The organism is Aestuariibacter sp. A3R04 (assembly GCF_018860805.1).
GTDB lineage: Bacteria > Pseudomonadota > Gammaproteobacteria > Enterobacterales > Alteromonadaceae > Alteromonas.
Genome location: NZ_JAHKQR010000011.1, coordinates 1483219 through 1540889, shown reverse-complemented (window position 1 = coordinate 1540889; position 57671 = coordinate 1483219). Strand labels below are relative to the sequence as shown.

The following is a 57671-nucleotide window of genomic DNA, read 5'->3' as shown; positions in this document are numbered from 1 at the left end:
AGTCATGGTCACAGTCACTGCTTACTTCCACTAGGTTGAGGGTGTTGCCAGATTCTTCCCCCTTTTGCCACAAACGTTGTTTTGAACGACTAAAAAACGTCACTCTTTTATCTGTAAGTGTGGTAGAGAGCGCGTCCTGGTTCATGTAGCCCTGCATGAGTACCTTTCCTGAAACAGCATCCTGTACAATGGCTGGCAGCAGGTTATCCATTTTTTCCCAGCTAAGCTGACTCATGTTTTTTTGAGTAATAATCATAATTTACTTTATCCCTTGTGACGTGTACGCATAGGAATACCTTGCCCGCGCAGCGTATCTTTAAGTTCTTGCATATTAATAATGCCTTTGTGGAATACCGATGCTGCCAGTGCCCCATCAACATCAGCCTGTTTAAAGACTGACGTAAAATGCTCGATGGCACCAGCGCCTCCAGACGCGATTAGCGGAACTTCACACACATCGCGCACCGTCTTTAACTGCTCGATATCATACCCTTTACGCACGCCATCCTGATTCATACAATTAAGTACAATTTCCCCAGCGCCACGCTGCTGCACTTCTTTTATCCAGTCAACCGTGTGCCACTGAGTCTGCTGGGTGCGGGTTTCATCGCCGGTAAATTTGTACACATCGTATCGACCGTTTGCTTCGTTGTAGAAGCTGTCGATGCCGATCACTACGCATTGTTGACCGTAAATGTCGTGAAGTTGGTTAATCAAATCCGGGTTGGTCAGAGCAGGGGAGTTAATGGATATTTTATCCGCGCCCATTTCCAGGATTCGGCCGGCATCTTCTACTGATTTAATGCCACCGGCAACACAAAACGGAATATCAATAACTTGTGCAATGCGGCTTACCCAGCTTTTGTCCACAACTCGTTGGTCGGAACTTGCCGTAATGTCATAGAACACCAGTTCGTCTGCCCCGGCTTTGGCATATTGCTCTGCCAACGGCACAATATCGCCAATGATCTCGTGGTTTCTGAATTGTACGCCTTTTACTACCTTTCCATCGCGAACATCCAGACAGGGTATTATCCGTTTTGCCAGCATGCGATTGCCTCCTCGACGGTGAATTTGCCTTCCAGTAACGCGCGTCCAAGAATAACGCCGCCTACGCCTGTAGGGCGCAAGGCACGAATGTCATCAAGACCACCAATGCCACCGGATGCCTGCCAGCTCACCTCGGGAAAAACGCCGCTGACATTGCTGTAAAGGGCTACGTTACTACCTTGAAGCGTGCCGTCACGACTAATATCGGTGCAAAGCACGTGCTTCACGCCAACTTCCTTAAATTCCGTAAGTAACGCTTCCAACGATATGCCGGAGTTTTCCTGCCAGCCATGGGTGGCAATCATTCGCTGGCCCTGATCATCGATGTTAACGTCCAAAGCAAGTACAATGCTTTCCGGGCCGTACTTGTTCATCCAGCCTTTTACCAATTCAGGTTCCTTCACTGCCAGTGAACCAATTACTACACGGCTTACACCGGCATCGAGCAGTTGTGCAACATCTGCTTCCGTGCGAATACCACCGCCAGCCTGAAACTTCATGCGCTGGGTATCTACCATTTGTTTGATCAGCGTTAGTTGACGTTTACTGGTATCTTTAGCACCGGTTAAATCGACAATATGCAGCCACTTTGCCCCCTGATCGGCATAGTCGTGTACCACGTCAACAGGTTTCTTTTCATATTGTGTTTTCTGATTGTAGTCGCCCTGATAAAGGCGAACTACGGCACCATCTATTAAATCTATGGCAGGAATAATCATTACATGTCTACAAAGTTGGTTAACAACTGCGCTCCGGCCTCACCGGAACGCTCGGGATGAAACTGCACACCAAAAAAATTATTCGAATGAAGGGCTGCAGAAAAGGGTTGTCCATAGGTACAGGATGCCAGCGTTTTTTCATAAACCGGTACTGCAAAGCTATGTACAAAATAGAAATACGTGCCTGCGGGGATCCCTTTAAACAGCGTGCTGTCACTCACGGGGGTGATGGTGTTCCACCCCATATGGGGAAGGCGTAATTCACCTGCTTGCATTCTGGCAACATGACCTGGCAAGAGCCCGAGACAGTTGATAACACCGGAGCGGGTTTCATCTGAGGTTTCTACCATGAGTTGCATCCCCAGGCATACACCCAGTACCGGCTGTGTTAAGCCTCGAAGTGTGTCAGATAACTGTTTAGCTTCAATACTTCGCATGGCAGCGAACGCACTGCCAACGCCGGGAAGAAAGACTTTGTCAGCGGCTTTTATGACATCCAGTTTGTCTGATACTTCTACCGACACACCCAGTCGCTCAAGTGCAAACCGAACGGATGAAATATTGGCACAACCGGTGTTAACAATAACAATTTTTTGTGCCATTACAGCGCCCCTTTACTACTTGGTAGAGCATCGCCTTGTCGTGTGATGGCTTGTCGCAACGCACGCCCGAATACTTTAAATAAACTTTCTACCTGATGGTGGGCGTTGCCCTCTGTGGTAGATAAATGCAGAGAGAGCCCCATACTTTGTGCCAAAGAGTAGAAAAAGTGAGGCACCATTTCTGTGGCCATTTCACCCACCTGGTCGCGGCTGAATACCGCATCCATTTTCAGGTAAGGGCGGTTAGAGATGTCCATGATACATTCTGCACGACATTCATCCATGGGCAAGGCAAAGCCAAAGCGACCAATTCCACGTTTATTCCCCAAGGCTTTTTTAAGCGCATCACCTAGTGCTAACGCGGTGTCCTCAACACTGTGGTGATCGTCGATGTGCAAATCGCCATCTACCGATACCTGCATTTCAAACCCACCATGGGTAGCGATTTGGTCCAGCATGTGGTCGAAAAAGCCCATGCCAGTGTGGATACTGGATTTCGCCGAGGAATCTAAATCCACTTTGACGCGGATATCCGTTTCAGAGGTTTTACGCACGATTTCCGCAATGCGGGACGACGCCAATAACAATTTTTCAATGGCGTCCCAGTTAGTTCCTGTTCGACTGTATTGAATGCCTTTAATGCCCATGTTCTCCGCTAACTGCATGTCTGTCATGCGATCGCCGATAACATAAGAGCGGGTGAAATCCACTCGACCTTGCTGCAGATATTCCTGCACTAAGCCAAGTTTCGGTTTGCGACAGGTACAGTTGTCTTCGTCGAAGTGAGGGCAAATCAGTACATCATCAAAGGTTACCCCTTGGCTTTCAAACACTGACATCATGGCGTTATGGGGTTTATCAAAGTCGTCCTGAGGAAAACTGTCAGTTCCCAAACCATCCTGATTGGACACCATCACCAGAGAAAAGCCCGCTGCCTTGAGTTTGAGAAGTACCGGAATTACGTTGGGTTCGAAAACCAGTTTTTCCAGGCTATCGAGTTGTTTATCAATGGCGGGTTCTTCTACCAGGGTGCCGTCCCGGTCAATAAATAATATCGCTTGTTGACTCACATTGAGGCTCCTGTTTCAGACATAAAAGTGTTTATTAGTGCCATGAGGCGGTCATTTTGCTCCGGGCTTCCTACTGTCGCGCGCAAACAGTGATTGAGGTTCATTTGCTTGGACTGATCGCGAATTAACATGCCCTGACTAACCAGATATGCCATTAATGCCGAACTTGCTTCATAGTGAAACAGTACGAAGTTGGCTTTTGTATCGCCAACCAGTGTGAACCCCTCTATAGCAGCTAAGGCGTCACGCAAGCGCTGTTTCTCAGTATTGAGGATATCAACTTGCGCGTGTAGACGGACAATATTTTCTTTGCTCAGGGCATTAGCGGCAATTTGCGCCACTGGTTCGGGAATGGGGTAGGGCGCAATAACTTTCATCATCGCACCAATGACATCTTCATTGGCCAGAGCAAAGCCACAGCGTAACCCCGCCAGGGCAAAGGCTTTTGACAAAGTACGCAGTATCACCAAATTGGAAAATTCATCAAGTTTACCTGCCCAGGTGCTACTGGCATCAAACTCGATGTAAGCTTCATCTACCACTACCAACGCTGAGTTGGTAAAGTGATTTAGCACACGAGTCAAATCTGCTTCATTAACGGATGTACCAGTGGGGTTGTTGGGGGCACAGATGAACACCAGGTTGACATCATCCGTGCTGCATATTGCATCCACATCCAGGCTGAAGTCAGCGTTTAAAGGCACCTTCTTAATGCCAATATCACAGGTTTCCGCACTGATGGCATACATGCCGTAGGTTGGCGGACATATCAGAATGTTGTCTTTCCCCGGTGTGCAAAATGTGCGGATCAGTAATTCAATGCCTTCATCTGCGCCACGGGTAACGATTAATTGCTTGTCTGCTACGCCGGCGTATTTCGCATAGTTACTGACTACAGCTTCAGGCTGACATGAGGGGTAGCGATTAAAATTACTGGCGTCTACATCATATGGGTTGGCAAAAGGCGATTCATTAGCATTTAACCAATCCTGGCCGCCAGCATATAAACGTCTGGCAGACTCGTAAGGCTTTAAGGGAATGAGATTGTCATTGATCAAACCATCAACTAAAGCACTCATGATGCATCTCCTGATAGTGCTGCCATTCTGAGTGCCACGGCTTGTTCGTGGGCGTCAAGGCCTTCGGCCGCTGCCAGTGTCATAATCGCAGGACCTAAATTTCGCATACCATCTTTGCTGAGTTCTTGCACAGTATAGCGACGCATAAAATCTAACAATCCAAGGCTTGAGTAATTTCGCGCGTAGCCATACGTAGGCAATACGTGATTGGTACCAGAAGCATAGTCGCCAGCAGATTCCGGTGACCATTGACCCACAAATATTGAACCGGCGTACTTTATCAGCGGTAAGAGGTCCCGAGGGGTATCTGTCTGTACAATCAGGTGTTCTGGTGCATAAAGGTTACTTACGCCAACGGCTTCATTCATGTTGCTGGTGATAATGTAGCGTGCGTTTTCCATCGCTTTTCCGGCAATGGAGTTTCGTGACAATCCTGCCAGTTGGGTTTCAACAGCCTGCATGGTTTCCACAACAAGTTGTTCGCTGTCGGTTACTAAGATAGCTTGTGAATCTGGGCCATGCTCAGCCTGAGATAACAAATCAGAAGCGACAAATGCCGCATTGGCGTTGCCATCAGCTAGTACCAGTACCTCAGAGGGGCCTGCAGGCATATCAATGGCAGCGCCATCGGCTCGTTGACTTACTTGTTGTTTGGCTTCGGTGACAAAGCTGTTCCCAGGACCAAAAATCTTATCTACCTTGGCAATGGTTTCCGTACCAAATGCCATGGCCGCGATGGCCTGGGCACCACCGCAGAGGTAAATCTCTTCAATACCGCAACAGGCGGCAGCAAAAGCAATTTCCGGTGCAATTTCGCCTGCTTGGTTGGGGGGCGTACAGAGCACTTTGCGTTCGCAACCGGCTACAAGGGCCGGCACACCGAGCATTAAAACGGTAGACGGCAGTGGAGCACTGCCTCCAGGTATGTATAGTCCCACGGCATCAAGGGCTGTAAAGCGTTGTTCACATACCACGCCCGGGGTTGTGGTAAGGCGAATATCTTGCGGTTTCTGCGCTTCGTGAAATTGCTTTACGTTTTGGAAGGCAACTGTAATCGCATTTTTCACTTTGTCGGTGACCTGCTCGGCAAGTGCGTTTCGTTTCTCAACTGGCAGGGGAAGTTGTTGCAGCGAAGTACAATCGAACTGACGAGTGTACGATAGCACGGCTTCATCGCCGCGATCGCGAATGGCACTCAGTATCTTTGCCACAGTGGTGCGAAGAGAATCTGAGTTTTTCATCACCGGCCGGGCGAGCGCTGCCTTTTTTTCGGATTCAGAAAGTGAAGACCAGGTAATCATGTTTATTAGCCCATCATTTTTTCAATTGGCATGACAAGAATAGAGCGGCAGCCCAGTGCCTTGAGTTTTTCCATGGTTTCCCAGAACAGATCTTCCGGGCTAACAACGTGAACGGCTACAGCATCATCGGTGCCGGCTAAGGGCAGGACAGTCGGATTTTCGGCACCAGGGAGCAGGCTTTTTACTTGCTCTAAATAAGCTTTGGGTGCATGCAACATAATGTACTTGCTTTCTTTAGCCTGAATGACGCCATCAATACGTGGAACTAAACGGCTAACCAAGGCCTGTTTCTCATCAGACAGCGCGTCGTCTGCACGTTGGATTAGTACGGCTTTTGAACGGAAAATGACTTCTTCTTCAACCAGGCCATTTGCTTCTAACGTGGCTCCGGTAGATACCAGGTCACAAATTGCGTCGGCAACGCCAGCGCGAGGGGCGACTTCGACAGAACCGGTTAGCATGACCGCTCTGGCGTTAACATTATTTTCTTTAAAGTAGCGCTCTAGCAGGTAAGGATAGGTGGTGGCAACTTTTTTACCCTCTAAAGAAGCAATTCCCTGATAATCTATTTCCTGTGGTACGGCTATCGACAATCGGCAACCGCCGTAATCTAATCGACGCAGCACTTCAAAATCAGACGCTTTATTGGCAGCCTGACGTTCGAGCATTTTCTCTTCCAACTCGTTTTCACCGATAAAACCTAAATCGACAATGCCATCCATCACTAATCCCGGAATGTCGTCATCTCGCACACGCAGTAAATCAATGGGTTCATTGGTTGAATGGGCGATAAGCAGTCGATCCCGAATGTATAGCTTGATACCAATAGCCTTCAATAGTGCAATGCTATCGTCGCTGAGTCGGCCTGACTTCTGAACTGCTATTCTCAGACGTTTAGTGTCACCCATGTGAAATTTCCTCTTTGTGAACCTGATTTAAGCTGCTAAAACGAAAAACCCCCGGAAGTGTCCTTCCGGGGGTCGAGAATTGTCTTATCTGCGCCACTGGAAGGAAACAATACCCTTCCAGCACGAACCTGAAAGGTTATGCTATATGATGGTGGTGATGGTTAGCAGCGCTAGAATACATGTAATACAATTTCCAAACTTTTTGACGCCGCAAACAGTAGCTAATTGAGTGACCTAAATCAACCCTCAAAACGCATTTTTAGGGAATTATTGTATCGATCCTTTGGTCATAAGTAATAATTTTGTGTTTTTAGCCGATAAAAAGGGCTAATGTGAAACTTTTGTAACATTAATTGCCCGTGGAGTTGTGCCATGACTAATGATTTACTTTTTCCCATATTGCCCCGCGACGGCAAGGTACCGGTGAATGCGGACGAACGGGTAAAGAAAGTAAGCAAAGGCACAAATACGAAGGGCCTGGGCGAAGAAGAGCGCTTTGAGCACGACGACGAACGGCGTGTTGCACGACAGCAAGAGCGCGAAGCCCACGAACAGCACGCAGGCGAAAAGCAGGATAAGCAAGAGAAAGGCAATCCGGCCGAGCCCGGGTCCGAAAAAACAGCGGACAAAAGCGGCTTAGAACCCAAAGGCAAAGGAGGCAAACACCTGGATATCTATATCTAAATTCAACTGTGGGGTCGCGATTCCAATGCTTCGGTTAACAGCGTGGAAATAACGTCTAGCTTCCGTTCTACCGCAATGTCTATAGGGGTTAGCTGTGGCGGTATATAATCTTCAGTTTTGAAGTTAGGCTCGTACCGCCACTTTAGGCGCGACGGCGCGCTCGTTGCCGCTGGGTTTGCCCCTCGTGCCAGCAAAGCGGCAACTAACTCAGTGCGATTGGCTATTACCGCAGCGTGCAATAGCTGATGCCCGTTCCGATCATAGGCATTGAGCGTCGCGGTTATAAATGCTGGTGACATCAGTACGTCCATTTGCGACGTCAACCACGTTAAAAACAGATAGTTTTTGCTGTATACCGCAAGTTGGGCCACTGTGGTGCCGTCTTTTGTCTGCGTATGAAGATTGGCGCCGCGGGAGATAAGCGTGCGGATAGCGTTTAAATTGTGACTCTTCACTGCAAAAAAGAGTGCACTAAAACCTTCCTCTGTTTGTTGGTTGATATCAGCGCCATGGTCGATAAGATAAGACATTACATCTGTCTTTCCAGCATTTGCCGCAAACATAAGTGGCGTTTGCCCGCGATTGTTTCCAATATGTACATTTGCCCCCCGACTGATCATGTCAGACAAAATGTCGGCCGTCGCTGTGCTTGCGCAGAGGTGAAACGCACTGGTGCCGTCCTCAATGGCGTTTAACGGTTTAGCACCGCTGTTGAGCAGCGCTGAAATAATGGAAGCGTTGCCATAACGACAGGCCAGGATAATCGGAGAGAAGCGATTTCCCTCTACGCCATTTGCATTTGCCCCTTCGTTGAGCAAGTCATTAACCATCCTTTCATTTTGCGTTTCAACGGCCCATGCCAAAAGACTGGAGTGATCCGCAAGGGGAGCATTGACATCGATTTGAGGGAGCAATATTTCAAGTCTTGCCTCGTCCAGAGCAAGGATCGCACTTTTGGCTTCGAGCATGCGTTTCTGTTGTGCTGCACTGCTTGATTTATGGGTCGTTACCGGTTCACTTTGACAAGCAATTAAGATAAATAGGGATAAACCCAACAGCAGCTTTTGGGTTACTTGTGATGGCGGCCGTGTTGACGGCTTACAGAGAGCACACAAGGGTGTAGAGAATCGTTTTGTCATTGGGGTTTCTTCAGGTAAAGAGCTCAGTCAAAGGGCCTGTACTGTCGCCAAAATGCTCGGCAGGGACGCCCATCTGTTGCATGACTGACAGCAGTAAATTACACATCGGTGTGTGTTTCTTGGCGGCGATATGGCGGTTTCCCTTTACGCCTCCGCCCGCCAGCATAACCGGTAGGTTCATATGATCGTGATCATTCGACTCACCAATACATGCGCCGCGCACAACAAAGGTGTTATCAAGCAAATGAGCCTCACCGTCGGGAATGGCGGCCATTTTCTGTAAATAGTCGGCAAATAACCCCATATGGTAGGCGTTAATTTGGACAAGTTTGTCTATTTTTACCGGGTCGTTGGCGTGATGGCTAAGCGCATGATGACCATCAGGGATCCCTAAGTTCGTATAAGCATGATTACTGAGCTCCCGCCCTAGCATGAAAGTGCTTACTCGGGTCATATCTGTTTGTAGTGCAAGCATCTGTAAATCGAGCATAATTTTAACGTGCTCTTCATACTCCAAAGGCATATTCGCCGGAACCGTAAAGCCTTCGAGATTCATTTGTATGCTAGCCTCTCTGGCCTTTGCAATCCGACGTTCTACATCGCGCACAGATTCGAGGTATTGGGCCATCTTATGGCGGTCGGTGACACCTAGCGTCTTGTTCAAGCGTTTGGCTTCGTCATTGATGAAATCGAGAATACTGCTCTTTTGTGCCAGCCTTTTCTGTCTGGTAGCCTCGTCAATTTTATCGCCTTCTCCAAAAAGATGCTCGAACACATCGCGGGGCGATACCATCGCCGGGAGCGCTTGAGTAGGGCTTTTCCACGAAATCGTGTTGGTGTAGGTACAACTGTAGTTAATGTCACAGCTTCCCAACAAGCTGGGAGGTTCGATGCCGAGTTCCAGTGAGCTCAACTGTGTGTCTTTGGCAAAATAATTAGCCACTACCTGGTCAGCTGAAATGCCACATCGAATGTCTGCGCCTTCGGTGGCCTTTACATGAACGCCGGTTAGAAAAGCGGGGCAACTTCTGCCATGTCCAGCAGGCGGAGCGCCAAAAGCGCTGGCCTGGTAGTGTGCTAACCCGGAAATGACGGAAAATTTGTCTTTCACTTTTTCTAACGGTTTCAACACGGGGGTTAGGGCATAGTTGCTTCCGTGGGTGGCTGGCGTGTAACTTTGCATTCTGACGCCGTTTGGCGAATAGAAAACCACCATGCGCTTAGGTCGCTTTTCCAGCGTATGCGCCATCGCTCTGGGGAGTAGCGATTCCATGGCGGGGAGGGCAACCAGTGTGCCTAGCCCCCGCAGAAAAGTGCGACGGGGCAATCCAGCGTTAGTGCGCGTGAGCGATGTGTGTTTTTTCATCTTTTGCCTCGTGAGCTTTTTTATAGTTAAACGTGGTGCTGTTGACGATGGCCTCAATGATACTGTGCATACGGTATGCATCTTCGCTAGCTTTACCGGTAATTGCTCTGACAACGGGTTGGTCATACGCTTCCAGACCCCTGCCAATCGCGTAGGTGAGCATACGTTCTACAAACGCATGGACAAAACGCTCTCGCCGGTCCCACAATACGGAATGTAGCCCTCGCAGCCCCACGAATTCTGTGCCGTCAGGCATTTTTGCGGTAACGTCGATGGGGTGGTCGGCATATTGGGTTCTAAATGCTCCCACAGCATCGTATTGTTCTAGCGCTAATCCCAGTGGATCCATGCGCACATGACACGCAGCGCAAACGGGATCTGCCCGGTGCCTTGCCAGTTGTTCTCTTGCCGTTAGAGCAACACCGTCGTGTTCTGCGACCAACGCAGGAACATCGGGAGGCGGGGGCGGCGGGCTCGCAGCCAGCAGATTATCGAGGATCCACTTCCCCCTTTTCACCGGCGACGTATGGTTTGGATTTGACGTTAGCGTAAGAATACTCGCCTGACCAAGCAAGCCTCCGCGAGGCACGGCACTATCGAGTGTGACTTTGCGAAACGCATAGCCTTTTACCCCGTCGATGCCGTAGTGCTCGGCCAATGGCTCATTCAAATAGGTATAGTTGGCGTTGAGAAAGTCAAAGATGGGTCGGTTGTCTTTTAAAATACGGGTAAAGAATAGCTCGGTTTCTTTTTTAATCGAATGTTTGAGAGGGACGTTAAAGTTTGGAAAAGCAAATACGTCAGGAAAATGATAGGGCAGGTTGCGCAAAAACAGCCATTGGCCGGCAAAATTGTTCGTGAGAGCCAGGGCTTTATCAGATTTCAGCATTCGCTGAATTTGTTGGTGAAGCACTTCAGGCTGCCTGAGTTGACCTGTCTCAGCAAGTTCCTTAAGTTCTTTGTCTGGCAGGCTGCTCCACAGAAAAAGTGCTAGGCGAGCAGCAAATTCCGAATCAGTAATCTTGTAAATATCACCTGCAGAAACCGCTTTAGGAGTAGGTTCCTGGAGATATAGAAAACCAGGAGAAACCAACAGTGCCTGAATGGACTGTGCTATTGCGCCACGAAAAGCTGTGGTCGTCCTTGCACGTCGGAAAACTTTGAGCAGCGGCGTTATGTCTTGTTCATTTAACGGCCGTCGATAAGCCTCTGTAGCGAGAGCCGATACAATCTTTCTGGCACAGGTTTGTTCAGATGCGGTTTGGTGTTCGTCGAGGTCTATTATCGCCGCTGTGTCAGGTATACAAGTAAATATTTTCCGTGTACTCGGGGTCTCTGAGTCTGTGAAAAAAACAACGGTATCCTGATTTTTCTCCTGGTTTAGTGGCCCGACAACCTCAATTTCCAGTACATCTCGTAAAAAAGCTGCTTGAGAAAAGCGGGCTGACATGTGATATGAGGGTACCTGAACTGAATGGACCCGAGCGCTATCAATCACAAAATCAAGATCCAGTTTAGTGGGGGGACGTTCGGGTAGCACAACGAAGTCGGTACCTTCCCGTACTGCAGGTACATGTTCCGTTAGAGCAAGCTGTTTTCGAAAAGCCAGACCCACGGTGTGTTTACCTGCGGGTAATGTAACGATATGGTGATACCGGTGAGTGTCTAACCGGTCTACTTCATTATTGGTGTTGGCATTGATAAACCCTGCGATTTCATACTGCCCCGTAACCGGAGCGTAAAACTGGAAGCTACCACCGCCCCGGGAGTCGATGGGCAGATCGTCATGCATGCGCAAATCAAAAGCGGGAATACCGCTGTTTTTAACCGAACCGTCTTTAGGTATAACAAAACGCGCTTTTGCAACCGAATCACCTGCTACGCCGGTGGCTAGCCGACTGACTTTACCTGCGACAGACAGGTAGCGTTCCAGCAGGGTAGTGGACATGCTGAGTACATCGGCATTGTTGTCAAAACCGTAGCCCGAATCATCGCCGGGGAGAGCGCGGGAAATGTCGACATCAAGGGCAAGTAAATCGCGCACAGAGCTAGCGTACTCATGGCGATTGAGCCTTCGAAGCGTAGCCCGCCCCGGATTAGGATGGTGTTCGCTGTAATTGTCTAGCCCTTGACGCAGCCATGATAATAAGCCGACTTTTTGCTCCTGAGTCAGAGGCTTTTTTTTCGCCGGTGGCATGTCGCCCATCGCAACTGATTTTAAGATCGATTCCCAACGGGCTTGATTTTTGCCCTGTTCAACATCACTGACGTGGATATCTTCAACAGACCAGTTACCATCGAAAATGAAGTCATTGTGGCAACCCTCACACCTGTCATATAACAAGGTTTCTGCCTGATTCGAAGTAAAACCCATGGAGTTGCTATGTGCATGGCCGCTGAGTGCAAGCACACATAAAGCCAGCCATGGTATACAACCAATATGTTTGAAGGAGCAGATCAATTTTGGTGAGCAGAAATGAAACATTTGCACTCTCTTTGCGCAACTGCGAGGAAAACAGCGCATATTTCGAGTAATGAGAGCGATAAAGCAGGGAATATGCCAAAGCGGTTCTTTTGCTGTGGTTGAGCAACGTATTTACCAACGTGATAACCTTTTGACTCAACAACATCTTATGGAGCATCTATGCAACGTTTATTGCTGTTAATCCTTCTTCTTTGCACTCATGCATTTGCCGTTGCAAGTGACGTCCCTGCCTACGACAAACGCCTTTCAAGGTTCACTTATCCATTCCCGGTGAAGACCTTCACAGTTAGTTCTCAGGGGATGAATCTGGCTATGACTTACATGTACTTGCAACCTAAGGACGATAAACCCGTGGTAACTCTGTTACACGGTAAGAATTTTAATGGGGCGTACTGGCACCAAACGGCGACTTTTTTACAGCAACAGGGGTTTGGGGTACTCATCCCGGACCAAATTGGTTTTGGCAAGTCTGCTAAGCCTGTCAGTTATCAATACAGTTTTGCAGCGCTGGCATCGAATACACGCACGCTATTGCAGGCATTAAACATTGACAACACGATTGTGGTTGGCCACTCCATGGGGGGGATGTTAGCGTCCCGTTTTGCATTGTTGTATCCGGAATTAACTCGTCGACTGGTACTGGTTAATCCCATTGGGTTAGAAAATTATCTGTTGTATGAACGTTATGTGGACGTAGAAAAGCGCTATCAAAACGAACTTAAAAAAACGCCGGATATGATTGTCAGTTATCAGAGAAAGAATTACTACGACGGGCATTGGAATAGTAATTTTTCCCAGCACGCCAGGTTCCTGCAAGGCTGGATAGCGGGGAAAGACTGGCCTCAACTGGCCCGAGTGAGTGCGCTAACCTACGACATGATTTTCACCCAGCCAGTTATTGACGACTTTCGCTACTTTGAGATGCCTGTCACCATATTGTTGGGCACCCGGGATCGCACGGCGCCAGGAAAAGCAAATCTGCGAGATGGTGTTGACAGAGAATTGGGCCGATATGACAGACTGGGAGCTGAAATAAAGCAGCACAATGCTGCCATTGACGTAATTGAACTATCGGGGCTGGGTCACTTACCGCACATCGAGGATTTTTCGCGGTTTGCTCCGGCTTTCCTCAGGGCACTGAGCAAGGACAAGTAATCATACCACCTAAGGGACGCAAGACGGTAACCCGAGTCAATGACCACCGTTTTGCGCCGAATTAGCACATTTTTCCCGCATTCTTGCAACTTGCCTTGGCATTAAAGTGTTGGGGTGAACCTCCATTTAATCCGCGCGTGCTCGTTACCGTCAATCAGCAAGGTCTGCAAGTTCGTGAAGGGAAATTGTTAAACGTTGAGATGCCTGCCATTCCCAGGATTAAAGCCTTACAGTTTTATATAAGGCTCAGTGTGATAACTCACTGAGCCTCAGTCACCGGGTAATTAACCAATGTGGGGTAGGGTTAGTTAAACCAATGTCGTGTACGGTTAGCAAACCATACCAGCGATAGCATAACCGGCACTTCTACCAGTACGCCTACCACAGTGGCCAATGCGGCACCTGAATGCAGTCCGAATAGTGAAATTGCTACAGCGACGGCTAACTCGAAGAAGTTAGACGTACCAATCATACAGGCTGGTGCTGCTACGTTGTGCTTTAGGCGCATTTTCTTTGCAATCCAGTAAGCTAGGAAAAAGATCCCGTAGGTTTGTATTAGCAAAGGAATGGCTATGAGCACAATGGCCTGAGGGTCGTCAATAATGGTTTGCGATTGAAAGCCAAACAGTAAGGTGACGGTCGCCAGCAAGCCCACAACAGACCAAGGCTTCATGCGGGCAAGAAACTGGTTCAGCCTAGAGTGATCGTCAGCCTTGTCGAGTTTACTGCGTGTAAATGCCCCAGCCACTAGGGGGATCACTACGTAAAGAACGACGGACAACAGCAATGTATCCCAAGGCACTGTGATGTCAGTTACGCCCAACAGCAATGCAGCCAGTGGAGCGAATGCAAATATCATGATGATGTCGTTGATAGATACTTGCACCAAGGTGTAGTTGGCGTCCCCTTTGGTGAGTTGACTCCATACAAATACCATTGCTGTGCAGGGGGCGACACCTAGTAAAATCATGCCGGCGATATACTCGGAAGCAGTCTGTGGATCTACCCAGTCAGCAAAAATCCCTTTGAAAAACAGCCAGCCGAGAAACGCCATGGAGAATGGCTTGAGAAGCCAGTTGATAACCAGAGTTAATACAAGACCTTTGGGTTTTTTACCCACGTCTTTGATAGAAGAAAAATCAACCTGCACCATCATTGGGTAAATCATTAGCCAAATAAGTACGGCAATGACTAAATTTACATGGGCGAATTCCAGGGCAGCAACCGCCTTAAATACGTCGGGAAATAGGTTACCGGTAATTAACCCTACAACGATTGCCAAACCAACCCATACTGATAAATAGCGCTCAAATAATCCCATTCCAAGGCTCCTAGATTGACTTTTGATTGACGCGTTTGCTAAGTGCTTCAGCACTTTCCACACGTTCTGAATAACGATCGACAAAGTAGTCTTTGTTGTCTCGCAATAACAGGGTGAATTTCATCAACTCTTCTACAACATCCACAATGCGATTGTAGAAAGGCGATGGTTTCATCCGGCCGTCTTCATCAAATTCCAAAAAGGCTTTCGGCACGGAAGATTGGTTTGGAATGGTGACCATACGCATCCAGCGGCCCAGAATTCGCATTTGATTTACGGTGTTGAATGACTGTGAACCACCACAGACTTGCATTAGGGCAAGGGTTTTCCCTTGAGTTGGTCTTACCCCCCCTAAACTCAAAGGCACCCAGTCAATCTGGCTCTTAAAAATACTGGTCATGGCACCGTGACGTTCGGGTGAACACCATACCTGGCCTTCTGACCAGATCACCAAATCACGCAATTCCTGTACCTTGGGATGACTGTCGTCTTCTGTATCTGTTTGGGGGAGTCCGCGAGGATCAAAAATACGCGTTTCGGCACCTAGCTTCTCAAGCAGTCTTGCCGCTTCTTCGACAACCAGACGGCTAAAGGAGCGTTCGCGTAAGGAGCCATACAGCAATAAAATGCGAGGCTTGTGCGGGGAAAGAGTCGGTATGAGTTTCTCCAGTTCAGGACGGCGGAACTGACTGTCATCAATATTAGGAGTAGTGGAGGTTGGTGCCGACATTATTGCGCCCCCAGTGCATTCAGCGCTTTTTTCAACGCGTCTGCATCAGGCGATTGCTGCGCGATTTCAACCATTTTAACGGCGCGGGAGCGAATGATGTCGATGGTGTTTAGAAAGGCTTTTTTAATTTCAGATTCTGTACCTTCTACCTTTGACGGGTCTTCCAGACCCCAGTGAACTTTGATGCTTTTGCCAAACCAAACTGGGCAGGCTTCACCAGCAGCTGAATCACAAACGGTAATGACGACGTCAGCATCGAAGTCTTCAAACTCGTCCCACGACTGGCTTTTAAGACCGTCAGTGTTGTATCCCTGTTCTCGCAGGTATTTTACAGACAGCGGATGAACTTGACCACTTGGCTGGCTGCCCGCACTTCTTGCTTCAATAATACCATCTGCAACACTGTTGGTAATGGCTTCGCTTAATATACTTCTACAACGGTTATGAGTACAAATAAAGAGTATTTTCATGAGTTTTCCTGTATTAACTAGCAGCAACGGCTGTTTTGAATCTGACAAGCCTGAAATCGTTTGGTAACGTCTGACAGTTCATCGCAATTGCCCACAGCAGTTTGTTCAATCACGTTTTTTGCCCATGCAGGAAGCTGAGGGTGCATTTTGTAGTACACCCACTTGCCTCGCCGCTCATCAAGCAGAATATTGCACTTTCTCAACGCAGCCAGATTGCGGGACACTTTGGGTTGGTCCATAAGTAGGGCCTCCATGAGTTCGCACACGCAGGCTTCCTGAAACTGATGAATTAACAGCACTGATTTCAAGCGCGTGTCGTCTGATAAGCATTTAAAAAGCTGTAACGCATTCATAAAGTCACATATGTTCAATTTGATATATGTGAATATTTGCATGTGTTTTGGGAGATGTCAAATACGGATTTTTGACATTGAAAGTGTTGACGGGAAAACAGTGCCGCCGGCAAGTGAATTGTCGGTTGTGGCGGTGGTGCCGGTTATGGCTGCCAAAGAATCCTTTTATTTATATTGCTCGCCTACAAATGGCAGGTTGCGGACCACCGCGAAGTAGTAATTTGACTGCTTAGTTGAGTTGAGGATCAATCCAAAACCGGGTTCCTTTTACCGTTGCCTGTAGAGCGAGTCCGCTTTCAGTCATGGTGTAGACAGTAACGTCGCCAAAGTAGCCTTCCCCAGTGTAGGTTACACCTTTTTGTCCGGCTTTTGCTGTTGCGTCTGCATTGCCACCGGCAGTCCATCCGTGGCTTACAAAGTAATCCATGGCTTCCAGGGTGTGAAACACCATTACAATGCGATAATCTTTGGCTCCAATGCCCAAGCCTACGCCGCCTTCAGCCATGTTCATATAAGTCTTACTCCCGGTTATCTGATTGTTTAGCACACCGTATCCGGTTCCGGCAGAAATAAAGATGACATTTACGTTGGCGTTACTAAAAACAGCGTAACCAGGGGCATTCTCCAGTTGTGCTTTGGTATCCGGTTTTTCGCGATACAATTGCGCGAGGGCAGTATCCTGCATGGTGAGAATGGCTTCCCGTTTCTCAGCTATGGTACCGGTTCCCATGGACGCACAACCAGAAAGTGCGATCAAAAGTAGTAAGGCGATAGTGGGACATGATCGGCGTAAATAATTTCGCATAGTGTACTCCATTAGCTGGATTCAATTAACTGCACGGCTCCTGTTGAATTACGGTTATGTGTAATAGAGGAAAACCGCAATGGGCGACGTTATCAGGGAGTGCAATAACCGTGCGCAAGCTGACTATTTTTTTTAAAACAAATGCTTACGATAGTTTTGTGACAGTGATGACATCGAAGAGAGAAGCGAGGTGTCGCAAATCGTGGACACCTCGCTAAGCGGTTGGTTCGCAAAAAAAAGCTAGTGAAACACTGAAACGCTGTAACCTTTTGCTTTTAGCATGGCCAGCACACCTTCTTCCCCGGCCATATGCATGGTACCAACCAGTACAAATTCAGTTTCAGGTGTCGCCAGGAAAGCTTCAATTTTCGGTAACCATGCCTTATTTCTATTCGTCAGCACGTCGTTATATACATCCGGATAGTCAGCTTTAAATTCAGCCATTGAAAAGTCGTATAGGCCAGTCATATCACCTGTGCGCCAGTATTTTTTCAGCGGACTGAGCAAATCAGGCATGGTCTTGAGTTCATCCAGCGTGTAGCGAATATACGCGTCCTCTTCACCACTACCGAGGTTAGCGAGAATAGTCAGTTGTTGTTCAGGGGTTTCGAACCAGTCAATACCCTTACCATCATTCCCAGCCTGTGTGAAAAAAAAGTTATCAACCCCCTGACTGGTAAGGCCTTGGCGCTGCATTTCCAACATCGATAGAGTAATGCCCAACATCGAAGGTTTCATGGCGCTGACCTGCTGAATGCTCAAGCCTCGGGATGCTAAAAATTCGCTGAGCTGTTTGTAGGTTTCTGCTGACAAATCGTCCTTAATTGTTCTGCCGTCCGAGTACATCATAAGTGCCATCATGCGCCGTGTGAATTCGGGAGAGTTCAATGCACCGAGGTCGGTTTCAAATACGATAGTATCGGCGTTTTCGTAAGCTTTGTTGTAGGGAGAGGGCAAGGGATAATCACTGGGGCTCAGAATGTGAAGGGTACCCCCTAAAAATACTGTATTTCCATTTTTTGATACTTCCCAAACAGAGGCGGCAAAGCCGTTGAACGAGATTAAACAAAACAGCATACCCGCAGCGGGTACCCTAGAGGTGAAAATGCGTAAAAGTTGTGTAAGCATGGTGGATCTCCGTAGCACCGAATCCTTGTTATAGTGATGTGCAATGTACTGAGATCTTTGTCAAATCACAATCGCCTTATGCATCGCAATAAGGTCAGTTGGGAAAATTTATCACACTCGTTGCACACAAGAGTGTTGTAAAATCTATTGTGTTTCTGGCAGAGTGCTGAGCACTATGTCCTTACGTGTGAAAGTCAGGTTGTGTTAAAGAAGTTTTCATTGTCCGCGCTACCTTTGGGTTTGGTTTTTCTATGGATGGCTGGTTTTATTAGCCTGGGAGCGTCAGTGTCACTGGTAGCAGAGTACAGTGTATTTAGTTTACTAGGTGTGGTGGGAGCAATTTTTGCCAATGCCACGGGAGCTGGTGGAGGTGTAGTCTTCGTACCTGTTTTTCAGCAAATTGGTTTCTCTCCGATAAATATTGTTGCTACGAGCTTTGCAATTCAGTGCTGCGGCATGACCGCAGGGGCGTGTAGTTGGTGGCAATTCTATCGCGCTGGTGGGAAATCTTCCGCCCAATGGCAGGCACTGCCATCTTCATTGGTTTTGTCGATACCGGCAGCGTGGTGTGGCCTTGTTATGGTGCAATTCGCCGGTGACGATATTCCGCTGCTAAACACCATTAGTGCGAGCCCGGATCAACTGCACGTAACGTTCGGTGTATTCTCAATCATACTGGGCGCCATGATTTTTGCCACAGTGCCGCTGATGAAACGGGTACCATCCTCGGGTACGCTTACCACGATAGATTTACTGGCCCTGCCTGTAGTGAGCTTTATCGGAGGAGCAATCACAGCCTGGTTGTCTGTCGGCGTGGGCGAACTTGTTGCAGTTTACCTCATCATGCGGGGGTTTAGTGTGACCATGTCAATTGCTTCCGCGGTCATCCTCAGTGCGTTTAGCGTATGGGCTGGGGTGATCTATCACGCATTTATTGCCTACTCTGTAGTATGGGAAGTGGTGTTATTTGCGGGTGCTGGTGCCATTGTCGGGGGGCGGTTAGCGCGCTATGTTGTGCTGGCTTTTTCCCCCGCTACGGTCAAAGTGTTCTTTGCGCTTTGGGTATTGGTATTGGGCGTTATTAGTCTGTTGTTTTAGATCAACAAACTATTTCTTTCGCTTCTTAGTATCTATAGACAATGCCCAGAGTTAACATAAGCTGAGGAAAGCGTTATGCCATCTGTAAACAGCGCCACTTCTAAATATCGGGTCGAGCAGCCGGAATGGTCAAAACACGCGGTGATATATCAGGTTAACACCCGGCAATTCAGCGAAGCTGGCGATTTTCGCAGCGTGCAAGAGCGGCTTCCAGAAATTCGCAATCTCGGGGTCGATATTTTGTGGTTAATGCCCATTCATCCAATTGGGGAGAAAAACCGCAAAGGCGAGTTAGGCAGCCCCTATGCGGTAAAAGATTATTTTGCGGTTAATCCAGAGTTTGGCACAAAGGACGACCTCGATGCCCTTGTAGACGCGGCACATTCTCAAAATATGAAGGTGCTCCTGGATTGGGTTCCCAACCACAGCGCTTGGGATAACCCTTTGGTTGCATCGCATCCAGAGTGGTACGCCCGTGACCACGAAGAGCAGTTTCGTCCGTCTCCCTGGTGGGATTGGGATGATATTATCGAATTTGACTACGATAACAAGGCACTGCGAAACTACATGATAACTGCAATGAAGTACTGGGTTGAGCAGCATGACATTGATGGTTATCGTTGCGACGTTGCCGGCTATGTGCCCATTGATTTTTGGGAGCAGGTACGCAGTGAACTCGATAGTATAAAGCCGGTATTCATGCTCGCCGAGTGGGAGAGCCGCGATTTACACGAATACGCATTTAATATGACCTATGCCTGGTCGTGGAATGAAGTGATGCACGATATCGCGCACCAGCGATGCGGATTGGACAAGTTGCGAAAATACTATTCGTGGAATGAGCGAAGCTGGCCGTCGTCTGCGTACAGGATGACCTTTGTGAGCAATCACGATAAAAATGCCTGGGACGGTACTCAATATGAGCAATTTGGCGAGGCACTTGAAGCGGCAATTGTGCTGTCTGTGATTGGCGAAGGCATGCCTCTCATTTACAACGGTCAGGAAGCGGGTGAGAGCAAGCGATTGGCTTTTTTTGAAAGGGATCCTATTGTGTGGCAGGCACACAGCATTGGGAATTTATATAAAGCGCTGATTAAATTTAAAAAGATCATTCCCGCACTGGGGAACGGCCCTTTCGGTGCGACCATGATTCAAGTGCCCAGTAACGACCTCAAAAGAGTATTTAGCTTTGTTAGAATGAAGGACAATCATAAAGTACTGGTTGTACTAAATTTGTCACCTGACACCGTAGCACCGACTTTTATGTCGTCGCTGTACGATGGGGTGTACCGGGAAGTGTTAAGTGGCATTGATGAAGTACTGCAATCGGAACAACCATTGATCCTGTCACCGTGGGCGTACCGTGTATTCTACGCGCTAACAGGCAAGTAAACAGGTCTTGGGTGCAGTGAAATCACCCTCCTTTTCGCGTAAGAATCTGGCATAATAACGCCTTTCGATTTGTAGTGGTTTTTTATGCCATCAGTTTCTGATCTTTTTACATCTGACGGGTTGCTCGCTAAGGCCATTCTAGGGTTTATGCCCCGTGATGCACAAACCAATATGGCGAAAGCGGTTAAATCAGCGTTGGATGACCAGCACAGTCTCATTGTGGAAGCCGGCACGGGCACGGGGAAAACATTTGCGTACTTGGGCCCGGCGCTTTTAGCCGAAGGCAAAGCTATTATCTCCACCGGAACGAAAAATCTGCAGGAGCAACTGTATCACCGTGATTTACCGGTAGTGAAAAAAGCCCTGGGGAGCCGGCGAAAAACAGCGCTGTTAAAAGGGCGGGCCAATTATCTGTGTTTGCATCGAATGGGGCAGCACGGAGGTAACTCAGTACTCGTAGAAAAAGAGGTTCTGGGCCAACTGACAACTGTTAGAAGTTGGGCCGAGACTACAAGAACCGGTGATATAGGCGAACTGAAAACCTTGCCGGAAGATGCCAAAGTACTGCCATTAGTAACCTCAACGGTAGACAATTGTCTGGGGCGGGATTGCCCCCAATACGAAGACTGCTACCTGGTTAAGGCGCGGCGAAAAGCTTTGGAGGCCGATATCATCGTGGTCAATCACCATCTTTTTTTCGCTGATATGGCGCTAAAAGATACTGGTTTTGGAGAGCTCATTCCGGAGGCGGACGCCATTATTTTCGACGAGGCACACCAAATTCCGGACATTGCCAGCGATTATTTCGGCGAGGCGGTGTCTACCCGTCAGATACAGGAGTTGGCGAAAGATATTAATGTGTTGTATCGCACGGTTTTAAAAGATGCAGAGCAACTGGATAAAACTGCAGAAAAGTGCAGAATAGCGGCTGCTGATCTGCGTTTATTGTTTCCCGACAACCCTGAACGAGGTAACTGGGCTGAAGCTTTGCAGCGAGACGATGTAAAAATCCAGATAGCACGGTTAACTGATGGCATCGGCGTGCTACACGAGGTCATAAAACTCCATATTGGCCGCGATAAAGATCTCGACAATATTTACGAAAGGGTGGTGCAGACGCGAGAGCAACTCGCAGCGTTGTGCGATGCGGAGCAACAAGGCGTAAGTCTGTGGTATGAAACCACACACAGGCACATGATTCTTCATCTTACACCTCTTTCCATTGCCGCAAAGTTCCGTCGTTTCATCAATGCGGTTTCCCGGGGGTGGGTATTTACTTCCGCAACGCTAACAGTAGATGGTGGTTTTACTCATTTCCAAAAACGTATGGGACTCGAAGATGCCCGTACATTAGAATTAGAAAGCCCTTTTGACTATCAGCAACAAGCCATGCTCTGCGTGCCCCGATACTTGCCTGAACCAAACAGTTATGCAATGAGAGAAACGCTGTTTGAGACCGCCAAGCGCTTGATCGTGGCTAGTCGAGGGCGCTGTTTTTTGCTCTTTACGAGTCACGCTATGTTAAGAGAGATTGCAAAGCGTTTAGAGGACGCAGTAGATAATACGCTACTGGTACAGGGAACCACGACCAAACAAGCTTTGCTTGACGCGTATTTAGCTGATGAGCGGGCGGTGTTACTGGGCACCGGTGCATTTTGGGAAGGGGTTGATGTGCGAGGCAGTGATCTCATATGCGTAATGATTGATAAACTACCTTTTGCTTCGCCGGACGATCCTCTGTTGCAAGCACGCATAGAAGATGTGAGAAAACGCGGGGCAAACCCCTTTGCAGCAATCCAAATACCGCAGGCAGTCATCACTTTGAAACAAGGCGCAGGGCGGCTCATCCGCGATCCGTCAGACAAAGGCGTACTTGTAATATGTGACAACCGGCTAGTGACGAAAAATTACGCTCAGACGTTTGTCTCCAGCCTGCCGAATATGAAACGAACCCGTTCTCTGGACGTGGTTGATGCTTTTTTAAAAGCTATTGAATAGCGAGAAATAACAATGAAACTCCTTGCAATAGATACCGCTACTGAAGCGTGCTCTGTGGCTGTGTACGCTGGCAGTAGTGTAATTGCCAATTTTGAGATTTGCCCACAGCAGCACAGTCAACGTTTGCTGCCTATGGTTGATGCACTACTAACAGAGGCCAGCCTATCACTGGCAGATTTAGACGGATTAATATACGGGCGAGGGCCCGGCAGTTTTACCGGCGTTAGAATTGCCACAGGTATGATTCAGGGGCTGTCTCTCGGTACAGGATTAAAGGTGGCAGGCGTCAGCACGTTAGCGGCTATGGCACAACAAGCACTAGATGATACGCAGACTTCATGTGTTGCCTGCGCTATTGATGCGAGAATGGGAGAGGTGTACTTCGCGGTTTACCAAAATGTAGATGGTGTGGCAACTTTGGTTGACCAAGAGATAGTTTGTCCGCCAGAGCAGGCCGCCGGCTTATTGCCCGCAGCGTATGTTGCCGTTGGCACTGGTTGGAAAGCGTATGAAGCGCTATCATCGCAGCTCGATAGCGCGCCACAAGTGTTGTACCCACGGGCTGAATTCATGCTGCCTCTGGGACGGGTTCTTTTTGAAACAGGGCGGGTGAGTCTCCCTGAGGAAGTTGAACCTGTTTACTTGCGCGACAAGGTTACCTGGAAAAAATTACCGGGTAGAGAATAATGGCGCCTAAATTGCTTGTATTTGGTGCAGTAGAATTGAGTCAACGTTCGTTCCGAGCAGTTCCCTGCCGAATACAGCGGTGAAGAGTAGTGGATAAGCGACGGGTAAAGGAAAAGCGATAGTTCGTGGAAATTCAGTCCGGGTTTAGTATTATCAGACCAGAGCAGGCGCCTCAGAAGAAGCAGCCTGAACGTATCGATGCCCGCAGTAGTGAGCCGTCGAGTGCAGCGACTGAGGCAGTAGAGTACGCCAATAGTATTCGCTCTAGCTCCTCTGATGCCGTGCTGAATTCGGCCCAGAAATTTCATCAGCAAACTGGCTACGATCAACCGGAAGGCCGAGGTCGGGGGGTTGTCGCAGCTTATCAGAGTCTTGAGCGCGAAACACAACGCGACAATATCCGGCAACTCCTTGGCGTGGATATATACGCGTAACACCTCTTGTCTATGCTAAATACTTTTAGGCGGTTGTATTCAGTTTCCATTCAGCTTACGTTAGCAATACTAAGTATGTAGAAATGTGTATTTTGAGGGGGCGACATGTTACGTAGTTTTGTCATGCTGGTGACAGTAGTGTTGATGGCAGGCTGCTCTATCATACCAGATGATATTGCCGTGCCAGAGGGAACCAATCTTGTAAGTTATAACAAGGCGGTGACAGGCGGAGAAATGGTACGAGGGCAAACTGCGCGCTGGGGTGGTGTGGTTGTCGGAGTTGAGAACAAAGATGATAAAACGTTTGTAGAAGTCGTCAATTTTCCACTCAATCACTATGGTAGACCCAATACCAGAGAAGAGACAATTGGGCGCTTTAAAGTTGAAATGGACGGGTTTGTAGACCCAATTAACTTTGAAGAAGGACGCGCAGTAACGTTTGTTGGTAAGGTTAAAGCGCCTATTGCTGGTATGGTGGGCGAACAACCTTACATGTACCCCAGGCTAGCGGGTAGTAACTTCCACTTTTGGCGGGTCAACTCGGTGAATTTTATTCACCCTATGTTTTTTGACTATCGACTAGGCTGGTATTCACCCTACTATTATTCGTTTTACCGACCTTATTATTCGCCATTTGCATTTGGCGCAGGTCTGGGGCCGGCATATTATTACAACAACCGGGTAGTAAGAAGTTATTCTCGTCCGATCGTGTCTCGCGGCAATGTGGGTGTTAGTCAGCCGACTACTCACCGTCCCCGAGCTGTGATCTCACGGCCCTCGGCTTCTACGCCTTCACCGGTGGCGGGTGGTGCCCGTACAAAAATAAAGTGATCAAGTGGCAAGCATTTTCCTTATAAAGCGGCACAGAGTTGCCGCTTTTTGCTAGTTATTGCCGCGTTGAGGAACCGTTATGATCGAAACCGCATTTTCACTTGGAAATACAACACTGTCTGCGCTGGATAACCAAGGTAGCGGGAGAGTGATTATCGGCTTACATGGTTTTTTGGACAATGCTGCGTCGTTAGCACCATTAGCGCCGTACCTACGTGACAGCCGCTTCATTGCACTGGATCTGCCCGGACATGGCCGCTCGTTTCATCGCCCTCACGGGGCGCATTATCATCAAATGGACTACTTGCAGGATATTTACACTTTCATTCAGAAGCAGGGCTTCGAGCACGTGATTATGTTGGGACACTCACTAGGGGGAGTTTTGGCAACCTTGTACGCTGCCGTATTTCCGGAGCAAGTGACAGGCGTTGTCAGTATTGACGCATGTGGACCACTGACGATGGCGGAATCATCCAGTGCTGAGCAGATAAATGCGTCTATTCGCAGCCGCTATAAGAAAGTTCGTAACAAGTTGCAGGTGGTTAACCTTAATGATGCAGTAAAGGCTCGCTGTGCTATCACCGATATTCAGGCTGAACACGCACGATTAATTATTGAACGAAATTTAACACAGGACGCTTCCGGACACTGTTTTTGGGCCAGCGATCCCAAATTGCGTACTCGTTCTACACTCAGGCTCACTGAAGCACAAGCAGAAGCGCTAATGCGCAACATAAATTGCCCTGTGTGGATTGGCGCAGCCAGTAAAAGCTTCAAAGAAATCAATGCGCTATATAAAAATAGAAAAACATGGTTCAGCAATAGTCAACGCCATACCTTTGAAGGTGGTCATCACATTCACATGGAGAAAACAGACGAAGTCGGCTCGTCGATTAGGCAATTTGTTGAACAATTGTAAACAGTGACGTTTATCTTTTCTTATTCATCCTATAATATACGTAACAAATCAGACCAGTTGTAAATAATTGGTTAAATCGTATTCTTTTTCTTCGAATAATAAGAAAAATGGCTTCCGGAGGGTGTGTGGAAAAAATTTGGCTTGAGCATTACGACCCCAGCGTATCGGCAGAAATCGATCCCGATCGCTACGCATCTGTCGTGGATATTTTCGAACAATCTGTGTCCGCCTATGGCGACAAAACAGCTTACATTAACATGGGGCAACGCCTGACGTTTAACGAACTGGATGCGCTGACCGAGCAATTCGCTGCATATTTGCAAAACAGCGGTTTGAAACGGGGTGACGCAGTAGCCATTATGATGCCCAATTTACTGCAGTATCCCGTGGCTATGTTCGGTATCCTTCGGGCTGGTATGACAGTAGTAAATGTAAATCCTTTGTATACTGCCCGGGAGCTAAAGCATCAACTGACCGATGCCAATGTTCAGGCCATCGTGATCGTGGATAATTTTGCTGCGACACTGGAGAGTGTTGTCGCTGACACACCAGTGAAAAAAGTACTTCGCACTGCGCTGGGCGATATGCTGCCAGCACCTAAACGCTGGGTAGTTAATTTTGTTGTTAAGTATGTAAAAAAACTGGTGCCAGATTTCGATTTGCCCGCAGCTGAATCATTTATGCAGGCGGTAAAAGCAGGAGCTAAACTGTCCTATGAAAGAGTGGATGTCAATGGGGATGATCTTGCTTTCCTACAGTATACCGGGGGAACAACCGGAGTATCGAAAGGCGCTATGCTTACTCATCGCAATATGATTGCCAACCTTGAGCAAGTATCGGGGATCCTCGAAATTGTGATTGAGCCGGGAGAGGACTTAGTCGTTACTGCACTGCCGCTCTACCATATTTTTGCGTTATTGGCCAACTGCTTACTGTTTCTCAAATTCGGATGTCCGAATTTGCTGATCACCAATCCACGGGATATGCCAGCATTTGTTAAAGAGTTATCCAAACACAATTTTGCTATTTTGCCCGGGGTGAATACCCTTTTCAATGGTTTACTTAATACGCCAGGGTTCAATGAGCTGGATTTCTCCAGGTTTAAGTTTGGCTTGGGCGGTGGTATGGCCGTGCAACGTCCGGTGGCAGAACGTTGGGAGCAAGTTACTGGCACTGTATTACTTGAAGGGTACGGTCTCACCGAATGTTCACCCGTCGTCACTGTTAATCCGCCTACTATAGAAGCATATAAAGGCGCAATTGGCATGCCTGTGCCATCAACGGGAATTCGCTTGCTGGACGATGACGGCAACGAGGTACCTCTCGGTGAAGCCGGGGAGATGTGGGTAAAAGGTCCTCAAGTCATGAAGGGCTATCTCAATCGTCCCGACGAAACAGACGAAATTCTGAAAGACGGATGGCTGGCTACCGGTGACATTGCCAAAGCAGATGAGCAAGGTTATTTGTATATTGTTGACCGTAAAAAAGATATGATTCTGGTTTCAGGCTTCAACGTGTTCCCTAACGAAATCGAAGAAGTCGCGGCTATGCATGAGGATGTAGTTGAAGCGGCGGCCATCGGTGTGCCTCATGAAGTTAGTGGTGAAGTTGTTAAACTGTTTATCGTGGCGAGAAATAGTAGCCTTACAGCGGAAACTGTCATAGCTCATTGTAGAAAGCATCTCACTGGCTACAAGGTACCAAAACACGTAGAATTTAAAAATGAGTTGCCAAAAACTAATGTTGGTAAAATTTTACGCAGGGAATTGCGCGACTAGCTCAAAACGCTCTGCTTAACTAATCAGGACAGCCGGCAAGATTGCCGGCTGTTTTATATAATGAATTACACATTAATCACAGACGAAAATGCACTAACGGCGCTATGCCAGCGAGCGGCCCGGGCCAAGGCTGTAGCCATTGATACAGAATTCGTACGCACGAGAACCCTCACACCTCAATTGGGCTTGTTGCAATTGTACGACGGAGAACAGCTCGCCCTTATCGACCCACTGGCCATTGATGACATGACATCCTTTGTGGCATTAATGGAAAACGAAAATGTGGTGAAAGTGCTGCATTCGTGCTCGGAAGATCTTGAAACATTTTTAACTGCCTTTAATTGTATTCCGTCGCCCATTTTTGATACTCAGGTTGCTGCCAGTGTACTAGGGCTTGGCCCCACACTGGGTTATGCAAAATTGGTGGAAATGCTGTGTGATAAAATCCTGGATAAAGGAGAGTCGCGGACCGACTGGTTGGCGAGACCGCTCAGGGATGCACAGTTGCACTATGCTGCTAATGACGTGCTTTACTTACTACCTGCTTATACCGTATTGGAAGCGCGAATTAATCAGATTGACAAATACCACTGGGTGACAGAAGAAATTGTAGGTTTGGCAGAAAAAAAACGCGCGCAAATTCCGCCGGAGTTTGCATATCTTCAGTTAAAAAATACTTGGCGTCTGAATGTAGAGCAGCTAACTGTCTTCAGGCACCTGGCTGCCTGGAGACTCACTGTTGCACGGCAGAAAAATATCGCCTTGAATTTTGTTGTGCGTGAAAGTCAACTGTTCGATATTGCGTTCAAATTGCCCGGAAGTCGAAATGCGCTGAGCAATGTGGGATTGCCTCCACAAACATTCAGACGTTACAGTGATACACTTCTTGCCTTAGTTCAGGAAGCCAGAGCACTTTTTGAAGATACCCCCCCACATTTGCGTTTAACTCGCATTAAGCGGCTCATAGATTTCCCTCAATATAAAAAGACAATGAGTGCTGTTAAAGCCGTTTGTTCTTTGGTAGCGCAGCAACAGGGCGTGGGAGAAGATGTCATTGCGTCTAAAAAACAAATTAATCAGGTGCTAAAATGGCAATGGTTCGACAATGATGAATATCGCGTTCAGGGCTTATTTCCCGATTTAGTGTCGGGGTGGCGCGCACCACTGCTGAAAGAGCAGATAGAAAATATTGTCGGTACCATTGAACCTGCAGAAAATCACCAGTAGCGAGACTTTGTATGCTTTGTGCAGTTTATAAAACACGTAAGAAAGAGGGAATGTATCTTTACGTGCCTGGAAAAAATGCCTTTGATGATGTTCCCGATGTGCTAATGGACAAATTTGGTAACCCGGAACTGGTGATGCTTGTTGCTTTAGACAAGCATCACCGGCTGGCGGGTGTAGATAAAAACGATGTTAAGGGTGCCATAGAAGAGAAAGGTTTTTATCTGCAGATGCCGCCAAAGCAAGAAGATTTGCTGGCATCTCACAGGCAATCGTTGGGAATGCCTCCTCACGTAGATAAAAAGTGCTGATGCGGGTATTGAACATGGGTAGGTTTATAGTGTTTTTCGGTGTGCTGGTGTTGGCTATTTTTACGCAGCCAATTGCGGCACAAGGTAGTAATACAGAGAAAAGCGAGCAGGGTTATCAACTGTACCTTCGACAATTAGCTTCAGAAGCTAAGGAAATGGGCTACGATCCGGCAGTGGTGGATGCTGCGATTGCCACTGCGACTTTTCGTCCTACGGTGGTTAAAGCGGACAAAAATCAGCCAGAAAAGAAAATTACGCTGGATGACTATCTCAATACTCGGGTTCCTGACTGGAAAGTTAAGCAGGCAGTAAGTTTATATGAACATCACAAAGCACTGTTGGACGAAATCAGTAACAAGTACGGTGTTCAGGCTCGCTTCATTGTCGCCTTATGGGGCAATGAATCGAATTTTGGTAAAATACAAGGGAGTTACCCTGTGTTTTCAGCCCTTACCTCTCTGGCGTATGAAGGTAGGCGTGAAGCATTGTTCAAAAAGCAATTTTTTGCCGCTCTTAGCATTGTACAAGAAGGCCATGTTCAGGTTGATGCACTTAAGGGCTCATGGGCAGGTGCGATGGGACAAAGTCAGTTTATGCCAACCTCATTTTTAACTTATGCAGTGGATTATGACGGCGATGGCAAAAAAGATATTTGGGGCACGCCTGCGGATGTATTTGCATCTATTGCCAATTTTTTGGCCAGCGAAGGCTGGGACGACAGTTACACCTGGGGCAGGCAGGTGAAATTTACTGCTCAGTACCATGGTGAACACAGCGGCTTGGACAAAGATAAATTTGTTCCACTGTCAACCTGGCAAGCCAGGGGAGTGCGAAAGTTTGATATGTCACCTTTACCCGCAGTAGATGTAAAAGCGTCGCTAATCATGCCGGATGGTCCCAGCGGGCGTTTGTACTTGGTATACAATAATTTTCATACCTTGATGAAGTGGAATCGCTCATCGTACTTTGGTCTTTCCGTTAGTTACTTAGCGGACCGAATAAACAAAGGTTATTGATATGTACCAACATCTCAATGAGCTCGCACAGCCCATAGGGTTGCCAGTAACCCGGGCGTTGTGTGTGGGTCGTAACTATCTCGACCATGTCCAGGAGTTAAATAACGAAGTGCCTGATGACGCCTTGTTGTTTATGAAGCCACAACCAGCATTGTGCCACATGTCAGAGCCTATCGTCATACCGGACGCGTTGGGAGCGTGTCACAATGAACTGGAGTTGACGGTTTTACTTAAAGCTCCTTTGTGCAAGGCTTCTAAAGATAATGTTCTCGCCGCGATATGGGGAGTGGGGCTGGGGCTGGATCTTACCCTTCGCGATGTGCAGTCGTCGCTGAAAGCCAAAGGTTATCCGTGGGAACGCGCGAAAGCTTTTGATTTTAGTTGTCCGCTTAGTTGTTTCATACCAGTGAGTCAGTTTAGCGATCTCCAGGACATTACATTCTCTTTGCATATCAATGGTGATACTCGTCAGCAAGGTAACAGTAAATTCATGATAAGGCCTATGGCCGAGCTTATCGCCGAGATGTCTCATGTCTTTTCTTTGCAAGCTGGAGATGTAATCTTAACAGGCACGCCCAAAGGCGTAGGGCCGTTGCACGCTGGTGATTCAATCACAGCGGCTCTTGGACAAAATCTATCCGTAACAACAAGTGTGGTGGTATGAGCGAACGATTTTGGGAAACCAAATCATTAGAGGCTATGACAGATGATGAGTGGGAGTCAGTTTGTGATGGCTGTGCCAAATGTTGTTTGCACAAGTTTATCGACGACGAAGAAGCTGACGAAGCTGCACCAACAGATGTGTTGCGCCAAGGTGAGGAAATTATCTACACCAATATTGCGTGTTCTTTGCTGAATACCAAAACGTGTGCTTGTACAAAATATAATGAACGCACGGTGTTAGTGCCAGATTGCGTGAAACTCACCAAAGAAAACCTGAAAGACATCTTTTTTATGCCCCCCAGTTGCAGTTATCGCCGGTTGCAAGAGGGACAGGGTTTGCCTTCCTGGCACCCTCTGTTAAACAAAGGGAAGAAAGCCAGAATGCACCAGTCCGGTATGTCAGTGAGAGGTAAAGCGGTGTTTGAAACAGATGTAGATCTGGAACATTTCGAAGACTACATTGCCAGTTGGCCGCTGGAAAACAAGGATTAGGCAGCCAATAGCTGGTTTATATACGTTAATTTGCTGTTAGCGCGTACAAGAGTGCATCGCGACCAAATATACGTTTGCGACAAAATCCTTCTTTTTCTGCGCCTATTTTCTCGGCAACCCGTAAGCTCGCCTTATTGTTCGGTTCAATAAAAAGTTCCAACCGATGTAAATCCATTTGTTGAAAAGCCAATTTTAACAGGGTTTCACATAATGCAACTGCTAAACCTTGCCCACAAGCTTCTGGTCTTATCCAGAAGCCTAGATTAGCGGATTTATGTATAGGGTGGATGTAATTGATAAAACCCATACCCAGACATTTTTCGTTCATCATTAGTAAATAGGTAATGCCGTAGCCCTCAGTGCGCTTTGCGTCGAGCTCTTGTATGCATTGTCGCGCCTGAGCCGGAGTTACCGGACACAGATGAATACCCAACCAGGGACGCACGTGCACAATGGATTTTTGCGCCGCTTCACTGAGTGCTTCAGCATGCCTTATGCTCGCACGCTCAACGACAATGGGCGCAGAGGTGGTAGCTATGGACGGTAACCGGGAAGGGAGAATGGTTAAATCAATCAAAAGGGTTTCTTATCTAAAATGCGGCAACCAAATACGACAATGAATAGTGTGGCATAGACCCCAAAGATGACCATCATCCACTCAGGCATACCCAAGCCCGCCACGCGCCAACCGTCGTCCAAGCAGTCTCCCTTGGCTTCAAACAGGGCAGGGAGCCAATTGTACAAGGGCATAAAAGACGGGAAGTTGGGAACTATTTCACAACTGGCGAACAGCGAGTTGCTGTGAATGATTTCATAGTGTTCCTGGGCAATCAGGAAACCCCACACAGACGATACAGCCCAACCGGCAAAGGCCAACATTCTGGTGATGCCGTTATTAACGAGAAGTACCAGAAGTGCAGACAACATGACGCCGATAACCGCAGTGCGTTGGTAAATACACATGACACATGGGTTCAGCCCATTTACATGTTGTAAAAACAATGCTGTAGCGAGTAACCCAAACGCAGATATAAATAGCAATAGCCAGGCAGCTCTGTGTTCTGCCTGGCCACTAATCCAATGAATAATACTCATAGTGAGCGATGTATCCTAGTGAGATTCGGCACCCGAGGCGGGTAATGCCGAGTGATGTTCAATAAGATGCATATCGTACAGTGTCTGCGTAGTGTCAACCAGTCCAAAATAGGTGGCTGCCAGACCCACTAAGGTGAGTACCACCGTATACGGCAGTGCCATCATCACCATTTTGCCATATGAGAGTCTCAACAGCGGTGCAATTGCAGAGGTTAACAGGAACAAGAATGCCGCCTGGCCGTTGGGTGTTGCCACTGACGGTAAGTTTGTACCTGTGTTGATGGCAACCGCAAGTAAGTCAAACTGGTCTCGGGTAATTTGCCCGTGCTCTAATGCTGCCATTACTTCCGTAATGTATACAGAACCCACAAAAACATTGTCACTGACCATTGATAGGACGCCATTGGCCAGGTAGAACATAACGAGTTGGGTTTCACCTTCGAAAGACAGCACCCACTGAATGACAGGCTGGAACAATTGCTGATCAATAATAACGGCTACGACACCGAAGAATACACAAAGTAACGCGGTAAAAGGCAATGCTTCTTCAAAGGCTTTACCTAGAGCATGTTCTTCTATGATACCACTTGCAGATGTAGCAAGAACAATCACTGATAACCCGATTAAACCTACGGAAGCGAAGTGACCAGCCAGACCAACCACAAGCCATACTCCTATGAGGGCCTGCACAGCTAAGCGAGCCTTATCGCGATTTGTGCGACCTTCGTCCATGTGTTTGTCGTAAGACACCAAAATCTCTCGGACTGCTGCAGGCAGTTGAGCGCCATAAGAAAATAGTTTTGTTTTCTCCAGTACTATCGTTGTGAGTAAACCAAATACAAACACCGGTACGGTGATGGGGGCCATACGGGTAGCAAACTCAACGAAGTCCCAGCCGGCCTTATCTGCAATAATCAGGTTTTGTGGCTCACCAACCATGGTCATTACTCCGCCCAATGCGGTACCAACAGCGGAATGCATCATCAGATTACGTAAAAATGCACGGAAGTTTTCTAAATCGTCTTTTCCCAATTGTTGAACATTGTTGTCGTCAGTGTGGTCGTGGTCGTGATGAAACTCTTTACCAGACGCCACCTTGTGATAAATGGTATAAAAGCCCAGACCCACTGCGATAATTACGGCTACCACTGTTAGCGCATCCAGGAACGCTGATAAAAAGGCCGATGCCGTAATAAAGGCCAGTGAAAGTACCATTTTGTTTTTCACCCTAATGACGAGCTTGGTGAACAGAAATAGCAGCAAATCTTTCATAAAGTGAATGCCGGCCACCATAAATACGAGCAACAGGAGCACTTCTAGGTTGACTTCTATCTCGTGCATCATATGACTCGGCGACGTCATGCCGATAAACATGGCCTCAATGAGAAGCAGGCCACCTGGCTGTAGTGGGTAACACTTTAGTGCCATGGCAAGAGTGAAGATAAATTGAATGACCAGAACCCAGCCCGCGATGTAGGTATCCACCATAAATAAAAAGGGGTTTGCAATAAGAAATGCCACAATGGTTTTCTTATACCAGTCCGGTGCATGTCCGAGAAAGTTCTTATATAACGCCATTGGCAGCGAGGTTTGCATGTTTACTTTTCCTTTAACAACGTGTTGGCGAAGAGTATGTCGTTTTTCTTCTGCGTTTCTTCCAGGAACGTCCCGAGGAAGTGCGACTTCATGATTTTAGACGACTTTTATGATTCTTTTATAGTAGATAGAGATTACCTGAAAATGAAATGATGAGAAAGACAGGAAATCTCTGGTAAGTATAAGCGCAAACACTTTTTTTTCATTTTTGATTAACAATTGTGCTGGGCGCTAGGAATAACAGTGCGCTTGCCGCTGCAGTGCTGTGCGAAAGTGCTCGACCAGAAGGGCCAGTTTTCTGTCTGGTTGCCGGGATTTAGGATACACGGCGAATATGCCCAGTCGTTTGGCGGTGTAAGTCGACAATACAGGGGAGAGTGTTTCCTCGTGCAAGGCATCATATACCAGTGCTTTGGGCAGGTAGGCGATACCCATCCCATCCAGTGCGAGTTGCTTGAGTGAGTCCAAGGTATTGGCGTAGAAACGTCCATTGACTGTTACGTGCATGTGTTTTTCTTCATCTTTGAAATACCAATCGCGAGTGTCGGTTCCCGGGGATTGGTAGATCAGGCATTCATGGGTTGATAAGGCGTCCGGATGTTCGGGAATACCCTTTGTTTTTAAATAGTGAGGGCTGGCACACACTACCCAGGAAGAGTCAATCAGACGACGTGCAACTAAGGATGAATCCTCTAAATGAGTAGTTCGAATTGCCAAATCAAAGCCTTCATCCACCAGATCAACGACGCGGTTTGAGACATGTAAGGAAACGCTGATATCCGGGTATTGTTCGCAAAATTCTGCTAATGCGCTGTTTAGAACCAGGTTGGCGGTAACTACTGGCATGGTTATATTAATTCGCCCTTTTACGTCAAGACCAAACCCGGATACCACATCCTGTGCGTCCTGAAAGGCCCGTTGCGCAATTTTCGCCTTTTTGTATAGCGCCTGACCGCCGTGAGTCAGAGACAGCTTTCTCGTTGTGCGGTATAGCAATGGAACATTCAAAGCTTTTTCAAGTCGGGAAATACGTTTACTGACCACCGACAAGGTGATGTTTTGTTTTTCCGATACCTTCGAGAATGAACCGGCTTCCACAACGGAAATAAATAGCAGAATATCGTCGGCCTTTACCATACCAGCTACCAAAGGTAATTTGTTCAAAAAAGGAAATAATCATATCACAAATTACTATATATTCATGGCCACTTGAAAGGTACAGTATGTTGCATTGTGCGGCGAACTTCGCAACTGACTCCCCGAAATTTTGTAGAAAATCCGCGAAGGCCAGCGCTTTGTAACATACACAGGCTATCGTTTGTATTGGAGTATATTCATGACTTGTCATCCTGTCGTAACACAACTTATCTCTGTGGTGTCTTCTCGTTTTGTCACAACTGGTGATAAGCAGACAGAACACTATCGGTCGGGTTGGCGCTCTGGTAAAGGCAGCGCGCTGGCGGTCGTGTTTCCTCAAACTCTGGTGCAGTACTGGCAAGTTTTGCAAGTATGTGTAAGCAATGATTGCATCGTTATTTTGCAGGCTGCAAAAACAGGGTTAACCGAGGGATCTACACCCTCGGGCAATGATTACGATCGCGAAGTTGTGGTAATCAACACACTGGCTATGGATAAGCTAATGATTCTGGGAGAGGGTGAGCAGGTAGTTTGCTTACCAGGCACGACGCTACACAAGCTTGAGAAGACACTGGCACCGCTCTCCCGAGCGCCACATTCGGTAATCGGCTCATCCAGTCTTGGTGCAACAGTAGTCGGGGGCATTGCAAATAATTCTGGTGGTGCATTAGTCAAACGGGGGCCTGCGTATACCGAATTATCCGTGTTTGCGTGGGTAAATGAGCGCGGTGAACTAGCGCTAGTAAATCACCTTGGTATTGACTTAGGCAGCACGCCTGAAGAAATTCTGAGTAACCTTGAAAGCCAAGCCTTTATTCTAGATGATCTGTCTACCGAAGCGAAAGCCAGTGCGTCTGATTACGAAGCTCTGCTTCGCGATGTTAACGCCGACACGCCGAGTCGTTACAACGCAGATACATCCAGGTTATTTGAAGCCAGTGGCTGCGCAGGAAAAATTGCGGTATTTGCGGTTCGTCTAGATACCTTTCCGGTAGCTGAGAAAGAGCAAACTTTTTACATTGGCACCAATAACCCAGCCACCCTGACTGCGCTTAGACGACATGTGTTGACTGAGTTTGAGTGCTTACCTGAAGTTGGGGAATATATGCACCGGGATATCTTTGATATTTCCAGGGATTACGGCAAAGATACCTTCCTGGCCGTAAAACATCTTGGAACGGATCGTTTACCCAGGATGTTCGCTATAAAAGGCCGTATCGACGCGGTGTTGAATAAGACCAAATTTGTTCCTCGTTTTCTCACCGACCGGGTGATGCAGGGCGTAGCAACATTATTTCCGTCTCATTTGCCCCATGCGCTGGAGACTTACAGAGCGCGTTACGAGCACCATTTGATTTTAAAAATGAGTGGTGAAGGTATTAAAGAAGCGCGGGATTACCTCACAGACTTTTTTTCAAACAACGCTGATGCAGGTGACTTCTTCGAGTGTAATAAGGAAGAAACCCAGGCCGCTTTTCTCAATCGTTTTGCTGCAGCGGGTGCAGCTATGCGTTATCAGCTATTACACGAAAAGGAAGTGGGAGATATGCTTGCGTTGGATATCGCATTGCGTCGAAATGAAATACATTGGGAAGAAACACTGCCAGCTCATATTGAAGACAAAATTGATAAAAAGTTGTACTACGGACATTTCTTTTGTCATGTCTTTCACCAGGATTATGTGCTAAAGAAAGGCGTGGATGCAAAGGACGTCAAAAGAGACATGTTGGCATTGCTGGATTCCCGGGGCGCAAAATATCCCGCCGAGCACAACGTAGGCCATTTGTATTCGGCAGAAGAAGGTTTGCGCAACTTTTACAAATCGCTGGATCCAACCAATACATTCAATCCAGGTATTGGACAGATGGAGAAAACTAAGCGTAATTGCGCGTGTTGTTTATAGTCTCAGGGCGGTGATGATTGTCGGTTAGTTTTGCAAGGTCGATAAGGTAACCTTTTCCCATCGCGGTCATCGCCTGGTCAGCCAATAATTTTTTACCGTCTGAGTTTAGTTGTTCGTCAACCTGTTTTTCAAGGGCTGAACCCGGGGCTTCTTCACCGGCAATTCAGTCTGCAGTGAACCAGGGTCATCATTATTCGGAACTGTTGAACAAGCCAGAGCCGAAACCAAACCCGCCAACACCTAAAACAAAACCAAAGTCGTACCAACCCCCATTGTTGTATATTGCGTAAATGGCGACATCGTCAAAAATGAGGGAAGCCAACCATGAAAAAATAATAATAAGGCCGTGCCATAAACCGTGAAAGAAGCCCACTTGTTCCGCCGATTGAGCTTGCTCGAAGGTCATATGATCTGCACAGCCTGCCAGCATAGTGACAAAAATAACGAGTAACCAGCATTGTGTTTTCTTCATGTGAATTCCTGTATTTGATCATTGTGTCTTTATAGGTGGAACAGTGACACTGGGGATGTCAGTAAACGGGCGAATACCGAATTCAGGATAAACCTCTGTGGGAAAGTAAAACTTGCCTTTGGTGGTTACCATTGAAATAGTTTTTATGGCTTTCAGATCGCGGGTAGGGTCACCTGGGACGAGGAAGAAATCTGCTTTTTTACCTGCTTCAATGATGCCGTAGTCGTCATGGCCCAAGTACTGCGCCATGTCAAAAGAGGCTCGTTTTAATACTTCTGCCGGATTCATTCCTATTTTTTCGAATAGCTCTAGTTCGCGGTGAAGATAGAACGCTCCGCCCATATCTGTACCGGGGACCAACATGATGCCGCGCTCATGCATTGACGACAGGGTTGACATGATTTTGTCAAAAGCTGCAAGGTAGGCGGCGTCTTCAGTGTCATCGGCAACATTTAACATGGCGGACTTTGCACTTCGTTGCACACTTATGGGCATGTGGTCAATGTAGTCGACAACAGCCCTGTTTGTTACGCCGTTCCGTCCGGTCATGGCATATTCATGGATAACGACCGTCGGATCGTGAACGACATTATTTTCGACCATGAGATCCAGTGTGTGTGTGACTTTATCACTGGATAAATCTAAGTCGACAAAGCGTTTCATACCTGTAATTCTAAATAGTGTCCGTGTGTCTTCTTCTGGCGCAAGCACCCAACCTAGCATGATTTGGTTAATATGCGTGAGTTCGTCATAGCCCCCTTCAATCATTTGATCAGCACGGTAGAATGCAGGTATATGGCCCGCAACTCTTAGGCCTAATTTGTGTGCTTCAGTAACAATGTCCGGTACCCACTCACCATTCATTGAATTGTAAATCTTAATTTGCCAATAACCTTTCTCAGCGTAGTTGCGCACTTGCGCAAGGGCCTCTTCTTTACTCGTAACCAGTTCGCCTGTAGCGGCGCTGTACTCACTTTTTCCTTCTATAAAGCCGCTCTTGGTGATCCTGGGACCAATGAGCACACCATCGTCGATTTTTTTAATAAGCGCGTTTAATACCTCATCTTCGTTACCCATATCACGGATACCCGTTACACCTGCCAACACATTCAATAGCGCTTGATCATCGCCAACATGTCCATGCATGTCGTAAAGCCCCGCTACTAAGGTACCGCCTTTGCCATCGATGACCACTTCAGCATCGGTATATGCAGATTGAACCGGTTCCACGGCGGTAATGGTATCGCCAGTGACAACCACCGATGCTGGTGGAGACAGCGCTAGCAGGGACGGGTTAAATATGCGTACGTTATTGATGCGAACCGGATGATCGTACGTATGGGTAACATTTGTTGCAATGTTTTCAAATCGTTCACTATTCAACGTAGCGGCCAACGCACGCAATCGTTTGTCTTCACCTGTGAGGTTTTTAGACAATATTGCTGCGTTTGGCCATAGCACGCCCAAGAATGCTTGTTCACTGTCCATCAACACGTAGGTTGGGTCGAGATCGATGCCGCCCACAGCGTATACGGTGGCAGTCATTTCGCCGTTATTGCCGGTTAAATTAACTTGACGTTTTGCTGTCACGGATACTTCGCCGGCCGGCAGGGCAGGATAGGGCTTTCCACCTGCATCTAAAACGGTTTTTGCATACACATAGTATGCATACGGGCTAGGATCCTGAGCGATGTAAAGCGGATTATCATCGTGACTAACCTGTCCAGTTCCCGCGGCTGACTGCCACGTTGCTTTCCCGTCCACAATTTCAAAATATTCGTCTACGTCATTGCCAAAAGTCGTTTTGCCTGTGATGCTCCAACTTACTGGCACGCCGGTTTCAGATAGAAGCAATGTTTCGGCACTCGTTGCACCTCGACCATTATTGCTAAAACCGTACTCTACCGACATTTTAGTCCCGTTGTCGGCAATAACTAAATCGCCAACGTCTGTGCCGCCGAAAAGTACGTCAAACGTCACATTCAAATTGGTAGTAGACTGTTGGCTATCGGAAGCATTGTTTTGTTCGTTTGGTACTTCTCCACTGCATGCTGTTAAGCACGTCAGTACAGCGGCGGTTGTGGTTAGTCGCATTTTGGTTTCCTTGTCCCGGGCGATTTATCTGGATTTGAACGTGTACTTAGGCTTAAGCGTACAGCATGAAATGTAGTAAAGCGACGCCCATATTCATAACCTTTTGTACTTTGGCGTTGCAAAGCACCGTAAATTCAACGGTACCCTGATTATCTTGTTTGGGTACAGCTCTTTATTTTTCCTACACTACTCGTTGTAGTTAAATGGCGCGGAGGAATAACAGTTAAACCTAATCCGAGTAATGTTGCCCGACGTTTTGCACGATATAAAAAGTAACCGTGCACGTAATCACTAATAGCATCATTGCGAGGGATGATTTCCCTCGTTTTTTAAACGGTTGCATTATTTTAGCTTTCTTAGTCATCGCCATAGCTATCTGAGGGTAAAGCCGATATATTGTTTGTGTTAATGAAAATGTATCTGGTACAATCAGTTCGACAATAATAAGCATATTCAGGCGAGTCAAATGATCTATAAAGCCCAGAGTCCAGCAGGTTTTGCCGAGGAGTACATCGTTGAGTCCATTTGGAGTGGCAGGTTTCCTCCCGGCACAATTTTGCCAGCCGAACGCGAGCTGTCTGAACTTATCGGAGTAACCAGAACGACACTCAGAGAAGTGTTGCAGCGTCTGGCGAGAGATGGATGGCTAACCATTCAACACGGTAAGCCCACGAAAGTTAATAATTTCTGGGAAACTTGCGGCTTGAATATACTTGAAACGCTGGCTAGATTAGACCAAGCGGGTATTCCTGAACTCGTTGATAATCTGCTTGCTGCGAGGACGAATTTGAGCGCAGTTTTTATTCGCGCTGCTATCAAAAATAACCCAGAATCTTCCATCGAAATCATTTCCAGATATAAGCATCTGGAAGAAGATGGCAAAGTGTTTGCTCACTTTGACTATCAGCTTAATCACGATCTTGCACTGGCCAGTGGAAACAAAGTATTTGTACTAATGATGAATGGATTCCGGGGGTTGTACTCTCGTATTGGCGGCTACTATTTCGCCGATCAGGCGGCCCGTGATGTGGCAAAAAACTTTTATAGTAAACTATTAAATGTGGCTGAAAACGGGCAATTCGAGAAGGTCCCCACTGTGATCCGCGAATACGGAATTGAGTCGGGTAAAGTTTGGGATCAGATTCGGGAAGACATGCCTAAAGATTTGGTTGATTGAACTCCAGCCCATAAACAAAGAGGCAGCAAGCCGGGCCTCTTTGTTTTGTGTAATTTACCTCTATACCTCTATACCTCTAAACCTGCTATTAATCGCTTCTTTTTTACCTCCTTTGATGTTGCCTAGGGAATATTCCTTTTTTGTTTGTTGAACCTGTAGTAGGTTAATAATTGGTCAGTTACAAGTGTGCGATTAACGGAGCTAAGATGAATCCTGTAGGTTGGTTTGAAATATACGTCGATGATTTACACCGGGCCGCGGCGTTTTACGAACAGGTGTTTAAGGTGAAGTTGGAACCTATCACAGACCCAAGCGACAGTGGTGTGCAAATGCTGGGTTTTCCCTCGGATATGGCGACGTACGGAAGCAGTGGAGCGTTGGTAAAAATGAGTGAAATGGCACCAGGAGGCAATGGTACTTTGGTGTATTTTTCCTGTGACGATTGTGCTGTCGAATTTACTCGAGCGAAAGCGGCAGGTGCCGGCGTTATACGTGAAAAGTTCTCTATAGGGCAATACGGCTTTATTGCCCTGATACATGATACCGAGGGGAACATGATAGGTTTACACTCGCTAAAATAATGTGTATCGAATGCTTATATGAGTTAGTTAGACGCGGCGACGGTCTCTAATCAATCGGCCCCTAAGAGCCCTGTTGAGAAGAAAGCACAAGGTCTACTTTTTCCAAGCGGACTGATGGCGCTTGTCTGAGAAAAAGTCAGATGGTTCCCAGAAAGCCGGTATAACTTTGTCCAGATCGTCTTCGTTAAAGTTATTTGTCATTTGGCCCATGATTTCGATAAGACGAGAGCGGTCTATTCTCATGAGCTTTTGTTTCGCAGCAGTGAAAAAAAGATTGCGCTCTTTCGGTATAGTCTCATCTTTACCGTTAGTTATGTAGGTCAGATTTCTCGTAACAATACGACACACCGGACTGACTGGTTTTGCGGGGTTGAGTTGCGAAACTATAGCGTATTCGTACTGATCTTTTTCGACACCTTTTTCATTCACCGGAATAAAGCACACCCCGAAGCCTTGAGGGAAGTAACCTACTAAACTAATAAAGTGTTCTGCCAATCGGCTATTCACGTTTCCTCGCTTAGCCATCTGCTCGATTATTATGTAACCTTTTGGTAAGTCAAGACGGCTGTAACCCGGTTTAGTAGAAAGTACGATGGACGCATAAACTTGCGGGATTTTAATAATATCACCAATGCCAGACTTGCCGGTAAACGTATCCTGAAGCATTTCTAGCAGAAAAGCTTCTGCCTTTTTGACCATGCCCTCATCGACGACATCTTCGTCCAAAGAAGCGAGTGATATTCCGTTCTTAGCGAATGTGAGCGTGGCTTGATAGTTGGTTTTTAACAGGGCTTTTCTATCGGTTTCGTCAAGCATGCGAAAGGGGTCTTTGCGCTTGTTATCGCCATTTAGAATGATGATGGCGTCAGGATGGTGTAAACCAATGTCTTGTAAAACGGCGGCCACGATCACTGGGCAAGCAATGTGTTCCAGCCACTCCTGTTTTCGTGCATCACTGTCATATCGGTCGGCCAGATGGGAAAACTCACCTAAATAAGAATGTGATACTGTGCCATCTGTCAGAAGTTTATCCGTCAAGCGCAACGCCAAAACCGCTTTGTAAAGCGGTTTAAGGCGTTGGTGAAGTTTTTGATAGGTTCCTCCGTTTCCACGGGTCATCATTACTATACAGCCCAAAAACTTTGCGCTGTTTTGCTGGGTTTCTTCCCAGGTATCACCCTCGCACAGTAAGACAAGACGTCCGACGATATCTCGTATGATTTTCTGTCGCTCAAAATGCTCGTTGTGGAGCCGCTCGATAATGTCGTCATATTTTTTCCTTATGGCAAGGATGTCTTTATCGTCGGCTTTTTCCTTTACCATTTGTCGCAATTCTGCAGCCAATTCAGTAGCGTGACTTTTCATCGGGGGAGTAAGCGTAAAATAGCGTTTAGCATACATGATCACTGACGTCATGCCCGATTCCGCAGGCTCGACCAAATCAATGAGTTGTTTTATCTGATTAACATATTGGCTATCAGCTTGGGCTGGCTTACGATTCACTTTTTTCCTTGAATGACAATAGACGATGCTGTTAATGGTCGTTTTAGCTATACTGCGGGTGAGTATGGTTCGCTTTGCAGTGCTTCTCTGGATCTAATTTAGACAAATACTTACGTAATGTCTCGCTGATTCTAGTATTTCTTTTAATATTGTTGAGGCGTCACTCGTGGACTTGTCGTATTGTCAGTGAATAGTGTTTAGCAGCAAAACGCTGTTGCGCTGATCTAAGTGGAAGTCGAAGCGTCGTAATATATTCATGCCCAACAAGCCATCTGTACCCTCTAGAGTGTTTTCCGGCATCACCATGATTGCAACATTTTTAAGGCTATGAGGTCCAAAATCTACGTTTTCCAGCAGTATCATGGTGGCTTCTACCTGTCCCCCAGCCGTGTTGACAGTAAACCTACCCAGGTTTTTTATCCCTCCAGAGCGCCGCAAGTGTTTGAATACGTCAAAAGTAACACTGGTTACAGACGCACCAGTATCGATGAGAAGCGAAGTGCTGTACGTATTTAATGAAATTGGTGCTAAGAAATGATCACCCTGACGGGTAACGGCCATTGTATAAGCACTGTTTGAAACCCGACGCTCTATGTCAGGAGTCGCAGGCGGTGTAAACGCAGGTGTAGCGTAGGCGGCTTTTCTGACACGCGCAGCGTTAATATCGTCGTCGGGCAGCGATGCCAATACGTTTTCCATCAATGTGAACTTACTTTGTTTTCCGTAAGCGTCGGCCAGTTGTATGGTCAGTATGCGATTGTCGGGGAGAAACTGGTATAAAGGTTCAATAAACACGGCCAGTGTTTCCCAATCTCCGGCGAGACGCAATTTCTGGATCGCCTCTTCGAGTAACGTATTTATCGTTGTGTTAATCGATGTTTGTAATTCAAAGGGAGGTCCTTTCTCCAGAATTTTATAGTACTGAATAATGGCGTCACTTAGGGTCGACTCCCGTTTAACCCACTCAGCTTCAAGTAACAGTAAATCCCAGTTGTCCGGGTAGGCTCGGAGTGCTTCTGTAAGCGCACTGTAAAACCGGGGGTCATTCGTGTTAAACCAACCCTTTAGCTGGGCACTTAGCACGGGCAGTGGAAGCTTGTTCCGGGTGTCTTCGCCCGGGGTCGTGGGTTCTCTTTTCCCTGCAGAGAGCAGACGCTGTTCAGCGACGTCAGTTTGTGCAGCGTAGCCATCTTCGCCAACGACGTCATACTGTTGGTGTAACTGATATATCAGCCAACCGTTTAAACCAACGGAGATGATGAGTGAGAATAGCAACACGTTTTTCATGGGCAGCATACAGCCTTGCCGTAAATTTCCTTAAAGGTCGCGGGCATTCTTGTCGGCGTACCGCTTTCCAGGCTTACGCATACGAATTGAGTATGGGCAGAGAATACGGTTTTCAGTCGCTGGATGCAGACAAACTGAAATTCCCGGGTGAGTGTAAGAGACTTGTGGCAGCCAGTTATCCAAGTTGCGCAGGCCAGCGTGTCGCCCAGGTGGGCCGGGAGCAAATAATCCAGCTCGTGACGACGTATAACCATGCCTTTACCGGCTTGTTGGTAATCGGCGAAGTGCAGCCCTAAATGATTACTGTGCTTCCACGCTAGCGATTCAACGCGAGAGAGGTAAGCTACGTTATTAACGTGACGATAATGATCTATCTCTTGTCTGGCGATGCACCAAAGATCCACAAAGGGATTCGGACGCCGCCATTTTATGGGGGGCAATAAGCAGTCAGACATGGGGTAAAGTGTTGTCCTGGTCTACATCGAATAGCTCTGCGAACAGTTTTATCATCAGTTACTGTTCGCGAGCAAGTACAGGGTTTTCAAATTAACAAACCTTCTACAAGCTCTCAAACACAATATCTGTTTGTTTTAAGTACTTGCGCTATTTCATTAGGGGACAGACGTGACGTTTACCACAGTACGCTTCCGAAGTTGTCCTGACAAAAGGCTTTTTGGTACTATGCGGCTTCAATAAGCTGGGTGGCTTAGTTGCCGCTTACCTGTACGGAAACCTTTGATTGTAAATGAATGTCGCAAAACCGTTAAACCTCGCTAAAGAACATCCTCCTGGTATCGATACCGACGCCGACGTAGATGCACTTATTGCACTTTTCCATCGCGTATTTTTCGAGAAATATAACACGCGGCTTGTTCGCGGTGATGATGAACCTGTTTATCTGCCAGCAAATCAACACACGCCATACCACCAAATTGTGTTTGCGCACGGTTTTTACGCCAGTGCACTGCACGAAATCGCACACTGGTGTATTGCTGGGCCCGCGCGACGTTTACAGGAGGACTATGGTTATTGGTATTGCCCTGATGGGCGTGATGCACAACAGCAACGGGCATTCGAACAGGTTGAAGTGAAACCTCAGGCACTGGAATGGGCGTTTACGCTTGCTTCAGGGCGTCGCTTTCGCGTCAGCACAGATAACTTAAACGGCGCAGAGCCTAACAGAGAAAGTTTTACCCGCACAGTACACAAGCAATTATTAGCTTATTGTATTGAAGGGTTTCCCTATCGAGCGCAATTACTGTTGACCCAATTGCACGGGCATTTTAAAACCCCACACATTACGCGAGTACTCGCAGAGGCTGAACTTTCATGAGTGCGTTCAAACTTGGTTTGGTGGTCAATCCGTATTCTGGAATTGGTGGTGCTCTTGCGCTGAAGGGCAGTGATGGCGAAGCAATTCGCACTCAAGCGTTACAGGCGGGGGCAGAGTTGCTGGCTGAAAAAAAAATGGCAAGGGCGTTGGAAAAGTTAATTCCCCTAAATGCGCAAATACACATTTATACAGCTACAGGGGCCATGGGAGAGGACATTTCTCGTTTACTGGGATTTTCCCACACTGTGGTGTACACCCCGCCTCGCGCGCAAACAGAAGGTGAAGACACCGAAGCAGCTGTAAATGCCATTCGCAAAGTTGGCGTCGATTTATTGTTGTTTGCCGGCGGAGATGGCACAGCCCGAAACGTGTGTCGCGTGATCAAAAACAGCCTTCCCGTGCTTGGCGTCCCCGCTGGATGTAAAATCCACTCAGGAGTGTATGCCGTCACACCACCTGCGGCGGGTGAAGTTGTGGCCATGATGGTAAAAGGTGAACTCGTTAGTGAGGTCGACGCTGAAGTACGTGACATAGACGAAGATGCGTTTCGAGCTGGGCGGGTGCTGGCCAAATCCTTCGGTGAGATGCGTGTACCCGATGAGCTCGGCTATGTTCAGGCTGTGAAAATGGGGGGCAAAGAGAGCGATGAACTGGTACTCGATGACATTGCTGCCCACATTCAGGATATTATGAATGAAGAGCCTAATACGCTTTTTGTCATGGGGTCCGGCTCTACCGTTGCTGGTATTATGGCGTCCCAACAATTACAGAATACGTTACTTGGAGTTGATGTGGTTCAGGGAGGATCGGTTATTGCCACCGACGTGACGGCCCGGCAACTTCTCGACATTACAGCAAACAAACCTTGCAAACTCGTTATTACCTTGATCGGTGGGCAAGGGCATATTTTTGGCCGGGGGAATCAGCAATTATCACCGACTTTTTTGCGTCAACTCAGCAAAGATGAGATGTTGATAGTGGCGACAAAAGCGAAACTCCGAGCGTTAGACGGCAGACCGTTGCGCTTGGACACCGGCGATACTGAACTGGATGAAGCGCTGACTGGCTATTTTTCAGTTATCACCGGGTACCGTGACAAGGTCTTGTACCCGGCAACTTGACAGGAATAAAGTATATGCATTATCCGGCGGCAGCCACATCTGCGTTTATCCATAGTATTGGCAAAATCGAAGCCGCGCTGGACAGCGTGGTTGATCAGGGAAGCGATGATGAGCTTTTCATTGCCAGTTATCTGCAAGGCCATTTTGCCGTTGTTGCAAGGCAACTGGAGATGGATCCTGACGCCTCCATAGCTAGTCTTGATGAAGCCATGAGGGGCAGCCTGACTTCTGCTTTTGATAACCAAGAACTCGATGAAGCTGATCAGCAAAGCGTAATATTGCTGTGGCAGCACCTTCTTTCCTCTGCAAAACAGGATTAAGAGAAAAGCGGCATTTCGTTGCCGCTTTTTCCTTGCTTTTTTCCGTTATAGGTAACAGTCGTTCGCTGTTTCTCTGGCAGTTCCTTGACGGTAATATGTGGTATGAAAATTGCGATAGCAATTGACATAGACGTAAATACTATCGGGAATGGACTGGTTTTATGACACACAGACAGGCAAAAACAAGGCGCTTGACCCTGACAACAGTGATAGGTTCATGCCTGCTATCCAGTTGTGCTAGTGAACCTCCAACTGCAGTCATGCAACAGGAAAATATGGCGTTGCCGGCCCTCGGTAACATGGAATACCACACCTATGTGTTGGCCAATGAGCTGTTTGCTCAGCTTCGACCATCCCGTCAGGCGAAATACGCGATCGTGGGTTTTGTCCCTGCAGATTCCCTTAAGTTTGCCCCAGAGATGCAGGATCCACTGATGATGTTGGGACATCAACTCGAAGAAGGACTTATAACGGAAGCAACAAAACGGGGTTATACCGCTCAAGAGTTTAAAATGACGGACGATATAATTATCAGTGAGTCAGCAGATCGTGTTCTCACCCGAGATATTGATCAGCTTCCCGGTATTGAACGGGTGGATTTTTACATTACGGGTACTATTGTGCGCCAGCAAGCCGGCGCCATGGTTAACGCCAGAATCGTCAACGCCAGAACGAAGGATGTGGTTGCAGCGGCTACCCGGTTCTTCCCGGAAGGGTTGTTTTGGAACGCGGAAAAAGTAACGTCGCGCAACGGGCGTCTTTACAGAGTAAAAGGGTAGGGGGATGACAATGCATTTTCAGGTTAAGTGGGTGACGGCGTTGATCGCAGTGACGGTATTGTCTGGCTGTGCGATGTGGCAGGAAGAATCAGCAGACGCTGCTGAACAAAGGCCGGTAGAACCCGTCATGAATGTTATGGACATACGGGCTGAAGAGCGCGCGCCGGTAGAGTCGGATGTCGAAGATGAGCCGGATAATTTTGGAGCGATGGCTCAGCCACAGTTGTACAGCAGTGTTCAGGGTGCTTATCAGGGGCGACCGCTGACAAAGCACGTGGGTGATTACGTTAAGAACATGGCCCAGGATCTTATTTCAAACATGGAGTATGTGACCAATAAAACTCCGGTTGCGGTTACCAACTTCGCTATGCTCGACTCCGATTTACAGGAAACCAATTTACTCGGGCACCAAATGGCTGAGTCGTTTATCCACGAACTCCACAAATACCGTATACCCGTAGTAGACTACAAAGCAACAGATTACATTCGCGTAACTGAAAAAGGCGATTTTCTTTTAAGTCGTGACTACCTCGATTTAAACAGCAGTCTGCCTATCGAGTACGTACTAACCGGCACAATGGCTAAGCATCAGGGCGGCGTGTTGGTAAACGCGCGCATATTAGGTATTGAAAGCCGGGCAGTGGTTGCATCAGCGCAACTGCTTATTCCCTTCTACGTAGTGGACGCACTTATTCCAAGTGACAGCAATGGCAAAGGTGGAATGCGAGACGGCGTTAAGTTGACACGAGGGTAAGTCTATGACGAAACGCAACTCGTTACTCCTTACACTGCTCGTAATGACAATGCTTGTGGGGTGTCAGGCCCTTGATGAGCAATTTCATGCGGTGATGGACGATGAAGAGATTGAGCAGCAAGCGACGATGCAGCCAGTGACGACACAGTTGATGGCAGAGCGCGGTTTGTCTTACCAACCGGATTCGCAAGACCGTATAAACGCAGTCCAGGCCCCGGTTCAGGGTAGTTGGCAGGATCCGCTTGTCACAGGCTATCAGCCTGACCGAACTCACAAAGGCCTTGCTGATTATGCTTCTCAGCTTGCCATGCAGTTGATGGATAATGCCAGCTCGATGAGCCGCAAGGATCTCATCGGTGTTACTAGCTTTGTCCGCTTGAATCGCTCTCTTCAGGAGCCTACCGTTATGGGAAATCAGCTTTCGGAACTGTTAATTGCAGAGCTTCAGCAATACGGTCTCGGAGTCGTTGACTTTAAGGTGACAGACGATCTGGTTATCACGCCCTATGGTGACATTGCTATGGGGCGGGAAGGGGACAAATTGGCGAGAAAAATGCATATGGATCACCTCCTTACTGGTACTCTTATCGAAGAAGCAAGAGGAGTCAGGGTAAACGCGCGCATTGTCTCAACACAAAATAAACAAGTTGTTGCCAGTACCAGTTTGTTGATCCCAGCGTTCATAGTGACACAATTAAACAGGCTCTCTCTATCTGTTCAAAATAATCGCCAATTAGACTAAAGCCTATATGGCTATTTAGTTATTTTCGTTTATACTTAAACAAGCTCCGTTTAGTGTAGCGAGCTTCGGGCTGAATTATTTGTTGTGATTAACCATCTCCATCAAGGTCAGCTCGAAGCGCTTCTCCTCTGATACACGCTCTTATTGCAAATCTAATTGGCGACACGGCCTGCAACAGCGTTTCACTCAATGGCAATGGTGTGTGTGTTAATTGCGCCGCCAAAACTTCTGCCATTAACGGTGCGGTCGTGAGACCCCTAGACCCTAAGCCTGTTAGCGTAAATACCTTACTGGGAGGAATTGTAGGCTGTGAGCTTAGCGGTTTGCCGCTGGCAAGGCCTTTGTAGCGGCGGGTCAGTGCAGATACGGGCAGGACCTGGCCAACAGCGGGCTGATGGTCGGGTAATGCTAGTCGCACAGAGCCTCGAGCCGTGCCATCATTGGAGAGAGTTTTCAGCCAGCTCGCCTGCGGAAGGGCGCGGTAGTGGGTGGCTAAGTTTGTTTGTGTATCTTCAACCCTGACATCACATCCGAGATCGTTCTTAGTGTACGTCGAGCCAAGTGCATGACGTTCAGCTTCTGCTGGTGTCATGTAGCCCTTGTGGCACAACACCGCTTTTAATTTTATTGATTCGAGTGAAGCAGGAATGGCTTCGACCTGGCCCCGAACCGGGCGCATGGGAAGACAATCCAATGCGTTCATGTGTACAGAGCCAGCGCCAGTGGCGATTACGACGTAATCGAAAGTATCTTCGTATTCTTCGGTGGACACCCGAACGCCATTTTCAACCTCGGTAATGCCTGTTACTCGAGTGTTATAGCGCACTTCTGTAAAATGCTCCGCTTCGCGAACCAGGGCTTGGACCAGTTGTGGCGGAGAAATCCATCCGCCCAAAGGAATGTACAAGCTTTGGGTGTCAATGGGCAGTCCAGCCAGTGCATTCGTGGTTTCTCTGTCAAGGGCACAAATTAACGAGGTTGGCCAAATATCGTTGGCGATAAGCTTTTCCTGGCGAACCCGTACTTTATCATTGAAACACAACTGCAATACGCCGCACCATTGGTGATCAAATGGGGCTGATACCTCATCGTAGTAGCGCCTGGCATATGTGAAACCATGTGCTTGTAACATACTGGCATGACTGGCTTCACTGTGAAGTTGCGGATAAAACCCTCCTCGCGGGTTTCCAGATGCGCCAGCAGCTAATTCGCTATCCGCGCACAATAGGGTACTGGCGACACCGTGTTTGGCTAGTGCCCGGGCAGTCATTGCTGCGGCCATCCCTCCACCAATAATACCCACCCTGTGATGTTCGTTTACTGGATCGCCAGTAAAGCGAGCGTAGGGAGGGGCATTTAATGGTGTGACTTCACCCTCATAGCGTCCGCTCAACATGTCACGCTTGCGCCCAAAACCCTTGCGTTTCTGGATCGCAAAGCCGGCGTTTTGCAAACCGCGCTTTACCACGCCGGCAGCGGTAAATGTGCCAAGGGTACAACCCTGACGGGATACCCTGCCCATTTGTGAAAATAATGCGTCTGTCCACATGTCAGGATTTTTACTCGGCGCAAAGCCATCGAGAAACCAAGCGTCCACAAGCCCGTGCTCAGGAACGTGCCACTGAGGCAAAACAGTGTGAACATCGCCTATCCATAAATCCAAGGTTGTCGCATAGGCATCAAAGTGTAGACGGTGGCATCCTTCAATAGCAATAGGATACTGGGCCAGCAACATTGATGCGGGCTCAGTCAGTTCGGAAAATGCAGTGAGTGCCTGCTGTAAATCCCGTTTACCCAGTGGAAATTTCTCAGTGCTTAAAACGTAAAGGCGTTTCAGTGGATGTGTGGGATTTTGTTGGCGAAACTGTTTAAACGCATCCATAACTACTAAACAATTCAGGCCTGTACCAAACCCGGTTTCGGCAATGATAAAATCCCTGCGGGTGTGGTTGAGCCAGCGATGGGGTAAATCGTTTCCGTCGATGAATACATGTCGCGTTTCGTGAATGCCACTGTCGTTTGAAAAGTAAACGTCATCAAAATGATCAGCAACAGGTGTACCCTGCTCGTTAAAATGGACTTGCGCGTGCTGTGGTTTCACGGTTTCATTAAGGTCAGTCTGTGGTTGGGAGATAATACCTTGCATGGTACAGTGAGCAAAGTTAACGATGAATTGAACGCTGGTTTATTAACCGGTGTCGAACTATTCATCGATTGTTTCAACGATGAAGTCATCGTTAGGTACTGTTTGAAAGGTTGAAAATGGGTAAAAAGAGCAGACCAGTTTGGCGATGAAAATCGTTAACATATGCCCCAATACTATAAAGGGTACACTATGAGAAGAGCAGTTATTACCGGTTTGGGCATTGTGTCCAGTATCGGTATCAATCAGCAGGAAGTACTGGCGTCATTGCGCGCTGGTAAGTCAGGGATTACATTTTCTGAACAATTTGCAGAAATGAAATTACGCAGCCAGGTATGGGGCAATATTGATATTGACTTGTCAGAGCATATCGACCGGAAAGTTATGCGCTTTATGGGCGATGCTGCTGCGTATGCTTATGTTGCTATGCAGCAGGCTATTGCCGACTCAGGCCTGGAAGAAAAAGATATTTCCAACGAACGTACGGGCATCATCGCTGGTTCAGGCGGCGCAAGCTCAATGAATCAGGTTTTGTCAGCGGATATTTTGCGGGAAAAAGGCGTCAAGCGCATGGGGCCATATATGGTTCCTCGCTGTATGGCGTCCACTGTGTCTGCATGTTTAGCTACGCCCTTCAAGATAAAGGGCGTAAACTATTCAATCGCTTCGGCCTGTGCAACCAGTGCTCACTGTATCGGCAATGCACTTGAACTTATTCAGTTAGGCAAACAGGATGTGGTATTTGCTGGTGGTGGTGAAGAACTGCACTGGACACTGTCCAGTCAATTCGATGCCATGGGGGCGTTGTCATCTAAATACAACGACAATCCTGCCGTAGCGTCGCGCACTTATGACGCTAACCGGGACGGGTTTGTCAGTTCTGGTGGTGGCGGAATGGTTGTCGTTGAAGAGCTTGAACACGCGCTGGCTCGCGGGGCAACCATCTATGGCGAAGTCGTCGGTTATGGTGCGACATCTGACGGGCACGATATGGTGGCTCCTTCAGGTGAAGGCGCAGTGCGGTGTATGAAAATGGCAATGCAAAATGTTACAGCGCCAATCGATTACTTAAATACCCATGGTACCTCCACACCGGTGGGTGATGTCAAAGAGTTGGCGGCTATTCAAGAGGTGTTCGGATCATCAGCTGTGCCCATTAGTGCGACTAAGTCGCTGACGGGCCATGCGTTAGGTGCGGCAGGTGTAAATGAAGCCATATACAGCTTATTGATGATGAAAAACAATTTCATCGCGCCGTCTATCAATGTGGAAACACTTGATGAGGCCGCCGCTGGTTTGGATATCGTAACCGAGACACGGGAAGCTACGTTAAATACCATTATGTCGAACAGTTTTGGCTTTGGTGGAACAAACGCTACATTGGTAATGCAACGATACAACGGTTAATTCCAGGTTCGTTGGAGCTTTAACAAAAAACACGCCCGGGAAACATCATGTTTCGCGGGCGTGTTTTTTGTGAAATGCAGTTGCATCCAGTATTATACGCGCCAAATCAACCCTCCACGACACGCCGAATGACACGAATATTATTTGAAGAGAGTATCCCTCAGGGGGAGGCATATTTTTCACAGCTTGGTGACGCATCTTCTTTCCATGGACCGGCACTGAGCGCCGGAGATCTGAAAGGGGTAGACTACCTGGCTGTAAGGTCTACTACCAAGGTGGATAGTGAACTGCTGGCCCAAGCGTCAGAACTAAAGCTGGTTACCACAGCAACTGCTGGTACTAATCATCTGGACCGTAGGGCGCTGAGTAACAAAGGCATTCCCTGGCGCTCTGCTGGCGGTTGCAATGCTGTCGCCGTGGCCGAGTACGTTATCAGCGTGTTAATGCTTGCACACAGAGCGGGTAAAGTGGATTTAAGCCGCATTACCGTGGGCGTTGTTGGTGCAGGTCACGTAGGGACGGTGCTGACAGAAAAATTGCGCGCCCTCGATATAGCTTTTAAACTGTGCGACCCACCGCTGCAGGAGCAAGGGGACAGCAGATATTTCGTCGAGATGGACGATATTATGACATGCGATGTTATTACTCTGCATGTGCCCTATGTGCAAGATGGTCCCCATGCCACAGAGCATCTAATTGACCGACACCGGCTGGCTGAAATGAAAGCCTCCCAATTACTCATTAATGCCTGCCGGGGAGAAGTGATTGACGAGCAGGCATTGTTGTTGCGGTTAACGGCGGCAAATGCGCCAACTGTAGTCTTGGATGTGTACTGGCAGGAGCCGCAGATCAATCAGACGCTGTTGCCCCTCGTTTGGTTAGCGACTCCCCACATTGCCGGACATACCGTAGAAGGCAAACTCAGGGGCACACAAATGGCCTATGAGCATATTTGTGAAGTGGCGGGTAAGCCGGTTCAGTTATCACTGGACGATTTTCTCAGCCAACCTCCGGCCCGTCGGTTTGCTCCTTCTGGTGCCACAGCAGAGGCCATGGACTGGGATGAGCTGTCAAATCTTTTGTTGGGGGTGTATGACATCGCGAAAGATGATGCACTATTTAGAAGAGATACCACTAAGGCTGGTTTTTTAGCGCTGCGGAAAAATTACCCGGAGCGTCGGGAAAACGCAGCACATGTATTGCGGCTAGCATCGCCAGTATCGGCGGGTATAACCCGTCAACTAAGCGAATTAGGCTTCACTCTCGAATTAATTTAAACGGTTGATGGCAGCGCATCAGCCGAGGCTTTTGGAGAATAACACCATGTCTCAGGCATTTAACGTGGCCGTATTAGGCGCCACAGGGTTGGTTGGACAAACCATGATTGAATTGCTCGAAGAGCGTCACTTCCCGGTTGGAGAATTGTTCCCTCTTGCCAGCGAACGTTCGGCGGGCACTACCGTCACTTTCAAAGGGGAAGAAATAGAAGTCCTCAATGCGGAGGATTTTGACTGGAGCTTGGTGCAGTTAGCGTTCTTTTCTGCGGGTGGTGAAATTTCAGCTAAATTCGCGCCGTTGGCTGCCGAAGCCGGCTGTGTCGTTATCGACAACACATCGACATTCCGATATGAGCCCGATGTGCCATTGGTTATTCCAGAGGTTAATGGTTTTGCTCTGGCGGATTTTCGCAATCGCAATATCATTGCAAACCCTAACTGCTCTACTATTCAAATGTTACTGGCGCTTAAACCTATTCACGAAGCGGCAGGCATTGAGCGGATTAACGTCAGTACGTATCAATCTGTTTCTGGTGCAGGCAAATCTGCGATGGAAGAACTGGCATTGCAAACCGCTAATTTGCTGAATACCCGCCCAGTGACCAACGAGGCATTTAGCCGCCAAATTGCTTTTAATTGCATTCCACAAATTGATGAGTTTACCGATAACGACTATACCAAAGAAGAAATGAAAATGGTGTGGGAAACTCAGAAAATACTGTGTGACAGTGACGTGATGGTTAACGCTACTGCCGTGAGAGTTCCGGTGTTTTATGGTCATGGGGAATCCATTCACTTAGAAACCCGCATGCCAATTGACGCTGAACAGACGCGTCAGTTACTTTCGTCTGCACCGGGTATTAAAGTCTATGAAGCTCGGGAGGACTTTCCTACGCAGGTGTCAAGTGCAAGTGGTAATGACTGGGTTCACGTGGGGCGTATTCGCGATGATATCTCCCATCCCAGCGGTCTCAATTTATGGGTGGTGTCGGACAATGTGCGCAAGGGCGCTGCAACAAACAGCATTCAAATTGCCGAAGTATTGGTAAAGGACTTCCTGTGAGTCCGCATTAATGGAAGAGTAAACTTATTCCCGCGTTGGCCGATACGTAGTGATATGTTTTAGTTTACAAAGGGCTATGGCTTTTTCTAGCCAGTTTTAACTAACTGGTTTATAGTTTTGTTAGTCATGGCTGACTTTTCCATAGTGGAGTGTTCTTTGCATGCTCCCGGTTAAAGTAATGTTTGGTTCAGCGTGTGACAGTTTTCTGACGCTAAAGGGTTGCGCGTGCAGGTACGCCAACACAAACACATAAATTTACGATTTTGAGATTAATAACAATAACAGGTAGCGGTGCGTCAGCGGGCTTGTTCTCTGACAAAACCCGGCTACTTTTGTCTTCCGCTCTTAGCCAGTGGAATCCTTGAGGGCATATAGGAACGCTATGAAATTGCATTTGACGGGCTTGCTCATCTTTTTGTTGTTACTGGTTGCAATACCCGTAACTGTAGAAGCGCAGGAAAGGGAAACGTCCATAAGAGGCCCTAAAAATGCCACTGATCAGTACGCTGGTAGTGTTTATGGTCCTATTGATGACAACGATACCCTATGGCGTATTGCCGATCGCTACCGTCAAAATAAAAACCTCACCGTGTATCAGGTAATGGTGGCCATTTATGAACTTAACCCTACTGCTTTTGAAGAACAAAATCTCAACTTACTGGTAGACGGCGCGATCTTAAAATTGCCTTCAGAGCGCTTTGTTGCTCGCATAGATGCGCAGCGCGCAAAACAGCGGGCTGAGCAAGATGATGCCGCGTTTGCCCGCTTGGCGAATAGGCCTGGATCGACAGTGGCCAATCTCAAGCCGCCGGTTCCGCTTGTGAATCAGCAAGACTTGAGCTCCACACGGGGTGCAATTGAAGACAAAATCACTCGCTTAGATACACAGCAAACTCAGCAGTTTGACGAATTGAGAACGCAGTTTGCCGCCTCTCTTGAAAACGTTCAGGCCATACTTGATGAAAACCGTAAACTCTATTCCCGGATAGAGAAGGTAAATGAAGATTTAGCTTCCCTTCGCGACCAGGTGGAAGGCGACGTGCAGAATCAGATGGATGAGCAAACTGCCTTGCAACGCCAGTTGCTCGATATGATGTTACAAGAACAAGCCGAACGGGAAGCTGCTAAAGAATCCTCGTTAATGAACACCCTGACGCAGCCTGTCAGCCTCATTATAGGTTCCGGTTTGCTAACCTTGCTATTAGTGGGGGGCTTAGTTACCTGGTTACTCAAGCGAAGCACCCAACAACAGCAAGATCCGGTACAGCCCGTTGCTCCCGTCACAACCGCTGATACGGCTCCGGTAACACAAGCGGCAGCCGTTGCCGCCACTGGGTTGGACGACACTCCTGAACTGTCCGGTGACGAACTCTTCAACGACGATGAACTTCTTGACGACGTGCTCTCGGATGAATTGGAAGAAGCACTGGATGAAGATCTTGAAAGCTTTGCTGATCTCGATGATGACATGTTGGTACCAGACGACGACTTTGCGTTTGAAGATGGAGAGTCAGAACTGGGTCAAGGTGACCTGGACAGTTTGTTTGAGGATGAGTCACTTTCAGACGACAGCTTGATAGACGAGGAAACGGATGAAAGCCTTCAGGGGATAGACTTGTCAGAAGCGTCTTTTGAAGACAGCGGCGAAAATGAAGCCGAAACCACCAGCGACGACGATAATACCGCGGTGGCAGAGGACGATATTGACGCCATTCTTTCGGCTTCACAAGAAGAAACGCCAGCCGATGAAACTGAAGCAGAGCCTGACGACATGGATATCGATGCACTGTTGGCAGAAAACGCCGCCGAGCCCGAGACGCCAGATGTTGACGAAGCGGAAGTTGACAATGATGAAAACGCGGATCCGGACGACATCCTGGCAGAGTTTGACTCGCCAGTTGATGATGAGGATGAAGTCCCGGAGATTAACATTGATGATTTACTGGCAGAAAACCAGCCTGACGACGAAGCAGAGCCTGTGGCTGACGGCGATGTTAACGCTGAGATGCTGGAAAAAATTGATCGGGAAATACACGACCAAAATCAAGAGTTAGACCGACTTACGGATAACATCCTCGGTGAAATGGATCAGCTTGATCAAATGGCCGATATGTTGGGTGATGACGAAGAAGAAGAGATTACGACAGATGCAACACCTTCGCCGCAGGCCATTCAGGACTTAGACAGCTTCAGTGAAGATTTAGAAGAAATTGATGTCGATGATATTGAAAATGCAGAAGAATTTGTGGATCCGCTGTCGGATGAATTGATTGCTGAATTACAAACGGATGTTGTGGATGATAACCTCCATCAGGCAGAATTGGACGCCTCTGAGGATGAGGCAATTCTGCCAGAAGACGAAGGCGATACCCTTAGTGACGAGTTACTCGCCGAGTTAGAAGCGGAGGAAGGTAAGCTCGATTCTTTATCTGATGAGCTACTTGCTGAGCTCGAAGCCGAGGAACTGGCGGATGCCAGATTACAGCCTGATGACTTATCAGACGATGCCTCTCTTGAGGTGCCAAGTGAAGATGATGCGCTTGCGACCGAAGAAGTGAATCATGCCGTGCCCTCGGAACAGGACGCACTGGCAGATGAACTGTTAGCTGAACTGGAAGATGAGGGCTTGCAATTTGAGAGTCGTGGATCAGAATCTGAAGAGCCAGAGCCAGAGCCAGA

At 47.7% G+C, this 57671-nt stretch carries 55 protein-coding genes and 1 other annotated feature (1 of these 56 running past the window's edge); of the genes, 28 read left to right on the top strand and 27 right to left on the bottom strand.

Features of this window, described 5'->3' with window-relative positions:
• The 8 genes in view from hisIE to hisG are tightly spaced (at most 8 nt apart) and all read right to left on the bottom strand, a layout consistent with a single transcriptional unit that may run on beyond the window.
• On the bottom strand, positions 1 to 256 hold the beginning of the coding sequence (hisIE, locus tag KO518_RS16280; protein ID WP_216026836.1) for a bifunctional phosphoribosyl-AMP cyclohydrolase/phosphoribosyl-ATP diphosphatase HisIE. 365 nt of this gene lie to the left of the window's left edge; the window shows 256 of its 621 coding nt (coding positions 1-256); the start codon lies at positions 254 to 256; its stop codon lies off the left edge, out of view.
• A gap of 8 nt (positions 257 to 264) precedes the next feature.
• Positions 265 to 1050: an imidazole glycerol phosphate synthase subunit HisF gene (hisF, locus tag KO518_RS16275; protein ID WP_216026835.1), complete on the bottom strand. Its 786-nt coding sequence runs from the start codon at positions 1048 to 1050 to the stop codon at positions 265 to 267.
• A complete protein-coding gene (gene hisA, locus KO518_RS16270; RefSeq protein WP_216026834.1) occupies positions 1032 to 1769 on the bottom strand; it encodes a 1-(5-phosphoribosyl)-5-[(5-phosphoribosylamino)methylideneamino]imidazole-4-carboxamide isomerase in 738 nt (245 codons plus the stop codon). Before hisA ends, hisF begins: the two co-directional genes overlap by 19 nt.
• Positions 1769 to 2371 carry an imidazole glycerol phosphate synthase subunit HisH gene (gene hisH, locus KO518_RS16265; RefSeq protein ID WP_216026833.1) on the bottom strand — a complete coding sequence of 201 codons (603 nt, stop codon included), beginning with the start codon at positions 2369 to 2371 and terminating at the stop codon, positions 1769 to 1771. The genes hisA and hisH overlap by 1 nt, the downstream gene beginning before the upstream one ends.
• Positions 2371 to 3441, bottom strand: a complete 1071-nt coding sequence (gene hisB, locus KO518_RS16260) for a bifunctional histidinol-phosphatase/imidazoleglycerol-phosphate dehydratase HisB (RefSeq protein ID WP_216026832.1) — start codon at positions 3439 to 3441, stop codon at positions 2371 to 2373. Before hisB ends, hisH begins: the two co-directional genes overlap by 1 nt.
• Complete coding sequence (gene hisC / locus KO518_RS16255) at positions 3438 to 4520, bottom strand: histidinol-phosphate transaminase (RefSeq protein WP_216026831.1); 1083 nt, start codon at positions 4518 to 4520, stop codon at positions 3438 to 3440. The genes hisB and hisC overlap by 4 nt, the downstream gene beginning before the upstream one ends.
• Positions 4517 to 5821: a histidinol dehydrogenase gene (gene hisD / locus KO518_RS16250; RefSeq protein WP_216026830.1), complete on the bottom strand. Its 1305-nt coding sequence runs from the start codon at positions 5819 to 5821 to the stop codon at positions 4517 to 4519. Before hisD ends, hisC begins: the two co-directional genes overlap by 4 nt.
• Before the next feature lie 5 nt (positions 5822 to 5826).
• Positions 5827 to 6729 (bottom strand): ATP phosphoribosyltransferase, encoded by a 903-nt coding sequence (gene hisG / locus KO518_RS16245; RefSeq protein WP_216026829.1) that lies wholly within the window; start codon positions 6727 to 6729, stop codon positions 5827 to 5829.
• 43 nt (positions 6730 to 6772) lie between these two features.
• Positions 6773 to 6890: a sequence feature (His leader region), on the bottom strand.
• A 211-nt stretch (positions 6891 to 7101) separates the two neighbouring features.
• Here hisG and KO518_RS16240 point away from each other — a divergent pair.
• Positions 7102 to 7413 (top strand): hypothetical protein, encoded by a 312-nt coding sequence (locus KO518_RS16240; protein WP_216026828.1) that lies wholly within the window; start codon positions 7102 to 7104, stop codon positions 7411 to 7413.
• Positions 7414 to 7415: 2 nt separating this feature from the next.
• On the opposite strand, the gene KO518_RS16235 is transcribed toward KO518_RS16240, so the two are convergent.
• From KO518_RS16235 to KO518_RS16225, 3 genes are read right to left on the bottom strand one after another with little or no spacing between them, the layout of a single operon-like run.
• On the bottom strand, positions 7416 to 8552 hold the full coding sequence (locus KO518_RS16235) for an ankyrin repeat domain-containing protein (RefSeq protein ID WP_216026827.1): 1137 nt from the start codon (positions 8550 to 8552) through the stop codon (positions 7416 to 7418).
• A gap of 10 nt (positions 8553 to 8562) precedes the next feature.
• Positions 8563 to 9918, bottom strand: a complete 1356-nt coding sequence (locus KO518_RS16230; RefSeq protein WP_216026826.1) for a DUF1552 domain-containing protein — start codon at positions 9916 to 9918, stop codon at positions 8563 to 8565.
• Positions 9887 to 12328: a DUF1592 domain-containing protein gene (locus KO518_RS16225; protein WP_216026825.1), complete on the bottom strand. Its 2442-nt coding sequence runs from the start codon at positions 12326 to 12328 to the stop codon at positions 9887 to 9889. The genes KO518_RS16230 and KO518_RS16225 overlap by 32 nt, the downstream gene beginning before the upstream one ends.
• A gap of 234 nt (positions 12329 to 12562) precedes the next feature.
• Here KO518_RS16225 and KO518_RS16220 point away from each other — a divergent pair, with 234 nt between their 5' ends.
• Positions 12563 to 13558: an alpha/beta fold hydrolase gene (locus tag KO518_RS16220; protein ID WP_216026824.1), complete on the top strand. Its 996-nt coding sequence runs from the start codon at positions 12563 to 12565 to the stop codon at positions 13556 to 13558.
• A 304-nt stretch (positions 13559 to 13862) separates the two neighbouring features.
• Here KO518_RS16220 and arsB read toward each other — a convergent pair whose 3' ends face one another.
• From arsB to KO518_RS16190, 6 genes are all read right to left on the bottom strand, one after another.
• A complete protein-coding gene (gene arsB / locus KO518_RS16215) occupies positions 13863 to 14879 on the bottom strand; it encodes an ACR3 family arsenite efflux transporter (protein WP_216026823.1) in 1017 nt (338 codons plus the stop codon).
• 10 nt (positions 14880 to 14889) lie between these two features.
• Positions 14890 to 15609 carry an arsenical resistance protein ArsH gene (gene arsH, locus KO518_RS16210; protein WP_216026822.1) on the bottom strand — a complete coding sequence of 240 codons (720 nt, stop codon included), beginning with the start codon at positions 15607 to 15609 and terminating at the stop codon, positions 14890 to 14892.
• Positions 15609 to 16079 carry an arsenate reductase ArsC gene (locus tag KO518_RS16205; protein WP_216026821.1) on the bottom strand — a complete coding sequence of 157 codons (471 nt, stop codon included), beginning with the start codon at positions 16077 to 16079 and terminating at the stop codon, positions 15609 to 15611. The genes arsH and KO518_RS16205 overlap by 1 nt, the downstream gene beginning before the upstream one ends.
• Before the next feature lie 17 nt (positions 16080 to 16096).
• Positions 16097 to 16432, bottom strand: a complete 336-nt coding sequence (locus tag KO518_RS16200) for a metalloregulator ArsR/SmtB family transcription factor (protein WP_216026820.1) — start codon at positions 16430 to 16432, stop codon at positions 16097 to 16099.
• Between the two features lie 229 nt (positions 16433 to 16661).
• On the bottom strand, positions 16662 to 17237 hold the full coding sequence (locus KO518_RS16195; RefSeq protein ID WP_252736153.1) for a YSC84-related protein: 576 nt from the start codon (positions 17235 to 17237) through the stop codon (positions 16662 to 16664).
• Positions 17238 to 17477: 240 nt separating this feature from the next.
• Entirely contained in the window at positions 17478 to 18365 is an 888-nt protein-coding gene (locus KO518_RS16190; protein WP_216026819.1) for a TraB/GumN family protein, read from the bottom strand.
• 201 nt (positions 18366 to 18566) lie between these two features.
• Between KO518_RS16190 and KO518_RS16185 the strand changes: the two genes are divergently transcribed.
• The 13 genes from KO518_RS16185 to KO518_RS16125 all read left to right on the top strand — a co-directional run bounded on the left by KO518_RS16185 (position 18567) and on the right by KO518_RS16125 (position 31208).
• Positions 18567 to 19463: a sulfite exporter TauE/SafE family protein gene (locus tag KO518_RS16185; RefSeq protein ID WP_371742341.1), complete on the top strand. Its 897-nt coding sequence runs from the start codon at positions 18567 to 18569 to the stop codon at positions 19461 to 19463.
• A gap of 75 nt (positions 19464 to 19538) precedes the next feature.
• Positions 19539 to 20855: an alpha-amylase family glycosyl hydrolase gene (locus KO518_RS16180; RefSeq protein WP_216026818.1), complete on the top strand. Its 1317-nt coding sequence runs from the start codon at positions 19539 to 19541 to the stop codon at positions 20853 to 20855.
• An 84-nt stretch (positions 20856 to 20939) separates the two neighbouring features.
• On the top strand, positions 20940 to 22853 hold the full coding sequence (locus KO518_RS16175) for an ATP-dependent DNA helicase (protein ID WP_216026817.1): 1914 nt from the start codon (positions 20940 to 20942) through the stop codon (positions 22851 to 22853).
• A gap of 12 nt (positions 22854 to 22865) precedes the next feature.
• Positions 22866 to 23540 carry a tRNA (adenosine(37)-N6)-threonylcarbamoyltransferase complex dimerization subunit type 1 TsaB gene (gene tsaB / locus KO518_RS16170; RefSeq protein WP_216026816.1) on the top strand — a complete coding sequence of 225 codons (675 nt, stop codon included), beginning with the start codon at positions 22866 to 22868 and terminating at the stop codon, positions 23538 to 23540.
• A gap of 125 nt (positions 23541 to 23665) precedes the next feature.
• Positions 23666 to 23974 carry a hypothetical protein gene (locus tag KO518_RS16165; RefSeq protein WP_216026815.1) on the top strand — a complete coding sequence of 103 codons (309 nt, stop codon included), beginning with the start codon at positions 23666 to 23668 and terminating at the stop codon, positions 23972 to 23974.
• Between the two features lie 105 nt (positions 23975 to 24079).
• The gene (locus tag KO518_RS16160) at positions 24080 to 24805 is read left to right on the top strand and encodes a Slp family lipoprotein (protein ID WP_216026814.1); all 726 of its coding nucleotides are present in this window, start codon (positions 24080 to 24082) and stop codon (positions 24803 to 24805) included.
• 79 nt (positions 24806 to 24884) lie between these two features.
• Positions 24885 to 25724, top strand: coding sequence for an alpha/beta fold hydrolase (locus KO518_RS16155; protein ID WP_216026813.1), 840 nt, complete (start codon positions 24885 to 24887; stop codon positions 25722 to 25724).
• Positions 25725 to 25849: 125 nt separating this feature from the next.
• Complete coding sequence (fadD, locus tag KO518_RS16150) at positions 25850 to 27502, top strand: long-chain-fatty-acid--CoA ligase FadD (protein ID WP_216026812.1); 1653 nt, start codon at positions 25850 to 25852, stop codon at positions 27500 to 27502.
• 60 nt (positions 27503 to 27562) lie between these two features.
• The gene (gene rnd / locus KO518_RS16145) at positions 27563 to 28729 is read left to right on the top strand and encodes a ribonuclease D (protein WP_216026811.1); all 1167 of its coding nucleotides are present in this window, start codon (positions 27563 to 27565) and stop codon (positions 28727 to 28729) included.
• A gap of 11 nt (positions 28730 to 28740) precedes the next feature.
• Positions 28741 to 29037 carry a YcgL domain-containing protein gene (locus KO518_RS16140; protein WP_216026810.1) on the top strand — a complete coding sequence of 99 codons (297 nt, stop codon included), beginning with the start codon at positions 28741 to 28743 and terminating at the stop codon, positions 29035 to 29037.
• A 14-nt stretch (positions 29038 to 29051) separates the two neighbouring features.
• Positions 29052 to 30053 (top strand): lytic transglycosylase domain-containing protein, encoded by a 1002-nt coding sequence (locus KO518_RS16135; protein WP_216026809.1) that lies wholly within the window; start codon positions 29052 to 29054, stop codon positions 30051 to 30053.
• A 1-nt stretch (position 30054) separates the two neighbouring features.
• Positions 30055 to 30717 (top strand): fumarylacetoacetate hydrolase family protein, encoded by a 663-nt coding sequence (locus KO518_RS16130; protein ID WP_216026808.1) that lies wholly within the window; start codon positions 30055 to 30057, stop codon positions 30715 to 30717.
• Positions 30714 to 31208 (top strand): YcgN family cysteine cluster protein, encoded by a 495-nt coding sequence (locus KO518_RS16125; protein ID WP_216026807.1) that lies wholly within the window; start codon positions 30714 to 30716, stop codon positions 31206 to 31208. The genes KO518_RS16130 and KO518_RS16125 overlap by 4 nt, the downstream gene beginning before the upstream one ends.
• A 25-nt stretch (positions 31209 to 31233) precedes the next feature.
• On the opposite strand, the gene KO518_RS16120 is transcribed toward KO518_RS16125, so the two are convergent.
• The 4 genes from KO518_RS16120 to KO518_RS16105 form a co-directional block, all read right to left on the bottom strand.
• A complete protein-coding gene (locus tag KO518_RS16120) occupies positions 31234 to 31785 on the bottom strand; it encodes a GNAT family N-acetyltransferase (RefSeq protein ID WP_216026806.1) in 552 nt (183 codons plus the stop codon).
• A complete protein-coding gene (gene dsbB / locus KO518_RS16115; protein ID WP_216026805.1) occupies positions 31782 to 32303 on the bottom strand; it encodes a disulfide bond formation protein DsbB in 522 nt (173 codons plus the stop codon). The genes KO518_RS16120 and dsbB overlap by 4 nt, the downstream gene beginning before the upstream one ends.
• 15 nt (positions 32304 to 32318) lie before the next feature.
• Positions 32319 to 33899, bottom strand: coding sequence for a sodium/proton antiporter NhaB (gene nhaB / locus KO518_RS16110; protein ID WP_216026804.1), 1581 nt, complete (start codon positions 33897 to 33899; stop codon positions 32319 to 32321).
• Between the two features lie 231 nt (positions 33900 to 34130).
• Positions 34131 to 35063, bottom strand: a complete 933-nt coding sequence (locus KO518_RS16105) for a LysR family transcriptional regulator (protein WP_252736151.1) — start codon at positions 35061 to 35063, stop codon at positions 34131 to 34133.
• 172 nt (positions 35064 to 35235) lie between these two features.
• Here KO518_RS16105 and dld point away from each other — a divergent pair, with 172 nt between their 5' ends.
• Positions 35236 to 36939, top strand: a complete 1704-nt coding sequence (dld, locus tag KO518_RS16100; RefSeq protein WP_216026803.1) for a D-lactate dehydrogenase — start codon at positions 35236 to 35238, stop codon at positions 36937 to 36939.
• Between the two features lie 190 nt (positions 36940 to 37129).
• On the opposite strand, the gene KO518_RS16095 is transcribed toward dld, so the two are convergent.
• The gene (locus KO518_RS16095) at positions 37130 to 37411 is read right to left on the bottom strand and encodes a hypothetical protein (protein ID WP_216026802.1); all 282 of its coding nucleotides are present in this window, start codon (positions 37409 to 37411) and stop codon (positions 37130 to 37132) included.
• A gap of 18 nt (positions 37412 to 37429) precedes the next feature.
• The gene (locus KO518_RS16090; protein WP_216026801.1) at positions 37430 to 39505 is read right to left on the bottom strand and encodes an amidohydrolase family protein; all 2076 of its coding nucleotides are present in this window, start codon (positions 39503 to 39505) and stop codon (positions 37430 to 37432) included.
• A 466-nt stretch (positions 39506 to 39971) separates the two neighbouring features.
• Here KO518_RS16090 and fadR point away from each other — a divergent pair, with 466 nt between their 5' ends.
• Positions 39972 to 40682: a fatty acid metabolism transcriptional regulator FadR gene (gene fadR, locus KO518_RS16085; RefSeq protein WP_216026800.1), complete on the top strand. Its 711-nt coding sequence runs from the start codon at positions 39972 to 39974 to the stop codon at positions 40680 to 40682.
• A gap of 206 nt (positions 40683 to 40888) precedes the next feature.
• Positions 40889 to 41263, top strand: a complete 375-nt coding sequence (locus tag KO518_RS16080; RefSeq protein ID WP_216026799.1) for a VOC family protein — start codon at positions 40889 to 40891, stop codon at positions 41261 to 41263.
• A gap of 93 nt (positions 41264 to 41356) precedes the next feature.
• On the opposite strand, the gene KO518_RS16075 is transcribed toward KO518_RS16080, so the two are convergent.
• The 3 genes from KO518_RS16075 to KO518_RS16065 all read right to left on the bottom strand — a co-directional run bounded on the left by KO518_RS16075 (position 41357) and on the right by KO518_RS16065 (position 44508).
• Positions 41357 to 42766: a hypothetical protein gene (locus tag KO518_RS16075; protein WP_216026798.1), complete on the bottom strand. Its 1410-nt coding sequence runs from the start codon at positions 42764 to 42766 to the stop codon at positions 41357 to 41359.
• Positions 42767 to 42949: 183 nt separating this feature from the next.
• On the bottom strand, positions 42950 to 44062 hold the full coding sequence (locus KO518_RS16070) for a TIGR02281 family clan AA aspartic protease (protein ID WP_216026797.1): 1113 nt from the start codon (positions 44060 to 44062) through the stop codon (positions 42950 to 42952).
• The gene (locus KO518_RS16065) at positions 44050 to 44508 is read right to left on the bottom strand and encodes a thioesterase family protein (protein ID WP_216026796.1); all 459 of its coding nucleotides are present in this window, start codon (positions 44506 to 44508) and stop codon (positions 44050 to 44052) included. The genes KO518_RS16070 and KO518_RS16065 overlap by 13 nt, the downstream gene beginning before the upstream one ends.
• Positions 44509 to 44798: 290 nt before the next feature.
• On the opposite strand from KO518_RS16065, the gene KO518_RS16060 reads away from it, so the two are divergent.
• The 6 genes from KO518_RS16060 (at position 44799) to KO518_RS16035 (ending at position 49102) form a co-directional block, all read left to right on the top strand.
• Complete coding sequence (locus tag KO518_RS16060) at positions 44799 to 45386, top strand: elongation factor P hydroxylase (protein ID WP_216026795.1); 588 nt, start codon at positions 44799 to 44801, stop codon at positions 45384 to 45386.
• On the top strand, positions 45383 to 46507 hold the full coding sequence (locus KO518_RS16055) for an ATP-NAD kinase family protein (protein WP_216026794.1): 1125 nt from the start codon (positions 45383 to 45385) through the stop codon (positions 46505 to 46507). The genes KO518_RS16060 and KO518_RS16055 overlap by 4 nt, the downstream gene beginning before the upstream one ends.
• A 14-nt stretch (positions 46508 to 46521) precedes the next feature.
• Complete coding sequence (locus KO518_RS16050; RefSeq protein ID WP_216026793.1) at positions 46522 to 46827, top strand: YfcL family protein; 306 nt, start codon at positions 46522 to 46524, stop codon at positions 46825 to 46827.
• A 161-nt stretch (positions 46828 to 46988) separates the two neighbouring features.
• Positions 46989 to 47606: a FlgO family outer membrane protein gene (locus tag KO518_RS16045; protein WP_216026792.1), complete on the top strand. Its 618-nt coding sequence runs from the start codon at positions 46989 to 46991 to the stop codon at positions 47604 to 47606.
• Between the two features lie 10 nt (positions 47607 to 47616).
• The gene (locus KO518_RS16040; RefSeq protein WP_216026791.1) at positions 47617 to 48360 is read left to right on the top strand and encodes a FlgO family outer membrane protein; all 744 of its coding nucleotides are present in this window, start codon (positions 47617 to 47619) and stop codon (positions 48358 to 48360) included.
• Between the two features lie 4 nt (positions 48361 to 48364).
• The gene (locus KO518_RS16035) at positions 48365 to 49102 is read left to right on the top strand and encodes a FlgO family outer membrane protein (protein ID WP_252736150.1); all 738 of its coding nucleotides are present in this window, start codon (positions 48365 to 48367) and stop codon (positions 49100 to 49102) included.
• 88 nt (positions 49103 to 49190) lie between these two features.
• Here the strand turns inward: KO518_RS16035 and mnmC are convergent, their stop codons facing one another.
• Positions 49191 to 51203, bottom strand: coding sequence for a bifunctional tRNA (5-methylaminomethyl-2-thiouridine)(34)-methyltransferase MnmD/FAD-dependent 5-carboxymethylaminomethyl-2-thiouridine(34) oxidoreductase MnmC (mnmC, locus tag KO518_RS16030; protein WP_216026790.1), 2013 nt, complete (start codon positions 51201 to 51203; stop codon positions 49191 to 49193).
• 234 nt (positions 51204 to 51437) lie between these two features.
• Here mnmC and fabB point away from each other — a divergent pair, with 234 nt between their 5' ends.
• From fabB to KO518_RS16010, 4 genes are all read left to right on the top strand, one after another.
• The gene (fabB, locus tag KO518_RS16025) at positions 51438 to 52652 is read left to right on the top strand and encodes a beta-ketoacyl-ACP synthase I (protein WP_216026789.1); all 1215 of its coding nucleotides are present in this window, start codon (positions 51438 to 51440) and stop codon (positions 52650 to 52652) included.
• A gap of 128 nt (positions 52653 to 52780) precedes the next feature.
• A complete protein-coding gene (locus KO518_RS16020) occupies positions 52781 to 53929 on the top strand; it encodes a 4-phosphoerythronate dehydrogenase (protein ID WP_216026788.1) in 1149 nt (382 codons plus the stop codon).
• 46 nt (positions 53930 to 53975) lie between these two features.
• Positions 53976 to 54992 (top strand): aspartate-semialdehyde dehydrogenase, encoded by a 1017-nt coding sequence (locus KO518_RS16015; protein WP_216026787.1) that lies wholly within the window; start codon positions 53976 to 53978, stop codon positions 54990 to 54992.
• Between the two features lie 382 nt (positions 54993 to 55374).
• A partial coding sequence (locus KO518_RS16010; protein WP_305855279.1) for a FimV/HubP family polar landmark protein occupies positions 55375 to 57671 on the top strand: 2297 nt, incomplete at its 3' end.

Excerpts from the sequence above, each read along its gene's own strand:
- KO518_RS16140 (WP_216026810.1), top strand. The coding sequence starts at position 28,741 with ATGCTTTGTGCAGTTTATAAAACACGTAAGAAAGAGGGAATGTATCTT.
- hisH (WP_216026833.1), bottom strand. The coding sequence starts at position 2,371 with ATGGCACAAAAAATTGTTATTGTTAACACCGGTTGTGCCAATATTTCA.
- KO518_RS16190 (WP_216026819.1), bottom strand. The coding sequence starts at position 18,365 with ATGCTTACACAACTTTTACGCATTTTCACCTCTAGGGTACCCGCTGCG.
- dsbB (WP_216026805.1), bottom strand. The coding sequence starts at position 32,303 with ATGAGTATTATTCATTGGATTAGTGGCCAGGCAGAACACAGAGCTGCC.
- KO518_RS16180 (WP_216026818.1), top strand. The coding sequence starts at position 19,539 with ATGCCATCTGTAAACAGCGCCACTTCTAAATATCGGGTCGAGCAGCCG.
- KO518_RS16155 (WP_216026813.1), top strand. The coding sequence starts at position 24,885 with ATGATCGAAACCGCATTTTCACTTGGAAATACAACACTGTCTGCGCTG.
- KO518_RS16220 (WP_216026824.1), top strand. The coding sequence starts at position 12,563 with ATGCAACGTTTATTGCTGTTAATCCTTCTTCTTTGCACTCATGCATTT.
- KO518_RS16240 (WP_216026828.1), top strand. The coding sequence starts at position 7,102 with ATGACTAATGATTTACTTTTTCCCATATTGCCCCGCGACGGCAAGGTA.
- KO518_RS16060 (WP_216026795.1), top strand. The coding sequence starts at position 44,799 with ATGAATGTCGCAAAACCGTTAAACCTCGCTAAAGAACATCCTCCTGGT.
- KO518_RS16175 (WP_216026817.1), top strand. The coding sequence starts at position 20,940 with ATGCCATCAGTTTCTGATCTTTTTACATCTGACGGGTTGCTCGCTAAG.
- fabB (WP_216026789.1), top strand. The coding sequence starts at position 51,438 with ATGAGAAGAGCAGTTATTACCGGTTTGGGCATTGTGTCCAGTATCGGT.
- KO518_RS16135 (WP_216026809.1), top strand. The coding sequence starts at position 29,052 with ATGGGTAGGTTTATAGTGTTTTTCGGTGTGCTGGTGTTGGCTATTTTT.
- KO518_RS16080 (WP_216026799.1), top strand. The coding sequence starts at position 40,889 with ATGAATCCTGTAGGTTGGTTTGAAATATACGTCGATGATTTACACCGG.
- KO518_RS16020 (WP_216026788.1), top strand. The coding sequence starts at position 52,781 with ATGACACGAATATTATTTGAAGAGAGTATCCCTCAGGGGGAGGCATAT.
- KO518_RS16130 (WP_216026808.1), top strand. The coding sequence starts at position 30,055 with ATGTACCAACATCTCAATGAGCTCGCACAGCCCATAGGGTTGCCAGTA.
- KO518_RS16050 (WP_216026793.1), top strand. The coding sequence starts at position 46,522 with ATGCATTATCCGGCGGCAGCCACATCTGCGTTTATCCATAGTATTGGC.
- hisG (WP_216026829.1), bottom strand. The coding sequence starts at position 6,729 with ATGGGTGACACTAAACGTCTGAGAATAGCAGTTCAGAAGTCAGGCCGA.
- KO518_RS16205 (WP_216026821.1), bottom strand. The coding sequence starts at position 16,079 with ATGAAAATACTCTTTATTTGTACTCATAACCGTTGTAGAAGTATATTA.
- KO518_RS16065 (WP_216026796.1), bottom strand. The coding sequence starts at position 44,508 with ATGTCTGACTGCTTATTGCCCCCCATAAAATGGCGGCGTCCGAATCCC.
- KO518_RS16070 (WP_216026797.1), bottom strand. The coding sequence starts at position 44,062 with ATGCTGCCCATGAAAAACGTGTTGCTATTCTCACTCATCATCTCCGTT.
- KO518_RS16040 (WP_216026791.1), top strand. The coding sequence starts at position 47,617 with ATGCATTTTCAGGTTAAGTGGGTGACGGCGTTGATCGCAGTGACGGTA.
- hisD (WP_216026830.1), bottom strand. The coding sequence starts at position 5,821 with ATGATTACCTGGTCTTCACTTTCTGAATCCGAAAAAAAGGCAGCGCTC.
- fadR (WP_216026800.1), top strand. The coding sequence starts at position 39,972 with ATGATCTATAAAGCCCAGAGTCCAGCAGGTTTTGCCGAGGAGTACATC.
- KO518_RS16095 (WP_216026802.1), bottom strand. The coding sequence starts at position 37,411 with ATGAAGAAAACACAATGCTGGTTACTCGTTATTTTTGTCACTATGCTG.
- KO518_RS16015 (WP_216026787.1), top strand. The coding sequence starts at position 53,976 with ATGTCTCAGGCATTTAACGTGGCCGTATTAGGCGCCACAGGGTTGGTT.
- hisC (WP_216026831.1), bottom strand. The coding sequence starts at position 4,520 with ATGAGTGCTTTAGTTGATGGTTTGATCAATGACAATCTCATTCCCTTA.
- arsH (WP_216026822.1), bottom strand. The coding sequence starts at position 15,609 with ATGTCGGCACCAACCTCCACTACTCCTAATATTGATGACAGTCAGTTC.
- KO518_RS16195 (WP_252736153.1), bottom strand. The coding sequence starts at position 17,237 with ATGCGAAATTATTTACGCCGATCATGTCCCACTATCGCCTTACTACTT.
- KO518_RS16045 (WP_216026792.1), top strand. The coding sequence starts at position 46,989 with ATGACACACAGACAGGCAAAAACAAGGCGCTTGACCCTGACAACAGTG.
- hisF (WP_216026835.1), bottom strand. The coding sequence starts at position 1,050 with ATGCTGGCAAAACGGATAATACCCTGTCTGGATGTTCGCGATGGAAAG.
- KO518_RS16235 (WP_216026827.1), bottom strand. The coding sequence starts at position 8,552 with ATGACAAAACGATTCTCTACACCCTTGTGTGCTCTCTGTAAGCCGTCA.
- KO518_RS16055 (WP_216026794.1), top strand. The coding sequence starts at position 45,383 with ATGAGTGCGTTCAAACTTGGTTTGGTGGTCAATCCGTATTCTGGAATT.
- rnd (WP_216026811.1), top strand. The coding sequence starts at position 27,563 with ATGAATTACACATTAATCACAGACGAAAATGCACTAACGGCGCTATGC.
- nhaB (WP_216026804.1), bottom strand. The coding sequence starts at position 33,899 with ATGCAAACCTCGCTGCCAATGGCGTTATATAAGAACTTTCTCGGACAT.
- KO518_RS16125 (WP_216026807.1), top strand. The coding sequence starts at position 30,714 with ATGAGCGAACGATTTTGGGAAACCAAATCATTAGAGGCTATGACAGAT.
- KO518_RS16200 (WP_216026820.1), bottom strand. The coding sequence starts at position 16,432 with ATGAATGCGTTACAGCTTTTTAAATGCTTATCAGACGACACGCGCTTG.
- KO518_RS16090 (WP_216026801.1), bottom strand. The coding sequence starts at position 39,505 with ATGCGACTAACCACAACCGCCGCTGTACTGACGTGCTTAACAGCATGC.
- KO518_RS16160 (WP_216026814.1), top strand. The coding sequence starts at position 24,080 with ATGTTACGTAGTTTTGTCATGCTGGTGACAGTAGTGTTGATGGCAGGC.
- hisA (WP_216026834.1), bottom strand. The coding sequence starts at position 1,769 with ATGATTATTCCTGCCATAGATTTAATAGATGGTGCCGTAGTTCGCCTT.
- KO518_RS16230 (WP_216026826.1), bottom strand. The coding sequence starts at position 9,918 with ATGAAAAAACACACATCGCTCACGCGCACTAACGCTGGATTGCCCCGT.
- dld (WP_216026803.1), top strand. The coding sequence starts at position 35,236 with ATGACTTGTCATCCTGTCGTAACACAACTTATCTCTGTGGTGTCTTCT.
- KO518_RS16035 (WP_252736150.1), top strand. The coding sequence starts at position 48,365 with ATGACGAAACGCAACTCGTTACTCCTTACACTGCTCGTAATGACAATG.
- tsaB (WP_216026816.1), top strand. The coding sequence starts at position 22,866 with ATGAAACTCCTTGCAATAGATACCGCTACTGAAGCGTGCTCTGTGGCT.
- arsB (WP_216026823.1), bottom strand. The coding sequence starts at position 14,879 with ATGGGATTATTTGAGCGCTATTTATCAGTATGGGTTGGTTTGGCAATC.